At 62.3% G+C, this 54,471-nt stretch carries 46 protein-coding genes; 21 read left to right on the forward strand and 25 right to left on the reverse strand.

The window, feature by feature from the left end:
- Positions 1-105: 105 nt before the first annotated feature.
- Complete coding sequence (gene mapR, locus ACW9I6_RS07275) at positions 106-1,515, forward strand: GntR family transcriptional regulator MpaR (RefSeq protein WP_457339104.1); 1,410 nt, start codon at positions 106-108, stop codon at positions 1,513-1,515.
- 188 nt (positions 1,516-1,703) lie between these two features.
- Positions 1,704-2,075, forward strand: coding sequence for a hypothetical protein (locus ACW9I6_RS07280; protein ID WP_008435173.1), 372 nt, complete (start codon positions 1,704-1,706; stop codon positions 2,073-2,075).
- 49 nt (positions 2,076-2,124) lie between these two features.
- On the opposite strand, the gene ACW9I6_RS07285 is transcribed toward ACW9I6_RS07280, so the two are convergent.
- The 17 genes from ACW9I6_RS07285 to ACW9I6_RS07365 all read right to left on the reverse strand — a co-directional run bounded on the left by ACW9I6_RS07285 (position 2,125) and on the right by ACW9I6_RS07365 (position 25,766).
- The gene (locus ACW9I6_RS07285) at positions 2,125-2,871 is read right to left on the reverse strand and encodes an SDR family oxidoreductase (RefSeq protein ID WP_008435175.1); all 747 of its coding nucleotides are present in this window, start codon (positions 2,869-2,871) and stop codon (positions 2,125-2,127) included.
- A 72-nt stretch (positions 2,872-2,943) separates the two neighbouring features.
- A complete protein-coding gene (locus ACW9I6_RS07290; protein WP_003207505.1) occupies positions 2,944-5,037 on the reverse strand; it encodes a putative bifunctional diguanylate cyclase/phosphodiesterase in 2,094 nt (697 codons plus the stop codon).
- A gap of 274 nt (positions 5,038-5,311) precedes the next feature.
- Entirely contained in the window at positions 5,312-6,790 is a 1,479-nt protein-coding gene (locus ACW9I6_RS07295) for an efflux transporter outer membrane subunit (RefSeq protein ID WP_003207503.1), read from the reverse strand.
- The gene (locus ACW9I6_RS07300) at positions 6,787-9,894 is read right to left on the reverse strand and encodes an efflux RND transporter permease subunit (RefSeq protein ID WP_003207502.1); all 3,108 of its coding nucleotides are present in this window, start codon (positions 9,892-9,894) and stop codon (positions 6,787-6,789) included. Before ACW9I6_RS07300 ends, ACW9I6_RS07295 begins: the two co-directional genes overlap by 4 nt.
- Complete coding sequence (locus tag ACW9I6_RS07305; RefSeq protein WP_457339105.1) at positions 9,891-12,992, reverse strand: MdtB/MuxB family multidrug efflux RND transporter permease subunit; 3,102 nt, start codon at positions 12,990-12,992, stop codon at positions 9,891-9,893. Before ACW9I6_RS07305 ends, ACW9I6_RS07300 begins: the two co-directional genes overlap by 4 nt.
- Entirely contained in the window at positions 12,989-14,299 is a 1,311-nt protein-coding gene (locus tag ACW9I6_RS07310) for an MdtA/MuxA family multidrug efflux RND transporter periplasmic adaptor subunit (RefSeq protein ID WP_003207498.1), read from the reverse strand. Before ACW9I6_RS07310 ends, ACW9I6_RS07305 begins: the two co-directional genes overlap by 4 nt.
- Positions 14,300-14,529: 230 nt before the next feature.
- Positions 14,530-15,030 carry a thiol peroxidase gene (gene tpx, locus ACW9I6_RS07315; protein ID WP_457339106.1) on the reverse strand — a complete coding sequence of 167 codons (501 nt, stop codon included), beginning with the start codon at positions 15,028-15,030 and terminating at the stop codon, positions 14,530-14,532.
- A gap of 74 nt (positions 15,031-15,104) precedes the next feature.
- Positions 15,105-17,852 (reverse strand): cystathionine beta-lyase, encoded by a 2,748-nt coding sequence (gene metC, locus ACW9I6_RS07320; RefSeq protein ID WP_457339107.1) that lies wholly within the window; start codon positions 17,850-17,852, stop codon positions 15,105-15,107.
- A gap of 25 nt (positions 17,853-17,877) precedes the next feature.
- A complete protein-coding gene (locus ACW9I6_RS07325; protein WP_167665003.1) occupies positions 17,878-18,525 on the reverse strand; it encodes a glutathione S-transferase family protein in 648 nt (215 codons plus the stop codon).
- Between the two features lie 135 nt (positions 18,526-18,660).
- Entirely contained in the window at positions 18,661-19,257 is a 597-nt protein-coding gene (locus ACW9I6_RS07330; protein ID WP_008435185.1) for a cysteine dioxygenase family protein, read from the reverse strand.
- Positions 19,258-19,273: 16 nt separating this feature from the next.
- Positions 19,274-20,098 carry an amino acid ABC transporter ATP-binding protein gene (locus ACW9I6_RS07335; RefSeq protein ID WP_003207489.1) on the reverse strand — a complete coding sequence of 275 codons (825 nt, stop codon included), beginning with the start codon at positions 20,096-20,098 and terminating at the stop codon, positions 19,274-19,276.
- Complete coding sequence (locus ACW9I6_RS07340; RefSeq protein WP_457339108.1) at positions 20,085-20,777, reverse strand: amino acid ABC transporter permease; 693 nt, start codon at positions 20,775-20,777, stop codon at positions 20,085-20,087. Before ACW9I6_RS07340 ends, ACW9I6_RS07335 begins: the two co-directional genes overlap by 14 nt.
- Positions 20,767-21,501 (reverse strand): amino acid ABC transporter permease, encoded by a 735-nt coding sequence (locus ACW9I6_RS07345; protein WP_177019992.1) that lies wholly within the window; start codon positions 21,499-21,501, stop codon positions 20,767-20,769. The genes ACW9I6_RS07340 and ACW9I6_RS07345 overlap by 11 nt, the downstream gene beginning before the upstream one ends.
- Positions 21,498-22,709, reverse strand: coding sequence for an aminotransferase class I/II-fold pyridoxal phosphate-dependent enzyme (locus ACW9I6_RS07350; protein ID WP_457339109.1), 1,212 nt, complete (start codon positions 22,707-22,709; stop codon positions 21,498-21,500). Before ACW9I6_RS07350 ends, ACW9I6_RS07345 begins: the two co-directional genes overlap by 4 nt.
- Positions 22,706-24,127 (reverse strand): FAD-binding oxidoreductase, encoded by a 1,422-nt coding sequence (locus tag ACW9I6_RS07355; RefSeq protein ID WP_457339110.1) that lies wholly within the window; start codon positions 24,125-24,127, stop codon positions 22,706-22,708. The genes ACW9I6_RS07350 and ACW9I6_RS07355 overlap by 4 nt, the downstream gene beginning before the upstream one ends.
- Positions 24,120-24,926 (reverse strand): transporter substrate-binding domain-containing protein, encoded by an 807-nt coding sequence (locus ACW9I6_RS07360; protein ID WP_177021968.1) that lies wholly within the window; start codon positions 24,924-24,926, stop codon positions 24,120-24,122. Before ACW9I6_RS07360 ends, ACW9I6_RS07355 begins: the two co-directional genes overlap by 8 nt.
- Before the next feature lie 3 nt (positions 24,927-24,929).
- Positions 24,930-25,766 carry a transporter substrate-binding domain-containing protein gene (locus tag ACW9I6_RS07365; protein ID WP_008435195.1) on the reverse strand — a complete coding sequence of 279 codons (837 nt, stop codon included), beginning with the start codon at positions 25,764-25,766 and terminating at the stop codon, positions 24,930-24,932.
- A 239-nt stretch (positions 25,767-26,005) separates the two neighbouring features.
- On the opposite strand from ACW9I6_RS07365, the gene ACW9I6_RS07370 reads away from it, so the two are divergent.
- The gene (locus tag ACW9I6_RS07370) at positions 26,006-26,866 is read left to right on the forward strand and encodes a LysR substrate-binding domain-containing protein (RefSeq protein ID WP_003207477.1); all 861 of its coding nucleotides are present in this window, start codon (positions 26,006-26,008) and stop codon (positions 26,864-26,866) included.
- A gap of 3 nt (positions 26,867-26,869) precedes the next feature.
- On the opposite strand, the gene dnaQ is transcribed toward ACW9I6_RS07370, so the two are convergent.
- From dnaQ to ACW9I6_RS07385, 3 genes are all read right to left on the reverse strand, one after another.
- Positions 26,870-27,610 carry a DNA polymerase III subunit epsilon gene (dnaQ, locus tag ACW9I6_RS07375; RefSeq protein ID WP_162835175.1) on the reverse strand — a complete coding sequence of 247 codons (741 nt, stop codon included), beginning with the start codon at positions 27,608-27,610 and terminating at the stop codon, positions 26,870-26,872.
- Between the two features lie 70 nt (positions 27,611-27,680).
- On the reverse strand, positions 27,681-28,133 hold the full coding sequence (gene rnhA / locus ACW9I6_RS07380) for a ribonuclease HI (RefSeq protein WP_003207474.1): 453 nt from the start codon (positions 28,131-28,133) through the stop codon (positions 27,681-27,683).
- Positions 28,134-28,234: 101 nt separating this feature from the next.
- Positions 28,235-28,993 carry a class I SAM-dependent methyltransferase gene (locus ACW9I6_RS07385; protein WP_008435200.1) on the reverse strand — a complete coding sequence of 253 codons (759 nt, stop codon included), beginning with the start codon at positions 28,991-28,993 and terminating at the stop codon, positions 28,235-28,237.
- Between the two features lie 65 nt (positions 28,994-29,058).
- Between ACW9I6_RS07385 and gloB the strand changes: the two genes are divergently transcribed.
- The 7 genes from gloB to ACW9I6_RS07420 all read left to right on the forward strand — a co-directional run bounded on the left by gloB (position 29,059) and on the right by ACW9I6_RS07420 (position 38,872).
- Positions 29,059-29,826, forward strand: a complete 768-nt coding sequence (gene gloB, locus ACW9I6_RS07390) for a hydroxyacylglutathione hydrolase (RefSeq protein WP_003207471.1) — start codon at positions 29,059-29,061, stop codon at positions 29,824-29,826.
- A gap of 98 nt (positions 29,827-29,924) precedes the next feature.
- The gene (locus ACW9I6_RS07395) at positions 29,925-31,337 is read left to right on the forward strand and encodes a lytic transglycosylase domain-containing protein (protein ID WP_008435202.1); all 1,413 of its coding nucleotides are present in this window, start codon (positions 29,925-29,927) and stop codon (positions 31,335-31,337) included.
- A gap of 168 nt (positions 31,338-31,505) precedes the next feature.
- Entirely contained in the window at positions 31,506-33,335 is a 1,830-nt protein-coding gene (locus ACW9I6_RS07400) for an extracellular solute-binding protein (protein ID WP_008435204.1), read from the forward strand.
- On the forward strand, positions 33,332-35,170 hold the full coding sequence (locus ACW9I6_RS07405; protein WP_003207465.1) for an extracellular solute-binding protein: 1,839 nt from the start codon (positions 33,332-33,334) through the stop codon (positions 35,168-35,170). Before ACW9I6_RS07400 ends, ACW9I6_RS07405 begins: the two co-directional genes overlap by 4 nt.
- A 1-nt stretch (position 35,171) precedes the next feature.
- Positions 35,172-36,245, forward strand: a complete 1,074-nt coding sequence (locus ACW9I6_RS07410) for a microcin C ABC transporter permease YejB (RefSeq protein ID WP_457339111.1) — start codon at positions 35,172-35,174, stop codon at positions 36,243-36,245.
- 1 nt (position 36,246) lies between these two features.
- Entirely contained in the window at positions 36,247-37,266 is a 1,020-nt protein-coding gene (locus ACW9I6_RS07415) for an ABC transporter permease (RefSeq protein ID WP_457339112.1), read from the forward strand.
- Between the two features lies 1 nt (position 37,267).
- A complete protein-coding gene (locus tag ACW9I6_RS07420) occupies positions 37,268-38,872 on the forward strand; it encodes an ABC transporter ATP-binding protein (RefSeq protein ID WP_003207458.1) in 1,605 nt (534 codons plus the stop codon).
- Positions 38,873-38,943: 71 nt separating this feature from the next.
- On the opposite strand, the gene ACW9I6_RS07425 is transcribed toward ACW9I6_RS07420, so the two are convergent.
- A complete protein-coding gene (locus ACW9I6_RS07425) occupies positions 38,944-39,789 on the reverse strand; it encodes an oxidoreductase (RefSeq protein WP_008435212.1) in 846 nt (281 codons plus the stop codon).
- Positions 39,790-39,899: 110 nt separating this feature from the next.
- Here ACW9I6_RS07425 and ACW9I6_RS07430 point away from each other — a divergent pair, with 110 nt between their 5' ends.
- The 6 genes from ACW9I6_RS07430 (at position 39,900) to ACW9I6_RS07455 (ending at position 46,164) form a co-directional block, all read left to right on the forward strand.
- Entirely contained in the window at positions 39,900-40,811 is a 912-nt protein-coding gene (locus tag ACW9I6_RS07430; protein WP_457339113.1) for a LysR family transcriptional regulator, read from the forward strand.
- Positions 40,812-40,907: 96 nt separating this feature from the next.
- On the forward strand, positions 40,908-41,438 hold the full coding sequence (locus tag ACW9I6_RS07435; RefSeq protein WP_134326409.1) for a sigma-70 family RNA polymerase sigma factor: 531 nt from the start codon (positions 40,908-40,910) through the stop codon (positions 41,436-41,438).
- Positions 41,435-42,394, forward strand: a complete 960-nt coding sequence (locus ACW9I6_RS07440; protein WP_457339114.1) for a FecR domain-containing protein — start codon at positions 41,435-41,437, stop codon at positions 42,392-42,394. Before ACW9I6_RS07435 ends, ACW9I6_RS07440 begins: the two co-directional genes overlap by 4 nt.
- Before the next feature lie 96 nt (positions 42,395-42,490).
- Complete coding sequence (locus tag ACW9I6_RS07445) at positions 42,491-44,959, forward strand: TonB-dependent siderophore receptor (RefSeq protein WP_457339115.1); 2,469 nt, start codon at positions 42,491-42,493, stop codon at positions 44,957-44,959.
- A gap of 155 nt (positions 44,960-45,114) precedes the next feature.
- The gene (locus ACW9I6_RS07450) at positions 45,115-45,276 is read left to right on the forward strand and encodes a hypothetical protein (RefSeq protein ID WP_457339116.1); all 162 of its coding nucleotides are present in this window, start codon (positions 45,115-45,117) and stop codon (positions 45,274-45,276) included.
- 63 nt (positions 45,277-45,339) lie between these two features.
- Positions 45,340-46,164: an AraC family transcriptional regulator gene (locus ACW9I6_RS07455; protein WP_003207444.1), complete on the forward strand. Its 825-nt coding sequence runs from the start codon at positions 45,340-45,342 to the stop codon at positions 46,162-46,164.
- 1 nt (position 46,165) lies between these two features.
- Here the strand turns inward: ACW9I6_RS07455 and ACW9I6_RS07460 are convergent, their stop codons facing one another.
- On the reverse strand, positions 46,166-46,753 hold the full coding sequence (locus tag ACW9I6_RS07460) for a LysE family translocator (protein WP_457339117.1): 588 nt from the start codon (positions 46,751-46,753) through the stop codon (positions 46,166-46,168).
- A gap of 287 nt (positions 46,754-47,040) precedes the next feature.
- On the opposite strand from ACW9I6_RS07460, the gene ACW9I6_RS07465 reads away from it, so the two are divergent.
- A complete protein-coding gene (locus ACW9I6_RS07465) occupies positions 47,041-47,883 on the forward strand; it encodes an alpha/beta fold hydrolase (RefSeq protein ID WP_003207440.1) in 843 nt (280 codons plus the stop codon).
- 6 nt (positions 47,884-47,889) lie between these two features.
- Here the strand turns inward: ACW9I6_RS07465 and ACW9I6_RS07470 are convergent, their stop codons facing one another.
- A complete protein-coding gene (locus tag ACW9I6_RS07470; protein WP_008435219.1) occupies positions 47,890-48,600 on the reverse strand; it encodes a FadR/GntR family transcriptional regulator in 711 nt (236 codons plus the stop codon).
- Between the two features lie 287 nt (positions 48,601-48,887).
- On the opposite strand from ACW9I6_RS07470, the gene ACW9I6_RS07475 reads away from it, so the two are divergent.
- Both ACW9I6_RS07475 and gudD read left to right on the forward strand, forming a co-directional pair.
- Positions 48,888-50,237, forward strand: coding sequence for an MFS transporter (locus ACW9I6_RS07475; protein ID WP_457339118.1), 1,350 nt, complete (start codon positions 48,888-48,890; stop codon positions 50,235-50,237).
- A gap of 10 nt (positions 50,238-50,247) precedes the next feature.
- Positions 50,248-51,597 carry a glucarate dehydratase gene (gudD, locus tag ACW9I6_RS07480; protein ID WP_457339119.1) on the forward strand — a complete coding sequence of 450 codons (1,350 nt, stop codon included), beginning with the start codon at positions 50,248-50,250 and terminating at the stop codon, positions 51,595-51,597.
- 2 nt (positions 51,598-51,599) lie between these two features.
- Here gudD and ACW9I6_RS07485 read toward each other — a convergent pair whose 3' ends face one another.
- Complete coding sequence (locus ACW9I6_RS07485) at positions 51,600-52,487, reverse strand: NAD(P)/FAD-dependent oxidoreductase (RefSeq protein WP_457339120.1); 888 nt, start codon at positions 52,485-52,487, stop codon at positions 51,600-51,602.
- Between the two features lie 144 nt (positions 52,488-52,631).
- Here ACW9I6_RS07485 and ACW9I6_RS07490 point away from each other — a divergent pair, with 144 nt between their 5' ends.
- Positions 52,632-53,081 (forward strand): Rrf2 family transcriptional regulator, encoded by a 450-nt coding sequence (locus ACW9I6_RS07490; protein WP_008435227.1) that lies wholly within the window; start codon positions 52,632-52,634, stop codon positions 53,079-53,081.
- A gap of 13 nt (positions 53,082-53,094) precedes the next feature.
- On the opposite strand, the gene ACW9I6_RS07495 is transcribed toward ACW9I6_RS07490, so the two are convergent.
- The gene (locus ACW9I6_RS07495) at positions 53,095-53,712 is read right to left on the reverse strand and encodes a TetR/AcrR family transcriptional regulator (protein ID WP_032899370.1); all 618 of its coding nucleotides are present in this window, start codon (positions 53,710-53,712) and stop codon (positions 53,095-53,097) included.
- 145 nt (positions 53,713-53,857) lie between these two features.
- Here ACW9I6_RS07495 and ACW9I6_RS07500 point away from each other — a divergent pair, with 145 nt between their 5' ends.
- Positions 53,858-54,298, forward strand: a complete 441-nt coding sequence (locus tag ACW9I6_RS07500) for a hotdog fold domain-containing protein (RefSeq protein WP_008435232.1) — start codon at positions 53,858-53,860, stop codon at positions 54,296-54,298.
- Positions 54,299-54,471 lie beyond the last annotated feature (173 nt).

Here is a 54,471-nt window from a genome sequence, read left to right on the forward strand (position 1 = left end):
AGGTAAGCGGGTGGGTGAACTGAAAGATTGCTTTCGCGAGCAAGCCCGCTCCCACCGTTTGATCTGTGTTCAATCAGCAAAATCTGTTCAAAGCACTGAGCCCCAATGAAACGCTACGAAAAATTCGCCGACGACATCGCAGAACTGATCCGCTCCGGCGTGCTCGGGCCCGGCCAGCGCGTGCCTTCGGTGCGTTATGCCAGCCAGACCTACGGTGTCAGCCCGTCCACGGTGTTCCAGGCGTACTACCTGCTGGAGCGACGCGGGCTGATCCGCGCCCGGCCGCGCTCCGGGTACTTCGTCAACACCCATGCGCCCAGCCCGTTTTCCGAGCCGGTGGTGAGTGCCCATGTGCACGAGTCCACCGAGGTGGACGTCAGCGAATTGGTGTTCTCGGTGCTCGATTCCATCAAGGACCCGCAAACCGTGCCCTTCGGCTCGGCCTTCCCCAGCCCGACGCTGTTCCCGCTGCAACGCCTGGCCCGTTCCCTGGCCAGCGCCAGCCGGGAAATGGACCCGCGCATGGTGGTCACCGACATGTCGCCGGGCAACCCGCAACTGCGCCGGCAAATTGCCTTGCGCTACATGGTGGGCGGGCTGATGCTGCCCATGGAAGAACTGTTGATCACCAACGGCGCCCTTGAAGCACTGAACCTGTGCCTGCAAGCCGTGACCGAGCCGGGCGACCTGGTGGCCATCGAAGCACCGGCGTTCTACGCCAGCCTGCAAATCCTCGAGCGCCTGAAACTCAAGGCGGTGGAAATCCCCGTACACCCACGCGATGGCATCGACCTCAAGGTGCTGGCGCAAAGCCTGGAGCGTTACCCGATCAAGGCCTGCTGGTGCATGACCAGTTTCCAGAACCCGATGGGCGCAACCATGCCCAAGGCCCGGAAACAGGAACTGGTGGAGTTACTGCGCAGCCACCAGGTGCCGCTGATCGAAGACGACGTGTACGCCGAGTTGTACTACGGTCAACAGGCGCCCAAACCGGCGAAGGCGTTCGACACCGAAGGTCTGGTGATGCATTGCGGCTCGTTCGCCAAGAGCCTGGCTCCGGGCTACCGCATCGGCTGGGTCGCCGCCGGACGTTATGCGCAGAAGATCGAGCGGCTGAAATTGATGACGTCGCTGTGTGCCTCGATGCCCGCCCAGGCGGCGATTGCCGATTACCTGCAACACGGCGGGTACGACCGGCATCTGCGTAAATTGCGTTACGCGCTGGAAGAACAGCAAAGCGCCATGCTCGCCGCCATCGCGCGCTATTTCCCGGCGCAGACACGGGTCAGCCAGCCTGCCGGCGGGTACTTCCTGTGGCTGGAATTGCCGGAGCAGACCGACTCGTTGAAGTTGTTCCAGATGGCGCTGGCCCAGGGCATCAGCATCGCACCGGGACCGATCTTCTCGCCGACACAGCGCTTCAGGAACTGCATTCGCTTGAACTACGGCAGCCCGTGGGATGAGTCGTGTGAGAAGGCGATGGAGACGCTGGGGAAGATTGTGCGGTCGTTTTAACCTACGGATGGGAACCGTAGCCGGGCTAAGAACCACACAGGAGTGCGCTATTTCTTACGATAGAAAGAGCGCATTCACTTGGTTCACATCAGAGATGCCTTATGACTATTTCTTCAGCTGCCGGCCTGCGACCCCTTCCCGTTCCCCCCCACTATATGCGTGCCGCAGAGCAGCAACAGGTGCGCGAAATGACAGGCGCTACCGGGCGCCCCGCGGGAGATCATCGATCGAGTGACCAGATTACCGAACAAAGCCCTGTGCTGAAGAACTTCCTGGATAACCGCGACCACTACGAAGTGAGCGATGACCTGAAGCGCCAGGTGGGTGACTGGAGCGCGGCCAACCAAGACCCGGACTCTCGCGCCGACGCCACCTACAACCTGGATAAGGTACTGCGATTTATCGACAACGTGGACGATCTCAAATTAAGCGCCAGCCATAGCCGCAACGGTGTCCTGGACGGTTTTTCGAATCACGGCTACGCCATTCATCCAGACTCGGAGGCCAGCCTGCTCAAGGCGTTTTCCCTCAGGGGCTATGAAGCGCTGCGCGGCGCCTGATACCTGGGCTGTGGCGAGCGGCGTGCCCCTCGCCACAGGCGGTACAAAACTACCGACCGCCCGCCAGGTCAAGAAAGGTTCCCGTCGCATAGGACGCCTTGTCCGAGAGCAGCCAGATAATCCCTTCCGCGACTTCCTCTGCACGCCCGCCACGGGCCATGGGGATGCCCGGTTCAAGCTTGCTGACCCGATCCGGGTCGCCGCTCAGGGCGTGGAAGTCGGTGAAAATAAACCCGGGACGCACGCCATTGACCCGGATCCCCTCGCCCGCCACTTCCTTGGAGAGCCCGAGAGTGAAGGTATCCAGCGCACCCTTGGACGCGGCGTAATCCACATACTCCCCCGGCGAGCCCAACCGCGCGGCGGCCGATGAAACGTTGACGATGCTGCCGCCCTGCCCGCCATGCTTGGGCGACATGCGCAGCAGCGCATGCTTGGCACACAGGATCGGCCCCAACACATTGGTCCTGAGGGTCTTCAGGATGCGGAACTCGGACATCTCATCGACCCGCGACTTGTGCCCGACGGTACCTGCGTTGTTGACCAGTGCCGTCACCCGGCCCAGTTCGGTATCGACCCGGTGGAACAGGCCAATCACTTCGTCTTCAATGCTGACATCAGCCCGCACGGCAATCGCCTGGGCGCCGAGGGCACGCACTTGCTCAAGTACGCGGTGGGCGGCGTCTTCATCGGCCTGGTAATTGATACAGATGCGATAGCCCTGGGCGGCGGCCAGCAGCGCCGTGGCGGCGCCGATCCCACGACTGCCACCGGTGATGACGACGACTTTGTCCATGTGTAAGGTCTCCTGGTTCAACGTGAGCTGATGGATCCAATACTACCTGCGCCCTGCAGGTTTTGCATGGGCTCACATCACCGAATGCACACTCACCACCTGCTCGGCGCGCTGGATGTCGGCCATGAAACCCTCGGCCGGCAACGGATGCCCCAGCAGATACCCCTGAAGCGAATCGCAGCCCAGCCGGGTGAGGAAGCTCTGCTGTGAGTCGGTCTCTACACCCTCGGCCACAATGCGCAGGCCCAGGGCCTGACCGAGGGCAACGATGGCCGAGACGATGGCGGCATCGTCGCTGTCGTGCTCCAGGTCACGCACGAAGCCCCGGTCGATCTTCAGCTCATTGGCCGGCAGACGCTTGAGGTACATCAGGCTCGAATAGCCGGTACCGAAGTCGTCGATGGACAGGTCGACGCCCATGTCCGAAAGCTTCTGCAACACCGTCATGCTCGCGTCGGCATCGCTCATGGCGGTGGTTTCGGTGATTTCCAGGGTCAGGCTGTTGGCTGGCAAGCGGTGGCGTTCCAGGGCAGCGGCGACACTCTTGACCAGCCCGGCGTGGCAGAACTGCAACGCCGACAGGTTCACGGCAATGCGCCAGTCGTGATAGCCCTGGGCATACCACACCTGCATCTGGCGGCAGGCTTCGTTGAGTACCCATTCGCCGATGGGGATGATCAGCCCGGTCTTTTCCGCCAGCTCGATAAACTTGTCCGGCAACAACAGGCCTTGTTGCGGGTGCTCCCAGCGCAGCAGCGCCTCGGCACCGACCGGGCGGCCGCTGATGGCGTCGAACTTGGGCTGGTAATAAAGCCGGAACTGCTCGTGCTCCACGGCATTGCGCAAGTCCTGCAGCAGTTGCAGTTGCTTGCGCGCATTGGTGTTCATCGACACGTCGAAAAAGCTGTAGCCGTTCTTGCCCATGCCCTTGGCGTGATACATCGCCGCGTCGGCGTTCATCAGCAGTTCCTGGGGCGTGGCGCCGTTGCCGGGGAACAGTGCGATGCCGATGCTGGCGGAGATTTTCAGCTCATGCTCGGCGACGTGGAAGGCCTGGTTGATCATGCCCACCTGGCGCTCGGCCAAGCGCAACGCATCGTCGGGCTGGCCCAATTGCACCAGCAATACAAACTCGTCACCGCCGATGCGGGCCAGGGTGTCCTGGCTGCGCAAGTCTTCGCGCAGGCGCAGGCCGACTTGCTGCAACAGCTGGTCGCCCATGTGGTGACCAAAAGCGTCATTCACCGGCTTGAAGCCGTCCAGGTCGATAAACATCAGCGCGAAGCAGCCGCCCTCTTCGTTCACCCGCTGTATCGCCTGCTGGATCCGGTCGGCGAGCAGGGTGCGATTGGGCAAGCCGGTGAGCATGTCGTGCAGGGCCAGGTGGGTGAGTTCCTGGTTGGCCTGGGTCAGGGAGTCGGCCAACACCGCGGTGCGGGCTTCCAGGCGGGCATCGGCCAGGGAGGTCAGCAGCGCGATGATCAACACTGCCAGGGTGGTAACCAGCACCAGATTATCCAGGCCCTTGCCACTCAAGCCGTCCAGGGCCGCGCCGCAGAAGCTGCCATCGGCGAAACGCGCGGCGGCCATGCCGGTGTAGTGCATGCCGACAATCGCCACGCCCATCACCATCGCCGCCCCGCCTCGGGCCAACCGCACATACGGCGTGTTGCGCCGCAGGTTGAAGGCAATCCACAACGCCGCCGCCGACGCACCCACGGCAATCAGCAACGAGGCGGTGAACAGCGTGGGGTCGTAGTCGATGCCGGGGGTCATGCGCATGGCGGCCATGCCGGTGTAGTGCATGGCGCTGATGCCGGCGCCCATGATCAATGCGCCAAATGCCAGTTGCCACGCCGGCAAACGCGGCTGGCTCACCAGCCACAAGGCAAAACCGCTGGACAGGATCGCGATCAACAACGACAGCGCCGTGATGCCGACGTCATAGCCGAGGCTGATGGGCAGGCGGAAGGCGAGCATGCCGATAAAGTGCATCGACCAGATGCCCACGCCCATCGCCAGCGCGCCGCCGCCCATCCACAGGTACACCGCGCGGCCCCTGGCAGTGGCGATGCGGCCGGTCAGGTCCAACGCCGTATAGGATGCAAGGATCGCGACGAACAGGGAAATCAGGACCAGGGCGGGGGAATAACTACCGGTGAGCATGGGACTTCTCGTGACCTATGGGCCGAACGGCATCCGTGCCGGGCTGAAAAGTCAGGGATTGTAGCGAGAATAAATCTTGTACACCTGAAATATTGTCGTATAGCCATCATTCAAAATTTGACGCCAATCCGCTGGCTCAAAAACACCGCAGAACCCTTGTGGGAGCGGGCTTGCTCACGAAAGCGGCGGGTCAGTCCATACACAGTTGACTGACCCACCGCTTTCGCGAGCAAACCCGCTCCCACACAAGCCGGTACACCTGCCAGAGCGGTGTTTACTTCTTGTCGCTCAGCTGCATTTGGCCATCCCAGCCACCGCCCAGTGCAGCGATCAGTTGCACACTGGCAACCAGCCGGGTTTGCAGCAGGGTCAGCACCGTACGCTCGTTGCTCAGGGCGGTGGCTTGCACGGTGACCACATCGAGATAGGCGATCAACCCGGCCTTGTACTGGTTCTGGGTCAGGCGCAGGGATTCCCGGGCCGCTTCGAGGGCCTCGTTACTCACGACCGCCTCGTCTTCCAGGACCTTGAGCTGGACCATGTAGTTTTCCACCTCACGGAACCCATCGAGTACGGTCTGGCGGTACTTGGCCACGGTTTCATCGTAGGACGCCTCGGCGCGGTCAACTTCCGCCGAACGCTGGCCCCCGTCGAACAGGGTCATGGCGAGTTTCGGCCCCACCGACCAGAAGCGGTTCGGCAGGCTGATCCAGTCGGCGTAGGTGCTGCTGGAATAGCCGCCGGCCAGGCTCAGGGTCAGGTCCGGGTAGTAAGCGGTCTTGGCCACGCCGATGTTGGCATTGGCCGCGATCACCGAGCGCTCCGCCTGGGCGATATCCGGGCGGCGCTCCAGCAGTTGCGACGGCAGGCTCACCGGAATCTGCGGCAGCGCCGGAATGTCCTTGCTCACCGCCAGGTTGAAGTTGGCCGGCGGCACACCGATCAGCACGGCAATTGCGTTTTCCAGCTGCGCCCGCTGCCAGATCAGGTCGATCATGCTGGCCTGGGTGCTTTTCAGCTGGGTCTGGGCCTGGGCGATGGCATCCTTGCCCGAGACACCGGCGCGGTATTGGTTCTGGGTCATCTGCAGGGAGCGCTGGTAGGTGTCCACCGTGGCCTGCAGCAAACGGGTCTGTTCGTCCATGACCCGCAGTTGCAGGTAATCCTGCACCAGTTCCGATTGCTGGCTCAGGCGCATCGCCGCAAGATCCGCCGCGCTGGCTTCGGCGCTGGCTTCATTGGCTTCCAGGCCCCGGCGCAGTTTGCCCCAGATATCGGCTTCCCAGCTCACGCCCAACTGGGTGTTGAGGGTGTCGCGAATACCGCTGCTGGAGCTGCTGAGGCTGGCGTTACTGCTGCCGGTACCCTGGCTGGCCCGGCTTTTCGAGGCACTCAGGTCAACCGTGGGGAAGAACGCCCCACGGGCACTGCGCACCTGCGAGGCGGCCTGGCGATAACGCGCCTCGGCCTGGGCCACGGTCTGGTTGGAGCTGTTGAGTTTTTCTACCAGCTCATTGAGTTGTTTGTCGCCGTACAGCTCCCACCAGGCGCCCCGGGCCAGCGAGTCGCTGGGCGCGGCCTGGCGCCAGCCCTGGGCCTCTTTGTACTGGGCCGGCTCGGTCAATTCGGGGCGTTTGTAGTCCGGGCCGACGGCGCAGGCGCTGAGCATCACGCCGCACAGGGCCAGGCTCAGCAGCTTTGAGCCGCGAGTCATCGCCAGACGTTGCACGGTGGGAAACGTTGAATCGGTCATAGCGCAGTGTCCAGGGCAGCATCGGTACGCACTCCGCGCCAACCGTTGAAACGGTGGCGCAGGCGGTCGAGATAAAGGTAAACCACAGGCGTGGTGTAGAGGGTCAGGATCTGGCTGAACACCAGCCCGCCGATAATCGTCAGGCCCAGGGGCTGGCGCATTTCCGCGCCTTCGGCCGTGCTGAGCAGCAGCGGCACGGCGCCAAGAATCGCCGCCAGCGTGGTCATCAGGATCGGGCGCAGCCGCACCAGGCAGGCGGCGCGGATCGATTCCAGCGGGCTCATGCCGTCCTTGCGTTCCAGTTGCAGCGCAAGGTCGATCATCAGGATCGCGTTTTTCTTCACCACCCCGATCAGCAGGAACAGCCCCAGCAGCGAGATCAGGCTGAACTCGCCCCCCAGCAGGTAAATCGAAAGCAAGGCGCCCACCCCCGCCGACGGCAAGGTCGACAGAATGGTCAGCGGGTGGATATAGCTCTCATACAGAATCCCCAATACCAGGTACACCGCTACCAGTGCACCGAGGATCATGAACGGTTGGCCTTTCTGGGTGGCGGCGAAGGCGTCGGCCGTACCGGCCATCTTCGCGATCACCTCTTCCGGCAGGCCGACCTTGGCAATCGCCCGCTCAATGGCGGCCGTGCCCTGCTCCACCGTGACGCCGGGCGACATATCAAACGCAATGTTTTCCGAGGCGAACTGGCCTTCATGGCTGACCCGGTCGTCCGCCAGGCTGTTCTCATAGTGAGCGATGGCCGACAGCGGCACGCGCGCACCGGTGGACGTGATCACCTGCATCTGATTGAGGGTGATCGGGTCCTGGGCGTACTTCGGATTGACCTCCATCACCACCTGGTACTGGTTGAGGCTGTCGTAGATGGTGGAAATCTGCCGCTGACTGTAGGCGTTGTTGAGCACGGCAGTGACCATGTCCATGTCAATGCCCAGGCGCTTGGCCTGGTCGCGGTCGACAATCAACGTCACCTGGGCCGCGCCGCGCCCTTCACGGGCATCGATGGCGGTCAGCTCCGGCAGCTCACGCAACGCGGCAACCACTTTCGGGTACCACAGGCGCAAGGCCGCCAGATCACCGCTTTGCAGGATGTAGGAATACTGCGAGGTGGTCTGGTCGCGGCCGCCGCCGAATTGCAGGTCCTGGTCAGCCATCAGCATCAGGCGCCCGCCGGGCACCAGTGGCACATTCTTGCGCATGCGCTCGATCACCGCCTGGGCAGAAATCTTGCGTTCGCTGATGGGCTTGAGCCGCACCAGCATCACCGCGTTGTTGGTGCCGCTGTTGCCGCCAATAAAGCCTGCCACGCTCAACACCGCGGGGTCCTGCAGGACGGCCTTGCGGAAGATTTCCATCTTCGGCTGCATCACACTGAATGACAGCCCGTCGTCGCCACGCACAAAGCCGATCAGTTGCCCGGTGTCCTGCTGGGGCATGAAGGTTTTCGGCACCACCACATACAGCGCGACGTTGACCCCGATGGTCACCAACAGGCTGAGCAGCGTCAGGCGCTTGTGGCGCAGCACCCAGTCCAGGCTGCGGGCGTAGCCTGCCACCATGCGGTCGTTGATCTTCTGGCTCCAGCGCTGCAAGCCTGTTTCCTGGCCTTTGACATGGGGCTTGAGCCAGCGGGCGCAGAGCATCGGGGTCAGGGTCAGCGACACCACCAGCGAGACGATGATCGCCGCTGCGAGGGTGATGGAAAACTCGCGGAACAGGCTGGTAACGATACCGCCCATGAACAGGATCGAGAGGAACACCGCCACCAGCGAGACGTTCATCGACAGCAAGGTGAAGCCGACTTCCTGGGCCCCCAGGTACGCCGCCTTCATCGGCGGCACACCCTCGTCGATGTGCCGGGAAATGTTCTCCAGCACCACGATGGCATCGTCCACCACCAGGCCGGTGGCGAGGATCAGCGCCATCAGCGACAGGTTGTTCAGGGAAAAGCCGAACAGGTACATCACTGCAAACGTGCCCACCAGCGACACCGGCACCGCCAGGGTGGGAATCAGCGAGGCGCGGAAGTTGCCGAGGAACAGGTACACCACCAGGATCACCAGGGCCACGGCAATCAGCAGGGTCATCTCGGCTTCGTGCAAGGTGGCGGTGATCACCGGCGAACGGTCCATGGCCAGGTTCAGCTTGACGCTGGACGGCAACACCGCCTGCAAGGCCGGCAGTTGTGCCTTGATCTGCTTCACCGTCTCGATGATGTTGGCGCCGGACTGGCGGTTGATCACCAGCAGCACCGCCGAGTCATTGTTGAAGAAGCCGCTGTTGTAGCGGTCCTCGACGCCGTCGCTGATCTTCGCCACATCCCCCAGGCGCAAGGCCGCGCCATTCTGGTAGCGGATCAGCAGCGGTTCATAGTCCTTGGCCTTTTCCAGCTGGTCGTTGGCCTGGATCTGCCAGTTGCGCTGGCTGTCCTCCAGCGAACCCTTGGGCCGGCGCACGTTGGCATTGGCGATGGTATTACGCACATCGTCCAGGGCCACGCCGTACTGGTCGAGGGCCTTGGGTTCCAGTTCGATACGCACGGCGGGCAAGGAGCTGCCGCCGATCTGCACTTCACCCACGCCCGGCACCTGGGACAGGCTCTGGGACAGGATGGTCGAGGCCAGGTCGTACAGCTGGCCCTTGGGCAACACGTCCGAGGTCAGGGACAGCACCATGATGGGCGCCTGGGACGGGTTGATCTTCTTGTAGGTGGGCATGCTGCGCATGCCACTGGGCAGCAGGTTACGCGAGGCGTTGATCGCCGCTTGCACTTCCCGCGCCGCGCCGTTGATGTCGCGATTGGAGTCGAACGCCAGGATCACCCGGGTCGAACCCTGGCTCGACGAACTGCTCATGGTGGTAATGCCGGCAATCGCGCCGAAGGAACGCTCCAGCGGCGTGGCCACCGTAGACGCCATCACCTCGGGGCTGGCCCCCGGCAAGCTGGCCGACACCACGATCACCGGGAAATCGATCTGCGGCAATGGCGACACCGGCAACAGGTTGAAGCTGACGCCGCCCAGCAGCATGATCGCCAGGCTCAGCAGCATGGTGGCTACCGGCCGGCGAATGAAAGGTCCGGACAGGTTCATGACTCAACCGGCTCCAGGCGCACCGGTTCTTTGCGCCAGCGACGGCCGAGGCGGTCGAAATACAGGTAGATCACCGGGGTGGTAAACAGGGTCAACACCTGGCTCACCAGCAGCCCGCCCACCATCACCAGGCCAAGCGGCTGGCGCAACTCGGCGCCGGAGCCGGTGGCGAGCATCAACGGTACGGCACCGAACAGCGCCGCCAGGGTGGTCATCAGGATCGGCCGGAAGCGCAACAGCGCCGCCTGGTAGATCGCGGTTTGCGGGTCCAGGCCCTGGTTGCGCTCAGCGTCGAGGGCAAAGTCGATCATCATGATCGCGTTCTTCTTCACGATGCCGATCAGCAGGATGATGCCGATGATCGCGATCATCCCCAGGTCGTTGCCACTGAGCAGCAAGGCCAGCAAGGCGCCCACCGCTGCCGACGGCAGGGTCGAGAGGATGGTGATCGGGTGGATGTAGCTCTCGTAGAGCACCCCGAGCACGATGTACATGGTCACCACCGCCGCCAGGATCAGCAGCAAGGTACTCGACAGCGAAGCCTCGAATGCCTGGGCCGCGCCCTGGAACTGGGTCTGCACGCCCACCGGCATACCGATGTCTTTCTGGGTCTGGTTGATCAGTTCGACGCCCTTGCCCAGCGCCACGCCAGGGGCCAGGTTGAACGACATCATCACCGCCGGGAACTGACCGATATGCGCGATCGCCAACTGGGCCTGGCGCTGTTCCACATGGGCCAGGCTCGACAGCCGCACCTGGCCACCGTCGGTGGTTTTCACATGGATCTGGTTCAGGGCGTCCGGGCCGAGGGTTTCACCGGACTGGGCCTGCAATACCACGCGGTACTGGCTGGCCTGGGTGTAGATGGTGGATATCTGCCGCTGGCCGAACGCGTCGTACAGCGCGTCAGTGATGGTCGACACCGACACGCCAAGGCGCGATGCGGCGTCACGGTCGATCACCAGGTACACCTGCAGGCCCTTGTCCTGCAGGTCGCTGGCGACGTCGGAGAGTTCCGGCAACTGGCTGAGGGCGTGTACCAGCTTTTCACTCCACAAGGCCAGCAGCTCGGCGTCCGGCGAGGACATGCTGAACTGGTACTGGGTACGGCTGACGCGGTCTTCGATGGTCAGGTCCTGCACCGGCTGCATGAACAGGCGAATCCCCACCAGCTTGTCCAGTTGCGGCTGCAGGCGCGTGATGATCTGTGCCGCGCTCAGGTCCCGTTCGCCGTGGGGCTTGAGGTTGATCAGCAGGCGACCACTGTTGAGGGTGGCGTTATCACCGTCTACCCCGATATAGGACGACAGGCTCTCCACCGCCGGGTCTTCGAGGATGATCTTCGCCAGTTCCTGCTGGCGCTGGCTCATCGCCGCAAAGGAAATCGACTGTGGCGCTTCGGAAATGCCCTGGATCACGCCGGTGTCCTGCACCGGGAAGAAGCCCTTGGGCACCACCATGTACAACGCCACGGTCAGGCCCAGGGTGGCGATGGCCACCAGCAGGGTCAGCGGCTGATGCTTGAGCACCCACTGCAACTTGCGCCCGTAGGCCTCGATCAGCCAGTCGATCCAGGCGCCGCTGGCCTTGTAGAAACGGCCCTGCTCGTCCTCTTTCGGCTCACGCTTGAGCAACCGCGCGCACATCATCGGCGTCAGGGTCAGGGACACCACCAGGGAAATCAGGATCGCCACCGCCAGGGTGATCGCGAATTCACGGAACAAGCGCCCCACCACGTCCGCCATGAACAGCAGCGGGATCAATACCGCGATCAGCGACAGGGTCAGGGAAATCAGGGTGAAGCCGATCTGCTTGGCGCCCTTGAGCGCCGCATTGAGCGGTGTATCGCCTTCCTCGATGTAGCGGGAAATGTTCTCCAGCATCACGATGGCGTCGTCCACCACGAAACCGGTGGCGATGGTCAGCGCCATCAGCGTCAGGTTGTTGATGGAGAAACCGGCGAGGTACATCACGCCGAAGGTGCCCACCAGGGACAGCGGCACGGCGATGGACGGAATGATGGTCGCGCTGAAGCGACGCAGGAACAGGAACGTCACCATCACCACCAGGGCAATGGCGATCAGCAATTCGTGTTGTACATCCTTGACCGAGGCCCGGATGGTCTGGGTACGGTCGGTAAGCACCGTCACGTCCAGGCCCGCCGGCAGGTTGTCGGTGATGCTTGGCAACAGCGCCTTGATCCGGTCCACCACCTCGATGACGTTGGCCCCGGGCTGGCGCTGGATGTTCAGCAGGACCGCCTGGTTTTCGTTGGCCCAGGCCGCGAGGCGTTCGTTCTCGGCGCCGTCGACGATCTGCGCCACATCCTTGAGCCGCAACGGCGCGCCGTTGTTGTAGGCGAGGATCAGTTCGGCGTATTCCTTGGGCGAGACCAACTGGTCGTTGGCGTCGAGCATCGACACCCGCGTGGGGCCGTCAAAGTTACCCTTGGGCTGGTTGACGTTGGAGGCGGCGATCAGGGTGCGCACATCCGACAGGTTCAGGCCGTTGGCCGCCAGGGCCTCGGGGTTGACCTTGATCCGCACCGCCTGGCGCTGGCCGCCGGCGATGCTGACCATGCCGACGCCGCTGATCTGCGCGATCTTCTGCGCCATGCGCGTGTCGACCAGGTCATTGAGCTTGGGCAGCAACATGGTCTTGGAGGTGATGGCCAGGGTCAGCACCGGGGTATCCGCCGGGTTGACCTTGTTGTACACCGGCGGCGCCGGCAGGTCCTTGGGCAGCAGGTTGGTGGCGGCGTTGATCGCGGCCTGCACCTGTTGCTCGGCGACATCCATGTTGATGTCGAGGTTGAAACGCAGGGTCAGCACCGAGGCGCCGCCGGAGCTGGTGGACGCCATCTGGGTCAGGCCGGGCATCTGCCCGAACTGACGCTCAAGGGGCGCCGTGACCGCGCTGGTCATTACGTCCGGACTGGCGCCGGGGTACAGGGTCATCACCCGGATGGTCGGGTAATCCACCTGGGGCAAGGCCGAGACCGGCAGCAGGCGATAAGCGATCACGCCGGCCAGGACAATGGCCAGCATGCTCAGGGTAGTGGCTACCGGGCGAAGGATGAACAGCCGCGAGAGGTTCATGCGCCGCCCTTTTGCGCCTTGGCGGCATCAGCCGGGCCTTGTTGCGTCTTGGCTGCCGGTTGACCCTGGAGGTGTTCGGTCGGCGTGGTCGGCACCTCAGTGCTGTCGTTGACCACTTCAATGTCACTGCCGTCCTTCAGGCGGTCGGTGCCTTCCAGCACCACGCGGTCGCCGGCGGCCAGGCCTTGCTTGACCACGGTGTTGTCGCCATCGGAATCACCGATCACCAGCGGACGCACCTTGACCTTCTTGTCGCCATCGAGCACGTAGACGAAGGTGCCGGTATTGCCGAACTGAATCGCCGCCGACGGCGCCAGCACCACGTTGTGCAGGGTGTCGGCCAGCAAGTGCACGTTCACGAACTGGTTGGGGAACAGCGCCTGGTCCTTGTTATCGAACCGCGCCTTGAATTTCAGGGTGCCGGTGGTGACGTCGATCTGGTTATCGAGGCTCTGCAGCACGCCCGTGGCTTTCACCGCGACATCGCCACGGTCCCAGGCTTCCACCGGCAGCTTGTTGCCGGCGTGATAACGCGCCAGCACGGTTTCCAGGGTGTTTTCCGGCAACGTGAAGACCACGCTGATGGGTTGGGTCTGGGTGATCACCGCCAGGAAGGTGGTGTCGTTGGCGGCGACGAGGTTGCCCACGTCCACCTGGCGCAGGCCGACACGCCCGGTGATCGGTGCGCGGATCTTGGTGAATTCGAGGTTGAGCTTGGCGTCATCCACCGCGCCCTGGTTGGTCTTGACCGTGCCCTGGTACTGCAACACCAGCGCTTCGGCGGTGTCCAGGGTCTGCTTGGCGATACTGTCCTGGGCATACAGGTCGCGATAACGCTGCACGTCGACCTGGGCGTTTTTCAGCTGGGCCTGGTTCTGCAGCAACGTGCCCTGGGCCTGGAGCAAGGCATTCTGGTAACTGCGCGGGTCGATTTCCGCCAGCAGGTCACCGGCCTTGACCATCTGCCCCTCTTCAAAGGCGATCTTGACCAGCTCTCCGCCAACCCGGCTGCGCACATTGATGGTGTTGAGTGCCGTCACCGTACCCAGCGCCTTGTAGTACACCGGGAATTCGCCCAGCACCGCCGGCGCCACACGCACCGGCACCGGGCCGGTAGAACCCCCAAAGCCCGGGCGCATCATCCCCGACTTGCCGGCATGCCCGGCGGGCTTCTTCTCGGCGCTGTCCTTGTGGCTGGTGCCAGGCCAGAACTTCCAGCACAGGCCGGCAATGACCAGCAGCACGAGCAGGCCGAACAGCCAGCGGCGGGAGTGACGAGGGGTGGATTGCATGGAGTGATCAACCATTGGGTGCGAGAGCTTCTTCTTCGGGAGGCTGAAAGATAAGCACTGGGGCGCGTTAAGAAAAGCGCCTTTACCGGCTATTTACCTTGGATTACAACTTTTAACTTCTGTGCTTAGTCCATTCGCTATCTGGCTAAACCTCTGAAGCACAAATAAAAACGGCCTGGACTAGGCCAGGCCGTAATACTGCATCACGCGTGTTACTGCAAAACGACAGTAATGCGTAGTAACAGTTACTTCAAAACAGCCAGGGCTGCCTCGTAGTTCGGCTCTTGGCCGATTTCGCTGACCAGTTCGCTGTGCAGTACGTTGTCGTTCTCGTCCAGTACCACGACGGCACGGGCGGTCAGGCCGCGCAGCGGGCCTGCGGCGATCGCAACGCCGTAGTCAACGGCAAAGCCGGCATCGCGGAAGTCCGACAGGTTCTTAACGTTTTCCAGGCCTTCGGCGCCGCAGAAACGTGCCTGGGCAAATGGCAGGTCAGTGGAGATGCACAGCACCACGGCGTTGTCCACGCTGTTGGCCTGGGCGTTGAACTTGCGAACCGAAGTCGCGCAGGTCGGGGTATCAACGCTTGGGAAAATGTTCAGCACTTTGCGCTTGCCGGCAAAGGTAGCCAGGGTCGCGTCCGACAGATCGCTAGCAGTCAGGGTAAAGGCTGGCGCTTTGGCGCCGACTTGTGGCAAGTCGCCGTCGACCTGGATAGGGTTGCCTTTATGGGTAACTTGAGCCATGAACGGAATCCTTCTAGTGGTGGTAGTGAAACGAATTTCAGGTGCCGAAGTTAAACACAAAGTTCGATTGGCACCTATGGGCGGACGCAAATTGTCATGGTGCGAGGCTCAACGCCCGCCGCCACGAACCCGCGCTGCAGATCCTCGATCAACGCCTCCACATCCTCCAGCCCCACATGCAGGCGCACCACCGGGTTCAATCCACGGTCGGCGGCGTTCTGGCGATCCTGTGTATCGGCCAGGGTCACCAGGCTTTCAAAGCCGCCCCAGGATGCGCCCAAGCCAAACAGCTGCAGGCCGTCGATAAACCGTTCGACGTAGCCGGCATCCGCGCGGTCGAGTTCGAAGGACAGCAAACCGTTGCTCCCGCTGAAGTCACGCTTCCACAGCGCGTGGCCAGGATGCTCCGCCAGTGCCGGATGAAACACCCGCTTGACCTGCGGCTGCGCCTGCAACCACTGGGCAATCTTCAACGCCTGGCGCTCGTGCACGTCCAGCCGGGAAGCCAGGGTGCGTGCGCCACGCAGGATCAGGTAGGCATCGTCGGCACTCACTGCATTGCCAAAGGTATCGCTCATTTTCGCCAGGGCCGGCCATGCCGCTTCGGTGGTGCAGACGCTGCCCATCATCACGTCACTGTGGCCGCCAAGGTACTTGGTCAAGGCCATGATCGAGATGTCGGCACCCAGCGCCAGCGGGCGGTACAGGTACGCCGAGCCCCAGGTGTTGTCCACCGCCAACAGAATGCCCCGCGGCTTGCACAGTGCGGCTAGCGCGGGCAGGTCACACAGCTCATACAGCAGCGAACCCGGCACTTCGGCGTAGACCATTTTGGTGTTGGCCTGCAGTTGCGCTTCCAGGCCGCTGCCGTCCGGGGCGAAATAGCTGACTTCGATGCCGAATGGCTGGAGGAACTCCCGGGCCAGTTTGCGCACCGGCGAATAGACGGCGTCGGTGATCAACACATGGTCGCCGGGCCGCAGGTAGGCCAGGAACGTCTGCGCCGCGGCGGCGAGCCCGGTGCCATACAGCCGTGTGCGATAGCCACCCTCAAGTTCGGTGACCAGGTCTTCAAGGGCAAAAGCAGTGGGATTGCCGCGTGCGCCGTAACTCAGGACCCGCTCACTGTCGCGTCGGGAGCGGGCGTCACGCATCTGGGCCAGGTTGTCGAACAGCACGGTGCTCAGGCGGATGATCGGTACGTTCACCGCCCGACCACCATTGCCGCCTTCGGTACGCGCCGCGTGAATCAGCCGGGTACGCACCCGTGACGCGGGCAACAACGGCTTGAGACTGGCGATTTCCGCTTCGCTCATCTGTGCCAACAGGCCAATTTCCCAGGCGAGATATTGGCGGGCAGCGTCCTTGTTGCCGCTGTGGCGGTCGTGGGTGAAGAACAGGAAGTCGATGCACTGGTTGTCCGGAGGCGTTTGCGCATCCTCGATCACCGGCAAACCGGCCGCAACCCACGCGGCATAGCCGCCGTCGAGCAAACGCACATCGCCGCCCAAGCCCAACGCAGCAAAAGCGGCCAGTGCCGGATCATCAGCCAGCAGCACCAGTGGACGCCCACCCGCGGTCAACCGCGAACGAATCGACCAGCGCGAACCGACAATCCGGCCCTTGCGATGGATCATGCTCGGGCGCAGGTCCACCAGGTCCACGGTGTCGTCCTTCAGCGCCTCGGCCAGCGCCTGCACCGAGATCAGCGGCAGCGCGTCAAAGGGCACGGCCTCCTTGACCTCCAGCGCCAATCCACTGTGGACGCCACCCTCCAGCACATACGCCTCATGCCCCAACTGCCGCAGCCAACTGGCGACAATCGGCGCACGCACACCATCACTGTCCAGCAGCACCACCCGTGCCTGACGCACGCCGATGTACAGGTCGGTGGACTGGATCAATTGCCCGCCCGGCGTGTGTTGCGCCCCCGGCAAACTGCCGGCGGCAAATTCTTCAGCGGTACGCACATCGCACAGGAACAGGCTACGGGCCGGGTCCGCCGCCCATTGCCGGACCTGCTCCGCCTTGACACTGACCACCCCTGCCCGCTCCGCCAATTGCCGGGCAGCCTCGCGCTGCTGGCCCAGATCCGTCGAGACCTGGTCGGCATAACGCCGGGTGCTGCCGTGCTCCAGCTTGAAATCCGCCAGGTACCAACCCTGGGTACCGTTTTCCAGGGCATAAACCGGGTTCTTCACCCCCAGATTGATCAACGTCTGGGCGCCGATAATGCTGCGGGTACGCCCGGCGCAGTTGACCACGATCGGCGTGGTTTCATCCGGCACCAGGTCGTGCACGCGGTAGCCCAGCTCACCATTGGGGCAGCAGATGGAACCGGGAATGGTCATCTTGCGGTATTCATCGAACGGCCGACCGTCCAGCACCACCAGCGGCTCGCCCGTGGCCTGCCAGTCCGCCAGTTGCTGCGCGGTGACGTGGGGTGTGTGGCTGGCCTCTTCCACCAATTCGCCAAAGGCTTTCGACGGCACATGCACCCCGGCGAACAACTGCAAACCCGCCGCCTGCCAAGCGTTCGCACCACCTTCCAGTACATGCACATGGCGGTAGCCCAGCGCTTGCAAACGCAGTGCCGTGCGCGCAGCCACATCGCCGCCGTCCTGGTCGTAGATCACCAGGCGCACCCGGGGATTCGGTGCCAGGCGCTGCACCTCCAGTTCCAGGCGGCTATAGGGCAGGTTCACCCCGTGAAACAGGTGGGCCTCGCCGTATTGGCCGTGCTCGCGTACGTCGAACAGGGCGATTTCCTGGCCGTCAAACAGCCATTGTTGCAATTGCCCGGGTGTGATGGTCTGGCTCATGGAAGTCCCGCAAAAAATAGATGGGTTACTGCAAGGCCAGCGAACGCTCGCCAGCGGCCACTTCACGGCCCTTGGCATAGGCCCGCTGGACTGCCGGGCGCGCCTTGATGCGCAGACGCCAGGCCTGGATGTTCGGGTAGTCCGCCAGGTCCTGGCCTTGGCGCAGGGGCTGGATCCACGGGAAGATCGCCATGTCGGCCACCGAGTATTCGCCCGCCACATACGGCACCTCCGCCAGGCGCTGCTCCAGCACCCGATACAGGCGCGTGGCTTCGGCGTTCAGCAGGTCCAGGGCAAAGGGAATCGGTTCCGGGGCCTTCTCCTTGAACAGCTGCAACTGGCTCAGGTACGGGGTGATATGCCCTACCTGCCAGAACAGCCATTCCTGGACCTTCTGGCGCTCGGCGGTGCCGGCGGGCGGCAGGAAGCGCCCGGCCTTGTCCGCCAGGTAGTTCAGGATCGCCCCGGACTCGAACAGGCTCAGGGGTGCTTCAAGGCTGTGGTCGACAATCGCCGGAATCCGCCCATTCGCACTGATGCGCTGGAAGCTTTCCTGCTTCTGCGCGCCTTCGCGGATGTTGACCGGAATCAGGCGGTACTCCGCCTCCAGCTCTTCCAGCAGGATGCCGACTTTCAGGCCGTTGCCCGTAGGCCAGTAATACAGATCAATCATAAAAAACCCTGGATGAACGCGGATCCAATTGTGGGAGCGGGCTTGCTCGCGAATGCGGTGGGTCAGAAACGCATTCATTGGCTGACACACCCCATTCGCGAGCAAGCCCACTCCCACATTTGATGTGTGTTGTGCTCAGGAATAGGCCCGGATTGAAGGCGCCATCTGCGAGGCGTTGTAGTTGAGGATCCGGCCGTCTGCTTCAACGCCATAACGGCCGTTGAGGGATTCCAGCGGCAGGCCGTACAGGTGGAAATGCAAGGTCGCCTGCTCACCCTCAACGCGAATCCCGTGCAGGTCTTCACCGAGGAACGAGATAGAGGTGCCCGGCTGCACGACGACTTCTTTCTCAAGGGTCAGGGTGGTGAAGCCTTCCTCACGCCCTTCATCGTTGCGGCCATACACATAGTTGATTTCCTGGCCTTCAACGGCACTGATGATCGCCCAGGTTTCGTGGTTGTGCGGGAGGGTGCTTTTGCCCGGCAGCAACGAGTTCAGGTACAGGGTGGGCGTGTCGCCATCGTCATTCAGGCGATAGCGGAACGCGGTACTGCCCTGGCCCGGCACCGGCGCGGGGAATTCGCTGAAGTTGAACAGGTCCCGGCGCTCGGCCAGGGTTTCCAGCAGCCCGACGATTTCCACCAGGGCCGCGCGGTCTACGCCACGCTGGTTGATGACGCGGATCTGCTGCAGGAAGTCTTCGATAACGGCGGCACGGTTTGCGGTACTCATGACGAGGTTCCTCTTGTTAGACGGACAGGGTGTAGCGGCTCAGGTTGGTCAACAGGTACGGATCATTGGCGATCGGTGGCCGACGGCCGGGATCGCCCAAGGCATGGCGCAGGAATTCCTGGGTCCGTTCACTGGTGGGGCGCTGGAAGATCTGCTCGGCGCTGCCGTGCTCGACGATCACGCCGTTCTCGGTGAAATAGACGATGTCGCTGATCTCTTCGGCAAAGCGCATTTCGTGGGTCACCAGCACGCAGGTCATGCCTTCTTCGGTCAGCTCGCGAATCACCGTCAGTACTTCACCGACGGTTTCCGGGTCCAGGGCCGAGGTCACTTCATCGAACAGGATCAGCTCGGGGCGCATCGCCAACGCCCGGGCAATCGCCACCCGCTGCTGTTGGCCGCCGGACAATTGGCCCGGATAGGCATCGGCCTTGTGCTCCATGCGCACCTTGGCCAACAGCGCCCGGGCATCTTTCTCGGCATCGGCACGGTTGCGACCGAGCACCTTGCGCGGGGCGATCACCAGGTTTTCCAGCACGGACAAATGCGGGAACAGGTTGTATTGCTGGAACACAAAACCCACACGCTTGCGCAACTCGATACGCTGCGCTTCCTGGGTCAGCGTATCGACCCGGGTTTCGCCCACGCGAATGGTGCCGCGCTGGGGCTGCAACAGGCCGGTGATACAGCGCAGGATGGTCGACTTGCCCGAGCCCGACGGGCCGATGATCGACACCGCCTGGCCGCGATGCACATCGAGGTCGATGCCCTTGAGCACCCGGTTGTCACCGAACGACAGCTGCAAATCCCGCAGGCTGACCAGGGGTTCAATAGAAGGCATAACGGCGCTCCAGGCGTTGGGTCAAACGGGAAATCGGGTAGCAGTAGGCAAAGAACAGCACCAGCAAACTCAGGTAGATCATCACGGTAAAGCCGGTCATGTTCACGGTGTTGCTGGCGATCTGTGCGGTGTCGATCACGTCGTGCACGCCCACCAGCGACGCCAGGGCGGTGCCCATGGTGACCACCGCGTAGAGGTTCATCCACGGCGGCAACATGCGCTTGAAGCACTGGGGCAGAATGATCGAGCTGAATATCTGGCCGCGGGTAAATGCCAGTGAGCGCGCCGCCTCCCACTGGGTGCTGGGGATCGAGCCGATGGCGCCGCGAAAGATCTCCGCCACGTTGGCGCTGGCCGGCAATGCCAGGCCAATCGTCACCTTGACCCAGTCCGGGAACGACACGTAGCTGCTGCCGATATGGATCTCGAACGGGAACACGTAGGTGGTGAAATAGATCAGCACCAGCCACGGTGCATTGCGGAAAACCTGCACCCAGATCCGCGCGGGCAACCGCAGCAGGCGCAGGGGTGACAGGGCCAACGCGCCCACCATCAGGCCCAGCAGCGAACCAAGACCAATCGCCACCAGGCTGATCAGGATGTTCTGGCCGAAACCAGTCACCAGCGCCGGCGACCATTGCAGCAACGCCGACAGCACCGGGAATGAATCAATGGCCATAGCCGGGCATCCTCAGGCGCGCTTCCAGCCAGCGCCCCACACAATTGACGGTAAAACTCAGCAAGCCGAAAAAGCTCAGGATCAGAATCATCAGCTCCAGCACGTTGTCGCTCTGGGTCCAGATCATGATCGAGGCGTAGGTGATATCGCCCACGGCGATGGCCGAGGCCACGGCGGTCATTTTCACCAGGTCGATCAGGTTGTTGATCAGCGACGGCAGCGCGAAACGCAGGGCCAACGGCAACTGCACATTCCACAGCAATTGCCGGCTGCTGAAGGCCAGGGAGCTGGCGGCTTCCAGGGTCACGGCGGGCACCGCCTCGATGCCGGCGCGCAGGGCTTCGGCGTGGAACGCGCCCTTGTGCAGCGAAATCACGATCACCACCCAGGCAAACGGCGTCAGCGGGTTGGCCGCGCCGACGGCCTGGGTCAGCAGCATGTTCAACACCAGGAATGCGCAGTACAGCTGCACCAGGGTCGGCGTGTTGCGGGTGACTTCGATAAACACCCGCGCCGGTTTGGCCAGCCACGGGTTGCCGGAAGTCAGCAGCGCCGCCAGGCTGATCCCGGCCAGCAGGCTGCCGACGATGGTGAACAGGCACAACAGCACCGTGGTCAGCGCGCCCTGCTCCAGGGTGCCGCGCTGATAGCCATCCAGCAGGAAGCTGTAGTTGAGGCCGATACCGGCGGCCCAGTGCACAAAAAGCTCCAGCCAATGACTCATTCGACGCCCCGCAGCTTGCCGCACGCGACAGCGATACGGCGGCCGGCCTCGGCCACGCTGTCGGTCGCCGTGGCGATGGACAGGCGAAACCACCGCGACAGGCCGTAGGCACTGCCCGCTACTCCGGCGACGCCCTCCTCCAGCAAGTACGCGACGACATCGCCATCATCGTCCAGGCGCTGACCGTCCGGGCGATAGCGGCCAAGCAAACCGGCGCAACGCACGAACACGAAAAAGCCGCCCTGGGGTTCGAGTACTTCCAGGCCCACGACGGTGCCGAGGGCCATCATCAACAGGTCCCGGCGCAGCTGATAGGCCGCTACCTGCTCGGCCAAAAAGCCCAGCCCGCCGGTGAATGCCGCCAATGCAGCAGCCTGGCCCACGGAGGAAGCACCGGAGGTGGATTGCGACTGAACAACCGCCATTGCATGGGTCAAGGCCTGCGGCCCGGCGCCGAAACCGATGCGCCAGCCGGTCATGGCGTAGGTCTTGGACACGCCGCCCACCAGCAGGCAACGGTCCTGCAAATCCGGCGCGACGTTCAGCAGGCTCTGGGCCGGGCGACCGTCGAAGCGGATGTGTTCGTAGAGTTCATCCAGCAGCACCAGCACCTGGGGATGGCGACGCAGCACCTCGGCCAGCGCATGCAGTTCAGCCTCGCCATACACCGCACCGCTCGGGTTGCCCGGACCGTTAAGTATCAGCCAGCGCGTGCGTTCATTGATGTGTTGCTCCAGCTGGGCGGGCAGCAGCTTGCAGCCCTGCTCCAGCCCGCACTCGATAAATACCGGCTCGCCACCGTTGAAGCGCACGCTGTCGGGGAACGACGGCCAGTAAGGCGTCGGCACCAGCACCTGATCGCCGTCGTCGAGGGTTGCGGCGAAGGCGTTGAAGATGATCTGTTTCGCGCCGTTGGCGATCACGATATTCGGCAGCGAATAGTCCAGGTGGTTTTCTTCGGCCAATTTTCGCTGCACGGCCACGCGCAAGGCTTTTACCCCGGGTGTCGGCGTGTACTTGGTGGCGCCCGCAGCAATGGCTGCGCAAGCGGCTTGCTTGATGTGCTCCGGGGTATCGAAATCCGGTTCTCCGGTGGTCAGGTCCAGAATGTCGCGGCCGGCGTCACGCAGTTCCGTGGCGCGGGATTTGGCCGCCGCATTGGCCGACAGCGACACGCGCTGCACCCGCTTGGACAGGCGAACGGTCATGGCTGTACCTCCAGGACTTTGCCGGGATTGAGCAGGTTTTTCGGGTCGAGGGCCTGCTTGATGCGGCGCATCAGGTCCAGTTCCACCGGGCTTTTGTAGCGGGCCAGCAGGCCGACCTTGCGCTGGCCAATCCCGTGTTCGGCGCTGATGGAGCCGCCGTGGGCATGGGCGCTGTCGTGTACCAGCAAGCTCAATTCGGCGTAGTTGCGCATGTGCTCGTCAACCGTTGAATCCAGCGGATGGGCCACGTTGTAATGCAGGTTGCCGTCCCCCAGGTGCCCGAACGTGAAGTTGCGAACACCGGGGAAATGCGTCTGCAACAGCGCATCGGTATGGGCGACGAAGGCGACGATTTGCGAAATGGGCACCGAGATATCGTGCTTCATATTGCGTCCGGCACGCTTCTGCGCTTCGCTCATGTTCTCCCGCAGCAGCCATAGCGCTTCGCTTTGCGCCAGGCTTTCGGCGATCAGTGCGTCGGCCAGCAGTGACTGTTCGAAGGCTTCACCGAGGACCGTTTCGAAGGCTTCGCGGGCGTGGGTTTCACCGTGGTTATCCGACAGCTCCAGCAAGGCAAACCAGGGTTGGCTGGCGTTGAGAAACGGTTGCGGGCCCTCGGGAAATTGCTCGCGCAACAACGCCAGGCAATCGGCGCTGAGCAATTCGAATGCAGTGAGGTTTGCACCAAAACCGGCGCGGGCATGGGACAGGAACGCCACCGCCTGGGTCAACTCGTCAAACGCCAGCAGCGCTGTCGCCTGGGCCTTGGGCAGCGGGAACAGCTTCAGGGTCGCGGCGGTGATAATCCCGAGGGTACCTTCGCTGCCCACGTACAAATCCCGCAGGTCGTAGCCGGTGTTGTCCTTGCGCAACCCTCGCAGGCCATTCCAGATTTCGCCTTCGGCGGTCACCACTTCCAGGCCCAGGGTCAACTCGCGGGTGTTGCCATAACGCAGCACGGCGGTGCCGCCTGCATTGGTGCCAAGGTTGCCGCCGATGGTGCAACTGCCTTCGGCGCCCAGACTCAATGGAAACAGGCGACCGGCTTCACGGGCCACGTCCTGGATGTTTTGCAGGATGCAGCCGGCTTCGACGGTCAGGGTGTCGTTGTCGGTATCGATCACGCGCACCCGGTTCATGCGGTCGAGCAGCAACAATACCGCGCGGCCGCTGGCATCCGGTGTGGCACCCGCCATCAGGCCGGTGTTGCCGCCCTGGACCACGATGGGCGCTTCCAGGGCGACACACGCACGCACCACGGCGGCCACTTCCTCGGTGTTGGCCGGGTGCACCACGGCGATCACCTGGCCGGTGTAGCGGCCCTGTTTGTCGGTCAGGTACTGGGCGGCATCTTCACTGCGCTGCACATGGGCGGCGCCGAGCAGTTGTTGCAGAGTGGCGAATAGCGCTTCACTCATGGCTGTACTGCTCGTGCAGATCACGCAGGGCTTGGGACGGAGCCATGCCGGTACGTTCGCCGAGGGCGATCAACCAGCCGCTGCGATGCCAGTCGCGCACGATGGCGTCGAGCCTGGCCTGGGTGTCGTGTTCGCCTTTGCGGATCCAGATCACGGATTTGGACGGGATCAAATCCCCCGGCAACGGGATCTCGTAGCCGGACCATTCGGCATCCTCCAGCAGCGCATGCATGGTCGGGCTGACGTGCACCGCCGCCACGCAGCCATTGCCGCGCAACGACAGCAGGGATTCGGACTGGCTGCGGAATGCCTTGATCTGCGCGCCGTAGGTTTCCTGCAACGGCTTGATGAAGTTGCTGCCCTGGGACACGCACACCGGCTTGTCCTTGAGGTCGGCCCACTGGGTGATGCCAGCGCCTTTGCGGATCAACGCCGCGCCGCCGACTTCTTCATAGGGCGTGGGCACGTAGTCGAGAATCTCGGCGCGTTCGTCGGTGTACTGCATGTTGGCGATCAGCACGTCGACCTTGCCCTGTTGCAGGAACTGCACGCGGTTGGGCGCCAGTACCGAAACGGTCCTGGTCTCCACACCCAGCGCCTGGCCCAGGCCCTTGGCCAGTTCGACGTTGTAGCCTAGGTGTTCGCCGGTCTTGGGGTCGATGGTGCCAAACGGCGGACCGCTGAGGATCACGCCGACGCTGATGGCGTGGCGTTGCTGGATCTTGTCGAGGGTGGCGTCGGCGTGGGCCAGGCTGGCGCACAGTGCCAGGCCCAAGGCAGTCAGGGTTCTCAATGTCATGTGTCAGGCACCCTTGAACTGTTTCTGCAACTCCACCAGCGCCGGGGACGCCGGGGTGATGTGGTTGCGGGTCTGGGCTTCGATCAGCCAGCCGCTGCGGTGCAGGTCCTTGACGATAGGGTCGAGTTTGGCCTGGGTGTCGCTCTCGCCACGGCGGGTCCAGATTACCGATGGCGCCGGGTTCAGCTCGGGACTGAGGGTGCGGTAATCCTTCCATTCGGCGCTGTCGTTGATCAGCGGGTTGACCAGGGTGGAGTCATGCACCGCAGCGACGCAGTTGTTGCCGCGCAGGGCCAGCAGGGATTCCGAAGAGCTCTTGAAGGCCTTGATCTGCGCGCCCAGTTCGGTCAGCGGCTTGACGTAGCTGCTGCCCTGGGAGGTGCACACCGGCTGGTCCTTGAGATCTTCCCAGCGGGTGATCTTGCTGTCCTTGAGTACGGCAGCGGTGCCGCCGATCTTGTAGAACGGCGTCGGCACGAACCCGAGGATCTCGCCACGCTCGGCGGTCCATTCCATATTGGCGATCAGCAGGTCGACCTTGCCCTGTTGCAGGAACTGCACACGGTTGGCCGGCAATACCGGCACCAGCTGCACCTCGGCGCCTAACTGACGGCCCAGCTCGTTGGCCAGGTCGACGTTCAAGCCCCTGGGCTTCTGGGTGGTGGGGTCGATGCCGCCAAACGGCCCGCCAGACAGCAGCACGCCGACCACCAGCACATGGCGCTGCTGGATCTTGTCCAGGGTCGCATCGGCCTGAGCCACTGCGCTGCCGCCCAGGGCGATCAACGCGCCCAGGACCACAGGCAACCTTCGTTTTACCGCCGCGCGCACAAACCCCATGGAACTCCCCTCATTAGCGATCGGCGTACCCCGACCTGATGTGGGGGCATGCTAGGGAGAGTGCCGGGCTAACGGAAATTCAAATATCTAATATCGTTATAACTTCCCGTATATGGACGCGCTGACTTTTGGCCATATACTCGAATTCATTAGCCCTCGTAAAAACCCGGCGCGACAAAACATAAACATCTGTAATGTTTATCTTCGCACCCTTGATATAAAAACGCCCTGGAATGGCCATGTCGACCCTCGATCTTGAACTGCTCCGCACCTTTATCGCCGTGGTCGACCACCACAGCTTTGCCGAAGCCGGCACTCACCTGGCACGCACACAATCTTCCGTCACCCAGCATATGCAGCGTCTGGAACAACAAGTGGGCGTCAGCCTGTTTGAAAAACGTGGCCGGCAAAAACAACTGACAGAACCCGGGATGCAACTGTTGCGGCATGCGCGGCAGATGCTCTCGCTGAATGACGATGCACTCAATTCCCTGCGGGAAAGCAGCCTCAGCGGCGTACTGCGTATCGGCTCGCCCCACGACATCGCCGACACCATCCTGCCGCCGATCCTCAGCCACATCGCCCGCTCGGCACCGCGCCTGCGCCTGGAGATCGACGTCGGGCGCAGCCCGTTCCTGATGGATGACCTGCACCGGGGCAAGGTCGACATGGTGATTTCTACCCGCGCCGATGCCAACCTGGAGGGCTTTGCACTGCGCACCTCGCCGGTGTGGTGGATTTGTTCGGCGCAATACATTCACTCGCCAAGCGAGCCGCTGCCATTGATTCTGGTGGATGAGCCGAGCATTTATCGGCGCTACGCCCTTGAGGCGCTGGAACGGGCGAATATCCCGTGGCGCCAGGCGTACCTGGCATCGAACCTGATCGGCATCAAGGCGGCAACCCGCGCAGGGCTGGGCGTAACCCCACGGAGCATGGAGATGCTAGGGCCGGATATGCGGGTATTGGGGGAAAACGATGGATTGCCGAGGATGCCGGAGGTCACGTACTACCTGTGGATCCGTCCGAACACGGCGAACCCGATTGCGCGCAAGGCATATGACCTGATCAGGGCCAGCCAGGGGCTGGCGCTGGGGTGACGGTTATTGCTGGGTCAATTGGGTCCATAGCGCGGGTGCGCCGGCAGACTTGGCGATCGCCTCGAGGCGCGCTGCATGCTCGGCCATGTCCTGCTCGCTGGCACGAATGATCGTAGTGGGCTGGCGATCCGCCGGCAGGCGGCGGATTTCCGAAGGGCGATTGCCCGAGCCTTCCGCCGAACCATTGCCGTCCGAGGCATTACCGGCCAGGGACAGGCTGGTCTGGCCACCGGTCATGGTCAGGTAGACGTCAGCGAGAATCTCGGAGTCGAGCAACGCGCCGTGGAGTTCACGGCCGGAGTTGTCGACGCCATAGCGTTTGCACAACGCATCGAGGCTGTTGCGCTGGCCCGGGTGACGCTCACGCGCCATCATCAAGGTGTCGAGGATCGAGCAGTGCCGGGTGATATCGGCCCGGTCGGTCTGCCCCATCAGCGCGAATTCGTTGTTGATGAAGCCAACGTCGAACGCCGCGTTATGGATGATCAGTTGCGCGCCGTTGATGAACTCGAAGAACTCATCCGCCACTTCGGCAAACCGTGGCTTGCCCACCAGGAATTCGTTGGTGATGCCGTGGACGCCGATGGCGCCTTCGTCACTTTCCCGGTCCGGTTGCAGGTAGACGTGAAAGTGCCGGCCGGTGAGGCGGCGGCCCATCAGTTCGACACAGCCGATTTCAATGATCCGGTGGCCGTCGGTCACCGGCATGCCGGTGGTTTCGGTATCGAGTACAACAGATCGGATGGCCATCAGGGTTCAGCTCTCAACGGTTTGGTACATTTCAAGGGGCGGGATCTTAACACGTCAGACGGCATCAGCTCTGTTTATAGCCGCGCACTTCATCCACACCGCGGTTGGCCAGTTGGTCGGCCCGCTCGTTGCCGGGATGGCCGATGTGCCCGCGCACCCATTTCCAGGTGATGTTGTGGCGATTGCATTGCTCATCGAGCAATTGCCACAGGTCGGCGTTTTTCACCGGCTCCTTGGCCGCAGTCTTCCAGCCGCGCTTCTTCCAGTTGACCATCCACTCGTTGATGCCCTTCATCACGTACTGGGAGTCGGTCACCAGCAATACGTCGCAACGGCGCTTGAGCTCTTCCAGGCCACGGATCGCGCCCATCAGTTCCATACGGTTGTTGGTGGTGTTGGCTTCGCCGCCCCACAGTTCCTTCTCCACGCCCTTGCACACCAGCAAGGCGCCCCATCCGCCGGGGCCGGGGTTGCCCTTGCAGGCGCCATCGGTGAAGAGTTCTACGGTATCGGTCATTTCACTGTCCATTAAAGCGGGATCCATCAAAGCGGGTTGCCGATAATCGACCGACAAGTGCCCGAGGTCGAGAGGCTCGACCTGAAATCAAAAAGGTATGTTTACTGTTCGCTCTGCTTGCGATTGACCTTGGCCATCGGCATCGGCACCAGCTTGCCCATCGGCTCGCGACGCACCTGGCGCACCGGGCGCAGGCCAACGACGATCTTGCGCGCCACCAACAGGTAGAAACCCCCGCCGGACAATTGCCAGGCACCGGCCCTGCGTTCCCAGCCGGCCAGCCGGCCTTGCCACTTGGCAGACGCAAGCGGCGGACGATAGCACCCGAAGCGGCGTTTCTCCAGCGCAAAGCCCAGCAGGTTCAACCAGTCGCCGACTCGCGACGGCGAGATGCAGCGCGCCTGGCGCAGCCCGTCATGGGCGAACACATGGCGCAAGCCCCAACTGCTCCAGGGGTTGATGCCAATGATCAGCAAATGGCCACCAGGGCGCACGCTGCTGGCCGCTTCGCGCAGCAAACCGTGGGGCGACAGGCAGAAATCCAGGCCATGCTGCATCACCACCACATCGGCCGCATGCTCGCTCAACGGCCAGGCCTGCTCCTCGCAGACGATTTCAACCCCCGGCAGCGGCGCCCCCAGGCGCACATTGCGTTGCACCTGGGGTGCCGACGGCGGGGTTTGTGCCGACGGCCCGTAATGCACCAGGTAACCACCAAAGAACCGACCCAGCTCGTCTTCGAGCATGCGCCGTTCTTCATCCAGTAAAAATTGCCCGACAGGCCCGGACAGCCATTCACGGGCGGCACCGATCAGTGCCAGCCACTCGGGATCGGCCTGGGCGAACGCTTTATCAGTCATTGCATTCTCCAACGCGCCAAGAAGCTCTAAGATGCACCAATGTGTTCAGCTTGGCGAATCAAAGAATGATACAGATCAGTGCCCTGCCCGCCTTCACCGATAACTACATCTGGTTGTTACAGGATCAGCCGAACAAGCGCTGCGCGGTGGTCGATCCCGGTGATGCCGCGCCCGTGCTGGCCTGGCTCCAGCAGCATCCCGAGTGGACCCTCAGCGACATCCTGGTGACTCACCATCACCATGATCATGTCGGCGGCGTCGAGCAACTTAAAAGTGTTTCAGGCGCCACGGTCTACGGCCCGGCAAATGAAAAGATCCCGGCGCGGGACGTGGCACTCCAGGATAACGACCGCATCAACGTGCTGGGTTGGGACTTCGAGGTGTTTGCCGTACCCGGCCATACCCTGGGGCACATCGCCTTTTATCACGAGGGCGTGCTGTTCTGTGGCGACACCCTCTTCGCCGCCGGTTGTGGCCGCCTGTTCGAAGGCACCCCGCAGCAAATGCACACCTCACTGGAGCGCCTGGCGGCCTTGCCGGCCAACACGCTGGTGTACTGCACCCACGAATACACACAAAGTAACCTGAAATTCGCCCAGGCCGTGGAACCGCATAACGCGGATATCGCCGAACGGGTGGAGAACGTGCGGCAACTGCGGGCGAACGGCCAGATAACATTGCCTTCGACTTTGGCCCTGGAAAAACGCACCAACCCTTTTCTGCGGACCTCTGAAACATCCGTTAAAGAAAAAGCGGACGAACGGAATGGCCGCGATAACCGGGCCGGGAGTGAGGTGTTTGCTAGCTTGAGGTCGTGGAAAGATACGTTCTAAGCGCGCGGAATTTAGTACGTAATTTCTGAATGGTTGACCGCAACCCACGCGCTTTCTAGAATCGCCCGACATTTTTGCCCGGAACTTACTTCCAGCCAATGTCGTCATCTATTCGTAAAACCAACCATTCAGACGCATTGACCCGCCTGGCTCAAGCCGTGGCGGTGGCTGTGTCCGCTACTCTGGCGGGCTGCCAATCGACCCATTTTGCCGCACAATCCACCGTGCAACCCAAGCCAAACCTTACCGCCAAGATCAAGCAAAAACCCCTTTGGCTATCAGAGAAGCCAAGCCCGGAAGTGCCCCAGGATGTCTGGGAACGCATGCGCCGGGGCTTTCAATTGCAGGACGGGTTAGGCGTCAACCCGCGCATTGAACAGCAACGATTGTGGTTTGCCAGCAACCCATCCTTCCTCGAGAACGCCGGCGAACGCGGCAGCCTCTACATTCATTACATCGTCGAACGCCTTGAAGAACGCAACATGCCTCTGGAGCTGGCGCTGCTGCCAGTGATTGAAAGTGCCTACAACCCAATGGCCTATTCCCGCAGCGATGCGGTCGGCCTGTGGCAGTTCGTTCCCGCCACCGGGCGCTATTTCAACCTGCGCCAGACCCGCGCCTACGACGGCCGCCGCGACATCACCGCCTCCACCACCGCTGCCCTCGACTACCTGACTCGCCTGCATGACATGTTCAACGGCGACTGGTTGCTGGCCCTGGCGGCTTACAACGCCGGTGAGGGCACGGTCAGCCGGGCCATCGAGCGTAACGAGAAGCTCGGTTTGCCGACGGACTACTGGAACCTGCCACTGCCCCAGGAAACCAAGGACTACGTGCCCAAGTTCCTGGCGCTGTCCCAGGTGGTGCTGGCCCCCGAGGCGTATGGCGTCAACCTGAACCCGATCGCCAACACGCCGTACTTCGAAGTGGTAGAAATCAAGACCAGCATGGACCTGTCACGGGTCGCCGCGCTGGCCGAGATCGACGAAGACGAACTGTTCCAGCTCAACCCGGCCTTGAAACAGCGCACCACCCTGGACGGCCCGCAGCATTTGCTGGTGCCGACGTCCAAGGCGCAGCTGCTGGCCAGCAGCCTTTCGGCGATGAAGCCGGAAGAATTGCTGAGCATGCGCCCGAAAAAGCCGGTGTTCGACGACGTTGAGCACAAGGCCATTGCCGGTCGCACCCGCAACTACAAGGTGCGCAGCGGCGACAACCTGACGCTGATCGCCAAGGCCAACAAGGTCGATGTACATGACCTGCAGCGCTGGAACAAGCTCAACGGGCAGGCGCTCAAGGTCGGCCAGACCCTGGTAATGCAGGACACCCGCAAGCTGGTGGCCAAGGCCGACAGCAAGAAGCCGGTGCAGTACAAGGTCAAGAAAGGCGATTCGCTGTACATCGTCGCCAAGCGCTTCAACGTCGAGATGCAACATCTCAAGCGCTGGAACCCACGCACTGGCCAGGCGCTGAAACCTGGGCAGATGCTGGTGGTTTCCGGGCCGCGCTAAGCAGCAAACACGAGGGGGAACTGGCAACAGCTCCCCCTTTGTTCTTCACCCTGCCAACCCCCATCCAAGCCTGTAGTCTCCCTCCTGCGGCGCCAGCCTTTTTCCAATCGGAACAAGCTGTTACTGTACGGTTCATAAAGCCCAAGCCGCCTGGATCGGATCCCTGACTTGAAGCGTCCCCTCCTTCTACTAATAAGTCTGGCCTTGAGCTTTTCCGCGAACGCGACCATTACCGAGAGCCACGGTTATGCGCAGTTCGGCACGCTCAAGTACCCGGCCAAATTCACCCACTTCGACTGGGTAAACCCCGCAGCGCCCAAGGGCGGCACCTTGCGGGTCATGGCGTTTGGCACTTTCGACACCCTCAACCCGTACACCTTCAAGGGTTCCAGCCCGGTTTCCACCGCCAATTTCCTGCAATATGGCGTCAACGAGCTCAATGAGCCGTTGATGGTCGGCACCGGCCAATATGCCCCTTCCGGCGATGAACCCACCTCCAGCTACGGCCTGATTGCCCAATCGGTGGAATACAGCGAGGACCGCAGCTGGGTGGTGTTCAACCTGCGCCCTGAAGCGCGGTTTCACGATGGCAAGCCGATCACCGCCTACGACGTGGCGTTTTCCTATCGCACGCTGCTGACCGAAGGCCACCCGCAGTACCGCACCAACCTGCAGGAAGTGGCCCGGGTCGACATTCTTAACCGGCATCGCATTCGTTTTGTGTTCAAGCGCGCCGGCAACCCGTTGCTGATCCTGCGCCTGGGCGAGCTACCGGTATTGCCCCAGCATTACTGGAAAAACCGCGATTTCAAGGCCACCACCTTCGAGCCGCCGCTGGGCAGTGGGCCTTACCGCATCAGCAAGGTCAGCCCCGGGCGACAACTGGTGTTCGAGCGGGTCAAGGATTACTGGGGCAAGGACCTGGCGGTCAACCGTGGTTTGTATAACTACGACAAGGTCGAGGTGGAGTTCTACCGAGACAGCGACGTGGCCTTCGAAGCGTTCAAGGCCGGCGAGTTCGATATCTATATCGAGCACCAGGCGAAGAACTGGGCCAACGGCTACAACTTCCCGGCGGTCAACCGCGGCGATGTGATCAAGGCGCAGATCGCCCACCAGATACCGACCCAGAGCCAGGGACTGTTCATGAACAGCCGGCGCCCGGCCTTCAGCCAGGCCAAGGTCCGCGAAGCCTTGGGGCTGATGTTCGATTTCGAGTGGACCAACCGCACCCTGTTCAGCGGCGCCTATAAACGCAGCCTCAGCTATTACCCCAACAGCGAATTCTCCGCCACCGGCGTGCCGACCGGTCATGAGTGGCTGATGCTGTCGCCCTATCGCGACCAACTGCCGGCCAACCTGTTTACCCAGCCCTTCAGCCTGCCCCAGACCGACGGTCGCGGCATTCCTCGCGACACGATGCGCCGCGCCCTCGCATTGTTGGCGGACGCCGGCTGGAAGCTGTCCGGGCAACGCTTGCTCAACAGTGACGGGCAGCCGCTGAGGCTGGAGATTCTGCTGGTGAACCCGAACCTGGAGCGCATCCTGCAGCCCTATGTCGAGAATCTGACAAGCATCGGCGTCGATGCCCGCTTGCGCACGGTAGACCGCGCACAGTACAAACAACGCCTCGATCAGTTCGACTTCGACATGATTCTGATGACCCTCAACCAGACCCTCAGCCCCGGTCTTGAGCAGTGGCAGTATTTCCACTCCAGCCAGGCGGGGATCAAGGGCAGCAAGAATTACGCAGGCATCGCCAACCCGGTGGTCGACCACCTGCTGGACCAACTGCTGGCGGCGCAAACCCGTGAAGAACAGTTGGCCGCCGGCCGGGCGCTGGACCGCGTCCTGCTGTGGCAGCACTACAGTATTCCCAACTGGTACCTCAACTATCATCGCCTGGCGTACCGCAACCGGTTCGCCTTCGTCACCACGCCGCCCTACAGCCTGGGCCTGAGCGCATGGTGGCTGAAAGCTTCGGAGAAAGCCCAATGATACCTTTGCGTACTGCGATCCTTGGCAGCCTGCTGTTTTGCGCCGCGGCCAATGCGGCCCCGCAACATGCCCTGACCCTCTACAACGAACCGCCCAAGTACCCCGCCGATTTCAAACACGTCGACTACGTAAATCCGGATGCCCCCAAGGGTGGTACCTTCCGCGTATCCAGCATGGGCAGCTTCGACAGCCTCAACCCATTCATCAGCAAGGGCGTGCCGGCAGATGATATCGGCCTGATCTACGACACCCTGGCCCAGCAAAGCCTGGACGAACCCATCACCGAATACGGCCTGGTAGCCGGCAAGATCGAAAAGGCCCCGGACAACAGTTGGGTACGCTTCTACATTCGCCCCGAAGCGCGCTTCCACGACGGCCACCCGATCCGTGCCGAAGACGTGGTGTTCAGCTTCCAGACGCTGATGAAGGACGGCTCGCCGATCTTCAAGACCTACTACGCGGATGTCGACGAAGTGATCGCCGAGGACCCGCTGCGGGTGCTGTTCAAGTTCAAGCGCACCAACAACCGCGAACTGCCGCTGATCCTTGGGCAACTGACAGTGTTGCCCAAGCATTACTGGGAGGGCCGCGACTTCTCCAAGGGCAACCTGGAGATTCCGCTGGGCAGCGGCCCGTACAAGGTGGCCGAGGTTAAGGCCGGGCGTTCGATCCGCTACGAGCGGGTCAAGGACTACTGGGCCAAGGACCTGCCGATCAACAAGGGTTTCTACAACTTCGATTACCGGGTCACCGATTACTACCGCGACAACACCGTGGCCCTCGAAGCCCTCAAGGCCGGGCAGTTCGATTACTGGCTGGAAATCAGCGCGAAAAACTGGGCCAATGCCTACAACACCCCCGCCGTCACCCAGGGCCGCCTGATCAAGGAAGAAATCCCCAACGGCAACCCCACCGGCATGCAGGGCTTCGTGTTCAACACCCGCAAACCGATGTTCCAGGATGTGCGGGTGCGCAAGGCCATCAGCCTGTTGCTGGACTTTGAATGGAGCAACAAGCAACTGTTCAACGGCGCCTACACCCGCAGCCGCAGTTATTTCGAAAACTCCGAGATGGCCGCCACCGGCCTGCCCGGCCCGGATGAGCTGGCGATTCTTGAACCGCTGCGGGACAAGATCCCGCCCCAGGTGTTTACCGAAGCCTTCGAGCCATCGAAGACCGACGCCAGCGGCATGATCCGCACCCAGCAGCGCGAGGCCTATCAACTGCTGCAAGAGGCCGGCTGGAAGATCGTCGACGACAAGATGGTCGACACCACCGGCAAGCCCGTGACCATCGAGTTCCTGCTGGCACAGACCGAGTTCGAACGCATCCTGTTGCCGTTCAAGCGCAACCTGGCAGACCTGGGGATCGACCTGGTGATTCGCCGGGTCGACATCTCGCAGTACATCAACCGCATCCGTTCGCGGGACTTCGACATGGTGGTGGGCAGCTTCCCGCAATCCTCATCGCCGGGCAACGAGCAGCGCGAGTACTGGAAGTCATCCAGCGCCGACAAGCCCGGCAGCCGCAACTACATCGGCCTGAAAGACCCGGCCATCGACCAGTTGGTGGAAGAACTCATCGACTCCGACTCGCGCAAGAGCCTGGTGGCCCACGCCAAGGCCCTCGACCGCGTGCTGCAGTTCGGCTACTACGTGATCCCCAACTGGCACATCAAGACCTTCCGCGTGGCGTATTGGGACCACCTCGGCCATCCGAAGGTCTCGCCACGGTATGACGTCGGCACCGCCACCTGGTGGAGCAAACCCGACGTGAAACCTGCGATAACCGTGGACACCAACCAGAGCGCCGATCCGGCGAGCGGGGGCGACTGAGATGCTGGCCTATATTTTTCGTCGACTGCTGCTGATCATCCCGACCCTGTTCGGCATTTTGCTGATCAACTTTGTGATCATCCAGGCCGCCCCGGGTGGCCCGGTGGAGCAGATGATCGCCAAGCTCGAGGGCTTTGAAGGCGCCACCAGCCGGATTGCCGGGGGCGGCGCCGAAGTCTCGGTGGCCGGTTCCAGCTACCGCGGCGCCCAGGGCCTGGACCCGGCGCTGGTGAAGGAAATCGAGAAAATGTACGGCTTCGACAAGTCGGCGCCGGAACGCTTGTGGATCATGATCAAGAACTACGCCAAGCTGGATTTTGGCGATAGCTTTTTCCGTGACGCCAAGGTCATCGACCTGATCAAGGAAAAGATGCCGGTGTCCATCTCCCTCGGGTTATGGAGCACCCTGATCATGTACCTGGTGTCGATCCCCCTGGGGATCGCCAAGGCTACGCGGCACGGCAGCCACTTCGACGTGTGGACCAGCTCGGCGATCATCGTCGGCTACGCGATCCCGGCGTTCCTGTTTGCGATCCTGCTGATCGTGGTGTTCGCCGGCGGCAGTTACTTCGACTGGTTTCCGTTACGCGGGCTCACGTCCAACAACTTTGATGAATTGAGCTGGGGCGGCAAGGTCCTCGATTACTTCTGGCACCTTGCCCTGCCGGTGACCGCCCTGGTGATCGGCAACTTCGCCACCATGACGCTGCTGACCAAAAACAGCTTCCTCGACGAGATCAACAAGCAGTACGTGGTCACCGCCAAGGCCAAGGGCCTGACCAACCACCGCGTGCTGTACGGCCATGTGTTTCGCAACGCGATGCTGCTGGTGATTGCCGGCTTCCCGTCGGCCTTTATCGGCATCTTCTTCACCGGCTCGTTGCTGGTGGAAGTGATCTTCTCCCTCGACGGCCTGGGCCTGATGAGCTTTGAAGCGGCGATCAACCGCGACTACCCGGTGGTGTTCGGCACCCTGTTTATCTTCACCCTGCTGGGATTGGTGGTGAAGCTGATCGGCGACCTCACCTACACCCTGGTCGATCCGCGCATCGACTTCGCCAGCCGGGAGCATTGAGATGAATCTATCCCCCCTCAATCGTCGCCGGTTCGAACGTTTCAAGGCCAACAAGCGTGGCTGGTGGTCGCTGTGGCTGTTTTTGATCCTGTTCGGCCTGAGCCTGGGCGCCGAGCTGATCGCCAACGACAAGCCGCTGGCGGTGCACTACGACGGCGACTGGTACTTCCCGGCGCTCAAGCGCTACCCCGAGACCACCTTCGGCGGCGAATTCCCGCTGGAAGCCAACTACAAGAGCCCGTATATCCACGAGCTGCTCAAGGCCAAGGACGCGTGGACGTTGTGGGCGCCGATTCCGTACAGCTACCAGAGCATCAACTACGACCTGAAAGTTCCGGCCCCCGCCCCGCCGTCACGGGACAACCTGCTGGGCACCGATGACCAGGGCCGCGATGTGCTGGCGCGGGTGATCTACGGCTTCAGGATTTCCGTGCTGTTTGCCCTGACGCTCACCGTGCTCAGCTCGATCATCGGCGTGATCGCCGGCGCGTTGCAGGGCTTCTACGGTGGCTGGGTCGACCTGGCCGGCCAGCGTTTCCTGGAGATCTGGTCCGGCTTGCCGGTGCTGTACCTGTTGATCATCCTCGCCAGCTTCGTGCAACCCAACTTCTGGTGGCTGCTGGGGATCATGCTGCTGTTTTCCTGGATGAGCCTGGTGGACGTGGTGCGCGCCGAGTTCCTGCGCGGGCGTAACCTGGAATATGTGCGGGCGGCCCGGGCGCTGGGGATGCAGAACGGCGCGATCATGTTCCGCCATATCCTGCCCAACGCCATGGTCTCCACCATGACCTTCATGCCGTTCATCCTGACCGGCGCGATCGGCACCCTCACCGCGCTGGACTTCCTGGGTTTTGGCCTGCCGGCCGGCTCGCCGTCCCTGGGTGAACTGGTGGCCCAGGGCAAATCCAACCTGCAGGCGCCGTGGCTGGGCATGAGTGCGTTTGCCGTGCTGGCGATCATGTTGAGTCTGCTGGTGTTTATCGGCGAGTCCGCTCGCGATGCCTTCGACCCGAGGAAATGAGATGAATCAGGACAATCTGATCGAAGTCCGCGACCTCTCCGTCGAGTTCGTCGTAGGCAACAGCCACCAGCGGGTGGTGAACAACGTCAGCTTCGATATCAAGCGCGGCGAAACCCTGGCACTGGTGGGCGAAAGCGGCTCGGGCAAGTCGGTCACGGCGCACTCGATTTTGCGCCTGCTGCCCTACCCGCTGGCACGTCACCCGTCGGGCACGATCCAGTACGCCAACCACGATTTGCTGACCCTGAAGGAAAAGACCATCCGGCATATCCGCGGCAACCGGATTGCGATGATTTTCCAGGAGCCGATGACCTCGTTGAACCCGCTGCACTCCATCGAGAAGCAGATCAACGAAGTGCTCGGCCTGCACAAGGGGCTTACCGGCAAGGTGGCCACCAAACGCACCCTGGAGTTGCTGGAACTGGTGGGCATCCCCGAGCCCCACAAACGCCTCAAGGCCCTGCCCCATGAGCTGTCCGGCGGCCAACGCCAGCGGGTGATGATCGCCATGGCCCTGGCGAATGAGCCGGAGTTGCTGATTGCGGACGAACCGACCACGGCACTCGACGTCACCGTGCAGCTGAAGATCCTGGAGCTGCTCAAGGAATTGCAGGCGCGCCTGGGCATGGCGTTGCTGTTGATCAGCCACGACTTGAACCTGGTAAGGCGCATTGCCCACCGGGTATGCGTGATGCAAAAAGGCTGCATCGTCGAGCAGGCCGAATGCGAAAGCCTGTTCCAGGCGCCGCAGCACCCTTACACCCAGGAGCTGCTGGCAGCGGAACCCAGCGGCGGCCCCGCCACCAATGAAGTCGGCCCGCCGTTGCTGGAAGTCGATGACCTGAAGGTCTGGTTCCCGATCAAGAAAGGCTTCCTGCGCAATACCGTCGATTACGTCAAGGCGGTGGATGGCATCAACTTCAGCCTGCCCCAGGGCCAGACGCTGGGCATCGTCGGTGAAAGCGGCTCGGGCAAATCCACCCTGGGCCTGGCAATTTTGCGGCTGATTGCGAGCAAGGGCGGCATTCGCTTCGAAGGCCATCAGATGGACAAGCTCAGCCAGCAACAGGTGCGCCCGCTGCGCCGGGAAATGCAGGTGGTGTTCCAGGATCCGTTTGGCAGCCTGAGCCCGCGCATGTGTGTGAGCGAGATCGTTGGCGAAGGCCTGCGTATCCACAAGATGGGCACTGCCGCCGAGCAGGAAGCGGCGATTATCGCCGCGCTGAAGGAAGTGGGCCTGGACCCGGAAACCCGCAATCGCTACCCCCACGAATTCTCCGGCGGCCAACGCCAGCGCATCGCTATTGCCCGCGCACTGGTGCTCAAGCCCCGGCTGATTTTGCTGGATGAGCCGACCTCGGCCCTCGACCGTACCGTGCAGCGCCAGGTGGTGGAACTGCTGCGCAACCTGCAGGCCAAGTACAACCTGACCTACCTGTTCATCAGCCACGACCTGGCGGTGGTCAAGGCCTTGAGTCACCAACTGATGGTGGTAAAACACGGGCAGGCGGTTGAACAGGGAGATGCACCCGCGATCTTCGCCAACCCCCAGCATGCCTACACCCGGCAGCTGCTGGAGGCGGCGTTTTTGGTGCCCGGCCCCTAGCAGTAGAACCACCGTAGCAGCTGTCGAGCCCCAGCGAGGCTGCGGCTCGACAGCTGCTACGCCATTGGGTGTCAGAAATCGGTTGAGGCCGACAGTTCACGCCAGGCGGCGGTCTCTTCCTTGACGTAAGCCAGCTTGTCCTCAATCGCCTGCAACGTATCGGTGCCCAGGGCCAGGCGCATCGGCGGATGCGGCGCTTCCACCAGCTTGATCATGGCCACTGCCAGCAGCTCCGGGTTACCCGGTTGCTGCTGGTTGTAGACCTTGGCCAGCTTGCGCACCTCGCCGGACGTGGCGGCGTAATCGTCGATGATCAAGGGCGACTCCACCAGGGAGTTGCCATCCAGGAAGTCGGTGCGGAAATAACCCGGCTCCACCACCGTCACCTTGACGCCCAAGGGTGCCAGCTCTGCGTGCAGCGCCTCGCTCAACCCTTCAACGGCAAACTTGGTCGAGCAATACGTGCCGAATCCCGCCCCCGAACGGAAGCCGCCCACCGACGAAATATTGATCACGTGCCCACTGCGCGCCTGGCGCATGAACGGCAATACACCGCGAGTGACATTGAGCAGCCCGAACACGTTGGTTTCATACAAGCGGCGAACCTCATCGGCAGACGCCTCCTCCACCGCGCCCAGCAGGCCAAAACCGGCATTGTTGACCAACACATCAATGCGCCCGAAGTGCTCAATGGCGGCACGGGCAACGTCGGCAGCCTGGGATTCGTCGGTCACGTCCAGTTGCACCGCCAGCAGCCCGGGTTGCTCACCGAAGCGTTCGGTAACGGTATGGGCGTTGCGGGCCGTCGCCACCACCGCATCACCGTGGGCCAGAGCTGCCGCGACGATTTTCGCGCCGATGCCCCGGGAAGCCCCGGTTACCAGCCAAACACGCTTGAAGGAATGTGCCGTTGTCATGATCCGTACCTGATGGAGTGAATGTGGAGCCAAGGTACGCTGAGGCATTAGCCTGAAAAACCGTCTCGTGCTACAAGCACTCTGAAACAGAATTTCATAATGGCTGACCGATGAACCTTGATCCCTTCAATGGCTTGACCGAATTTCTCGCCGTGGCCGAACTGAAGAGCTTCACCCAGGCCGCTGCACGCCTCGGCGTAACACCGACGGCGGTCAGCCATGCGGTGAAGACCCTGGAGAAGCGCACGGGTGTGGTGCTGTTCCAGCGCACCACGCGCCGGGTAGCGCTGACCGAGGCCGGCATGACGCTTTACAGCCGCCTGCGCCCCGCCGCCGGGGAGATTGACGAAGCGCTGGCGGCCCTTAGTGGCTACCGCGACCGGCCCATGGGCACCCTGCGCCTGACGGTGCCAAGGTTGTCGGGCACGTTGCTGATCGAGCCGTTGATCCCGCGTTTTCGCGAGGCCTTTCCCGATGTGGTACTGGATATTTCCCTCGACGATGCCACGGTGGACCTGGTGACCGAGGGCTTCGACGCCGGTATTCGCCTGGGGGAATCCATCGACAAAGACATGGTTGCCGTGCGCCTGACCCCGGACCTGAACTGGTCGGTGGTGGGCTCTCCCGCCTACTTTGCCAAGGCCGGCAAGCCGACAACGCCGGAAGCGCTCACGACCCATCAAACCATCGGTTATCGCTTCCTGACCTCGGGCATGGCACACCGCTGGGAATTCGAGCGGGCGGGCCGGGAATTTACGGTCGGCGTTCAAGGCGGGTTGATCGTCAATGACCGCAACCTGATGATCGCCGCCGCGCGGGCCGGCCAGGGCCTGGCGTACGTGAGTGATTTCGAGGTCATGGAGGACCTGGCTTCAGGCGAACTGGAGCCCGTGCTGCAATCTTTCGTACCGCCAAGCAGCGGGCTGTACCTGTATTTCCCCGCCCGAACCCAGAGCCAACCGAAACTGCGGGCCTTTATCGACCTGGCCACCGCATGGATTGCCGAAAAGCGTGGGCGCTGACAACGCCGCAAAAGCAAACCAATATCATTTGCGCAGTGCCCGGCCCTTTGGTTTAATCGCGACCAATTCTTATTTACGCCAAGGCTTCTGCGCCACATGGATACTGTGTCGACCCCGTCCACCTCGTTCAGCGACCTCTACGGCAATCACCATTCCTGGCTGCTGGGGCTGCTGCGCCGGCGCCTGAGCAATCGCTGGGATGCGGCGGACCTGGCCCATGACACCTTCATCCGGGTACTCAAGCGCCCGCCGGCCGGCGCCGATGAGACGCGGGAGCGCTCCTACCTGGCCACCATCGCCCGGGGGTTGTGCATTGATCACTGGCGTCGGCGCCAACTGGAACAAGCGTGGCTGCAAAGCCTCGCGGACCGGCCGCAAGCCCTGCAACCGTCGCCGGAGCAGCGGGCAATCATTGTCGAAACCCTGTACGAAGTGGACGCCATGCTCGCGCGGCTGCCCCACAAGGTGCGCGAAGCGTTCCTGCTGGCGCAGTTGCACGGTACGCCCTACAAGCAGATCGGCGAACAGCTCGGGGTAGGCGAACGGATGGTGAAAAAATACCTGGCCCAGGCGCTGCTGCATTGTGCGGTGCTGGAAGCCGAACTGGACGGGATGCTCGTGGAGTGAACAGCCCCGGAAAGCTCAGCCATGCCAGCCTTGAGCAAGCGGCCCAATGGTACGTACGCCTGCAGGATCAGCCAGAGGCTGCCCAGCACTGGCAGGCATGGCTCGGGCAAAGTCCGGAACACCAGGCCGCCTGGGGCTATGTAGAACGGGTCAGCCAACGCTTTGCGCCGTTGGCCGAGCAATCCCACAGCGCCAGCCGTGCGTTGCGCAGCTCTCGGCGCCAGACGCTCAAGACCCTGCTGGTGCTGTGTGCCGGTTCAACGCTGGCCTGGGGCACCTGGCGCAACACCGCCCTGCCCCGGTTGGTGGGAGGCTGGAGTGCGGATTACGCAACCGCCGGCGGTGAAACCCGCGAAGCGCTGCTGGACGATGGCAGCCGCCTGTGGCTGAACGCCTTGAGCGCCCTGGATGTACGTTTTGACCGGGTCCAGCGCTTGCTGCACCTGCGTTTCGGCGAAGTGCTGATCGAGACCGCAAAGGACCCGAACCGCCCGTTTCTGGTGGAGACTGAGCAGGGTCGCCTGCGGGCACTCGGCACCCGCTTCAGCGTGTTGCAGGACGGCGACAGCACTTTGCTCAATGTGTTTGAAGGCAGGGTTGAAGTGCGCACCGCCGCCAGCCGGCAACAACGAATCATCGAGGCCGGGCAACAAGTGGCCTTCACCCGCGATGGGTTCAATCTCCGTTCACCCGCATCCGCCACCCGTGAGGCCTGGAGCCGTGGCGTACTGCTGGCCGACAACCTGCCGCTTGGCCAACTGGTCGCCGAACTCAATCGTTTTCGCCCCGGCCACCTGGGTTGTGATCCAGCCGTGGCGCAATTGCCGGTGATGGGTTCGTTCCCCCTCAAAGACAGCGACCACGCACTGCGCCTGCTACAGGCCGCGCTGCCGATTCAGGTCGACACGCTCATGCCCTGGTGGGTCACGGTCAGGCCCAAACACCCAGGCGCATAAAAACTTTCAGCCGTCAGTTCCCTTTTCCAAAACTCGTTCGGTAAACCCTGCAGATGCTTTCAATTCGCCGATCGATTTGATCCAAAGGGAATGTTCATGTCGCAACCCGTTCGCTTCACTTTGCGCCCGCTGGCGCTGGCCGTTACTGCTACGTTGTTGTGCCTGGGCGCGCTCGACGCGCAAGCCGCCGAGTCACCGTCGACTCAGGAAACGGCCCGCCACTACACCATCGCCGCGGGTTCGTTGGTCAACGTGCTGAACAGCTTCGCCGAGCAGTCCGGGATCTTTTTCGCCGGCCACAACAGCCTGGCCAGCGGCAAAACCAGCCCGGGCCTCAACGGCAGCTACACCCCGGCCAGCGGTTTGCAACGGCTGTTGCAAGGCAGCGGCTTGCAGGCCGTGCCCCAGGGCAACAACGGCTACGTGCTGGAGTTGGTCCCGGCCAACACCGGCGCCCTGGAACTGGGCGCCACCACCATCTCCGGCGAAGGCCTGGGCGCCACCACCGAAGATACGCACTCCTACACCACCGGCGCCATGGCTTCGGCCACCGGCCTGGCGCTGTCGATGCGCGAGACGCCGCAGTCGGTAACAGTGATCACCCGCCAACAAATGGACGACCAGGGCTCCACCAGCATCGCCGACACCCTGCGCCGTGCGCCCGGTGTGAGCGTGCAGAACTACGACAGCGAGCGCTGGGAGTTTTCCAGCCGCGGCCTGCCGATCACCAATTTCCAGTACGACGGGGTCAACTCCACCTACGACGGCGTGTATGACTACGGCACCACCAGCACCGACATGGCGGTGTATGACCGCCTGGAAATCATCAAGGGCTCAGCCGGCCTGATGTCCGGCTCCGGCGATCCTTCGGCCACGGTCAACCTGATTCGCAAAAAGCCCACCCGGGATTTCAAGGCTTCCGTCACGCAGACCTTCGGCTCGTGGGACAACTACCGCACCGAAGGCGATATTTCCGGGCCTTTGACCGACTCCGGCAACGTGCGCGGGCGCTTCGTCGGCGTGTATCAGGATCGCCAGTCGTACCTGGACCACTACCAGAACACCAAGGACATTGCCTACGGCATCCTCGAAGCCGACCTGACGCCGGACACCCTGCTGACCTTCGGCATCGACCAGCAGGACACCCGCTCCCGTGGCGCCAGCTGGACCGGCTTCCCGATGTACTTCAGCAACGGTTTACGCACCGACTTCTCGCGGTCCTTCAACCCGGCCGCCGACTGGAGCCGCCGCGACTTCCAGAACCAGACCCTGTTTGCCTCGGTGCAACAAAAGCTCGCGAACGACTGGTCGCTGAAAGTCAGCCTTGACCGCAAGCGCAGCCAGCACGATACGCTGCTCGCCTCCGCCAGCGGCGGCAACCCGGACCCGGTCACGGGCGACGGGATGTACATGTTCATGGGCAAATACAAGGGTGACCAGGTGCAAAACACCCTGGACATCAACCTCAATGGCCCCTTCAGCCTGTTCGGGCGCGAGCATGAATTGATCATGGGCTTCATGGCCACCCGCTCGAAGCAGGACGTGCCGGTGTACGGCTCGATCTACCCGCCCGTGGGTGGCAGCATTTACGACTGGCGCGGCGAATACCCGAAGCCTGACATTCCCAGCAGCGGCCAGAACGACATCGTGCAACGCCAGACCGGCGCGTACCTGGCCACGCGCTTGAAACCCACCGATGACCTGTCGGTGATCCTGGGCACCCGCGTCAGCAACTTCAGCGGCACCGACAACACCGACTTCTACGACCCGACCAAGGCCGACAACCGTTTCACCTACCGCCAGACCGGCGTCGTCACGCCCTATGCCGGTATCGTCTACGACCTGAATGACATCTGGTCGGTGTACACCAGCTACACCAAGATCTACAAACCGCAAAACAGCAAGGACGCCGACCGCAAGTTGCTCGATCCGATTGAAGGCGACACCTACGAAGCCGGGCTCAAGGCAGCATTTTTCGACGGCCGCCTGAACGCCAGCTTCGCCGCATTCCGCATCGAACAGGACAACGTTGCGCAGTACGTTTCCGGGTTTGAGACCGACTCGGTGTATCGCCCGATTGCCGGCGCCACCACCAAGGGCTTTGAAGTCGAACTGGCCGGTGAAGTGCTGGACGGCTGGAACGTCTCTGCGGGCTACACCTACCAGCACAGCCGTGACGCCAACGGCGATTACGTCTACGGCTCCGTGCTGCAAACCACCACGCCCCAGCAAGTGGTGCGGTTGTTCAACACCTATCGCCTGCCCGGCGCCCTGGAGAACCTGACCGTGGGTGGCGGCGTGAATTGGCAGAGCGAGTTCTTCGGCAATGTGTTCCAGCCCGATCCCAACGACTCGGTGAATTTCGGCCACAACTCACGCATTACCCAGGACAGCTACTTCCTGGTGGACGTCATGGCGCGCTACCGCTTCAACGAGCACTTGAGCACCACGCTGAACGTGAAGAACCTGTTCGACAAAAAGTACTACACCGGCCTGGGCAACTTCGGTACCGGTTTCTACGGCGAGCCGCGCAGCCTGCAATTGGCGACCCGCTGGGATTTTTGAGCCCAAACGCCAGACTGCCGTAGCGCTTGCAACGGCAGTCGACTCGGGCTACATCCCGTCAGGAAGGTACGTCTGTTGTTCCTTCCCGGGCCATCCGAGGATGAGGGCTCCGGTTGCCCATAAAACGTGGGCGACCCGCACGGAGCCGAACTGACATGGAAGATCTGCCCTTTCTCTCGCACTTGCTGAACTTGCTGACAGGCGCCGATGAGGCGCGAGCGGCGGCGAAGCAACCCCTTTCCCTGGCAGACGCCATCAACGGCGTAGATCCGCAGATCGGTTTCCTGCGCAGAATGGAACCCGAAACCATGAAATGAAACGTTGCAGGCCTATTTCTGTGTAATCATTCACTGCATTGTTTCCCGGTGAGACTTGTAGTGATGCGATCGCCCCTCGAACCGACTGCCCCGTCCTTCTGGCGCGACGAACGCCTGCCGTTCATTGAGGCTCGCACCATCGCCGACGGGCGGAAGGTCTGCTACACCCGCCACGCCCACGAGCACTTTTCCATCGGCGCGATCACGGCCGGGCAGAGCCTGTACATCCATGGGGCATCGACCTTCAAGATCAGCACCGGCACCGTGGTCTTGATGAATCCCGGGGATGTCCACGCCTGCAACCCCATTGATGATCTGCCCTGGTCCTATCACATGCTGTATATCGATACGGCCTGGCTGACCGACCTGCAGCATCAGCTGGGTTTCAGCAAGGACCAGGACTTTCGTCCGTTCACCGCCACCCACACCACGGATGTCGCGCTGTACCGCGGGCTGAACGAGCTGTATGAGGTGCTGGTGGACAACCACGCCGAACACCTGCACAAGCAGAGTGCGGTGGTGAGTTTTTTCACCGAGGTGCAACAACGCCTCAACCCGTCGGAGACCCCGGTGCGCGAGGTCAATCACAAGCTGGAGCGGGCCGCCGACTATATCCGCGAACATTGCACCGAGGCCCTGAAGCTCGAAGACATTTGCCAGGCGGCTGAACTGTCGCCGTCGTACCTGATTCGTGCGTTCAAGCAGTATTACGGCATGACGCCCCACGCATTCCTGGTCAATCGCCGTATTCAGTTTGCCCGCACCCAGTTGCGCAGCGGCCAGTTGATCGCCGACGTCGCACTGGCGGCCGGCTTTTCTGATCAGGCGCATTTCCAGCGCACGTTCAAACAGCACCTGGCGGCGACGCCCGGGCAATATCGCGGCTGAATCAGGCCAGCAGCAGATACCCCACGCTGGTCACCAACAAGGCGGCCATCGAGCGATTGAACAGGCGCATGCCCTGGGGATTGCTCAGGTAGCGGCGCAGGAACGTCCCGGCGTACGCCCAGCACGCCACCGACAAGTAGCAAATCACCAGGTAGATCGTCGCAAACAGCCAGACTTGCTGCGCATCGCCATCGGCGACAAACAGCCCCATGCCTGCCACACACGCCAGCCAGGCCTTGGGGTTGAGCCATTGCATGATCGCCCCATAGAGCATCGACGGCGCCGCGGCCGTGCCTTCAGCGTCCAGGCGCCCATCGTCCACCGCCAGCTTCCAGGCCATGTACAACAGGAACGCCACCCCGCCCCACTGAATCAACTGGGTCAGCAGCGGCCAGCGCACCAGCACCTCATGCAGCCCCAGGCCAATCAGCACCAGCAGCAAGGTGAACCCCAGCGCGGCCCCGGCCACATGCTTCTGGCTGGCGGCAAACCCAAAACGCGCGCCTGAACTGAGGGCCACCACATTCACCGGTCCCGGGGTGATGGACGTGGCCAGGGCGAAGGCGGCCATGGAAATGATCAAGCTCATTGCAGTTCCTTTTTGTTGTGCGGGTACGAGCTGAACCTTAAGGGGAAGACGGATCACGGTATTGAAGAAAATGCCCCTGCCGGGAATGACCGAAAAACCACCAGTTGAAACCTTTAGCCCACCCTCTGCCAAAGACAAATTTATTCCATTGATATAACTGTATTTTTCTCTTTCCAAAGGGCGTTTTTGATAGGAAAAAATGCGTGTTTCCCAAGGTAGGCGCGGTGCTAGAGTCGAGCGCACATCTGGCCGGATGACCTCAACCTGCTCACAAAAAAGGAATCGCCATGTCACGTCGCTTATTGGCAGCTGCCTGCCTGTTGCTGTCCCTCTCCGGGGTTCAGGCCGCGGAACGCTGGGAAACCCTTCCGCCCACCCCGGCGCCGATTGCGGGGGCCAAGACCGGCTATGCCGCCGTCAATGGCATCAAGGTCTACTACACCAAGACCGGGCATGGTTCGCCGGTCATCCTGCTGCACGGTGGCCTGTCCAATTCCGATTACTGGGGCAACCAGGTCAAGGCGCTGGCCGCCAAACACACGGTCATCAGCCTCGACAGCCGTGGCCACGGGCGCAGTTCCCGGGACGAGAACCCCTTCGGTTACGACTTGATGGCCGATGATGTGGTCGCCGTACTCGACAGCCTGAAAATCCCCCGCGCCGATATCGTCGGCTGGAGCGACGGCGCAATCATCGGTATCGATCTTGCCCTGCGCCATCCCGACCGTATCGGCAAGGTGTTCGCCTTTGCCGCCAACACCCAGACCTCCGGGGTCAAGGATGGCGTAGAGAAAAACCCGACCTTCGCCGCCTTCATCGAGCGCGCCGGCAAGGAGTACGCCAGGCACTCGCCGACGCCAAAAGAGTACGACGCCTTCGTCGAGCAGATCAGCCATATGTGGGCCAGCCAACCCAACTGGACCGACGCGCAACTGGCGTCCATCAAGACTCCGATCCTGATTGTCGACGGCGACCACGATGAGGCGATCAAGCGAGAACACACCGAATACATCGCGGCGACCATTCCGGGAGCGGGCCTGCTGATTCTGCCGAACACCAGCCACTTCGCATTCCTGCAGGACCCGACGCTGTTCAATGCCGCGCTGCTGGACTTCCTGGACAGCAAATAGCCCCGCCTACTCTCCTGTCATCCGCTCCAGGCTGTTGCTCAAGTGCAACAGCATGGCGGCCCGGGCCGCGTCCGGGTCCTGGCGGCGGATGGCTTTCAGGATCGCCTCGTGCTCAAGGTTCGCCAGGCGCCCCAGCTCCATCAGGTCCGCGTCGCCGCGTTCCTCGGCATTGATCCGGGTGCGTGGGATTACCGAGTGGCCCAGGTGATAAATCACGTCGGTGAAATAGGTATTGCCAGTGGCCTGGGCGATCAGGCGATGGAAGCGCACGTCAGGCTCAACGGCACTGTCGTTGTTGGCCAGCGAGTCCTGGTAATCATCCAGTGCCTGGCGCATCTGCTGCAGTTGTTCATCGGTACGGCGCAAGGCTGCCAGGGCGGCTGCCTGGGTTTCCAGGCCCATGCGCAGTTCAAGAATGCCGCGCACGCTGGCGGCGGTGTCGTGGGTCAGGTGCAGGCCGTGGCGCTCGTCGCGCTCCAGCACAAAGGTGCCGACACCGTGGCGGGTTTCCACCAGCCCGGCGGCCTGCAATTTGGAAAGCGCTTCGCGCACCACCGTGCGACTGACGCCGTACTCGCCCACGATAGCGGACTCGGATGGCAGCTTCTCACCCGGCGCCATCTGTCCCAGGAGAATCTGCTGGGTCAACGCGGTGACGATGTCGTGGGCAAGGCCCGGGGAGCGCTTGCGATGAGGTGCCGAGCTGGGGTTTTGCATCAGGAATTCCGTTCAGGGGCGCCTGGCAATACTAGCATTCTTGCAAGCCCTTACTTGTATGACAACAAACAAATACCTGTAGGAGCGAGCCTGCTCGCGAAAAAACCCGTCGCAGCGCAAACATTGCACCAAACCTCGTAATCGTTGACGATTTTCGCGAGCAAGCTCGCTCCTACAAAGGGTTGCCATCTCTGAAAATGCAGTTGTATGATGTCTATCAAGTTGTCAGACATCTCTGACAACCCAAATACGTCCCCGCACAACAATAATCAGTGGGAGTTTGACCCGTGACCCCTTCCAGCCCTGCGACAGCTGCGCCTGCCACCGACCCGGTCCTGGCCCGCGCGATCAAGAAGGTGAAGAGCCATGTGCTCCCACTGTTCGTGATCATGTTCATCGTCAACTACATCGACCGCGTCAACATCGGCTTTGTGCGTACCCATATGGAGCACGACCTGGGCATTGGTGCGGCCGCCTACGGCTTCGGTGCCGGGTTGTTTTTCATCGGCTACGCGCTGTTCGAAGTGCCGTCCAACATGCTCCTGCAAAAAGTCGGCGCGCGCATCTGGCTGACCCGCATCATGTTCACCTGGGGCATCACCGCCACATTGATGGCCTTTATCCAGAACGAAACCCACTTCTACATCCTGCGCTTTCTGCTGGGCGTGGCCGAAGCGGGCTTCTTTCCCGGGGTGATCTACTACTTCACTCGCTGGTTGCCCGGCGTCGAACGCGGCAAGGCGATTGCAATCTTCCTCAGCGGCTCGGCCCTCGCCTCGCTGATCTCCGGCCCCTTGTCCGGCGTGCTGCTGCAAATCACCGGGCTGGGCCTGCATGGCTGGCAGTGGATGTACATCATCGAAGGCACGGCGTCGGTGCTGCTGTGCTTTTTCGTGTGGTTCTGGCTGGACTCCAAACCCCACGACGCCAAGTGGCTCAGCCTTGAAGAAAAGGATGCGCTGGTGGGCGAGATCGACCGCGAACAGCGCGAGCGTGACGCCGCCACCACGGTCAAGCCGACCCTGGGCAAGCTGCTCAAGGACCGTCAGATCATGCTGTTCTGCGCCCTGTATTTCTGCATCCAGCTGACGATCTATGCCGCCACTTTCTGGTTGCCGAGCATCATTAAAAAGATGGGCGACCTGAGCGACATCCAGGTGGGTTTCTACAACTCCATCCCGTGGTTGATCTCGATCATCGCGATGTACGCCTTCGCGGCACTGGCGGGCAAATTCAAGTTCCAGCAAGCCTGGGTCGCTGCGGCACTGTTGATCGCCGCCGTGGGCATGTTCCTCTCCACTACCGGCGGGCCGATCTTTGCCTTTATCGCCATCTGCTTCGCGGCGATCGGCTTCAAGTCGGCGTCCTCGCTGTTCTGGCCGATTCCCCAGGGTTACCTGGATGCACGCATCGCCGCAGCGGTGATCGCATTGATCAACTCCATCGGCAACCTCGGCGGGTTTGTCGCGCCCACCACCTTTGGTTTCCTGGAACAGACCACCGGCTCGATCCAGGGCGGTTTGTATGGCCTGGCGGGCACTTCGATCCTTGCGGCCATCCTGGTGTTTTTCGCCAGGACACTGCCCGGCCCGACCACCAGCAGCGTGCTGCAACCCGCACCCGTCTTGAGCAAATAAGGACTACACGATGAACACAGAACACCAGCACCACGCCAACAGCGCCCCGGTCGTGACCGGGCTGCAAGTCATCCCGGTGGCCGGTCACGACAGCATGCTGCTCAACCTCAGCGGTGCCCACGGGCCGTTTTTCACGCGCAACATCGTGATCCTTACCGACAGCGCCGGCCGTACCGGCGTCGGTGAGGTACCCGGCGGCGAACGCATCCGCGAGACCCTGGAAGACGCCCGCAGCCTGGTGATCGGCAAGCCCATCGGCCAGTACCAGAGCATTCTCAATGCCATGCGCCAGACCTTCGCCGCGCGGGATTCGGCGGGCCGGGGTTTGCAGACGTTTGACCTGCGCATCACCATCCATGCCGTCACGGCGATGGAAGCGGCACTCCTGGATTTGCTCGGCCAATTCCTCGAAGTCCCGGTGGCGGCCCTTCTCGGCGAAGGCCAGCAGCGCGACGCGGTGAAGATGCTCGGCTACCTGTTCTACATCGGTGATCGCCAGCAAACCGACCTGGCCTATCGCAGCGAAGGCGATGCCGAAGACTGGTTCCGCCTGCGTCATGAAAAGGCGATGACGCCCGAAGCCATCGTGCGTCTGGCAGAGGCGGCCAAGGCGCAATACGGCTTCAATGACTTCAAGCTCAAAGGCGGCGTACTGCGCGGCGGCGACGAAATCGAGGCGGTGACTGCACTGGCCGAACGCTTCCCCGATGCGCGCATTACCCTGGACCCCAACGGCGCCTGGTCACTGAAAGAAGCCATCGCCCTGTGCCGCGACCAGCATCATGTGCTGGCCTATGCTGAAGACCCTTGCGGCGCGGAAAACGGTTACTCCGGGCGCGAAGTCATGGCCGAATTCCGCCGTGCCACCGGGCTGCCCACCGCCACCAACATGATCGCCACCGACTGGCGGGAAATAGGGCATGCGATCCAGTTGCAGTCCGTGGATATTCCCCTGGCCGACCCGCACTTCTGGACCATGCAGGGCTCGGTGCGCGTGGCGCAGATGTGCCACGAATGGGGCCTGACCTGGGGCTCGCACTCCAATAATCACTTCGACATTTCCCTGGCGATGTTCACTCAGGTGGCCGCCGCCGCGCCGGGGGAAATCACGGCCATCGACACCCACTGGATCTGGCAGGACGGCCAGCGGTTGACCAAGGCTCCGCTGAAGATTGTCGACGGCCACATCAAGGTGCCGGCCAAACCGGGCCTGGGCGTGGACATCGACATGGACGCCGTGGCCCACGCCCATGAACTGTACAAAGGTATGGGCCTGGGTGCGCGCAATGACAGCGTGGCGATGCAGTTCATGATTCCGGGCTGGACGTTCGATAACAAGCGGCCGTGCCTGGTGCGCTGACCTCAGCTGAAGATCATCGAAAAGTGCGCGCCCACCCCGGCGCGCACACCCTCGCCGACCGCCAGCGCCACCGAGCCGCCGGCCAGGTTGGCATCGCCGCAGGCAAACACACCGGGCACGGTGGTCTGGCGCGTCTCGTTGGTCAGCAGGTAGGGCCCGGTCGGCCCTTCGACAAACTCACAGCCCAACTGCTCGGCCAATGGGCTGGCCATGCGCGTACGGGACAGGGTGAAAATACCGTCCAGCACGATCATCCGCCCGTCTGCCAATTCCACATCCGCCCGCTCACCGACAATCCGCCGCACCGCCGAGCTTTCGACGCTGACCCCACGCCGATCCAGTTGCGCCTGCTGCTCGGCATCCGGCACAAATGTACCGTTGGTAAAAAGCGTGGTGGTGCCCCAGTCCGGCAGCAGCATGGCGTGATGCATGGCCAGTGGCGACGTCGCCAGCACGCCGATGCGGCCTTGATCCAGTTCATAGCCGTGGCAATACGGGCAATGGAACACATGCTTGCCCCAGCGCTCCTTCAACCCCTCGACCTCGGGTAACTCATCCACCACGCCGGTAGCGAGAATCAAGCGTTTAGCGTTGAACTCACCGTTGCAACGGGTTTGCACCACGAAGCCATCCTGGTTTCGAATCGCTTCAACGGCGGTGTCCTGCACCCAGGTCACCGTCGGATATTCCATCAACTGCCCTCGCCCTTCGGCAGCGATCAGCTCCGGCGGCTGGCCATCCTGGCTGAGGAAACCGTGGGAAGTGGCCGCAAACCGGTTGCGCCGCTGCCCGGCGTCAATCACCAGCACCTTGCGCCGAGCCCGCGCCAGTTGCAGCCCGGCAGACATTCCGGCGTAGCTGCCGCCGACGATAATAACGTCGTAAACCATGAAGATGACCTCTCTGGTGGCCCTTGCATCGGTTGCCGGGCACTCACGACACACCATAAGTTACATAAAAATACCTCGTCAAGCGTCTCGCAACTCCAATCGTTACGAACGATACTTTCGGGCAGGAAATCCAGAGGCTTGCAGATGAGAAACGACACCCGGCTTTCGCGCATGCTCCATGTGCTGATCCACATGGGCCGCCACGAGGAACGCGCCACCTCGGAGACCATCGCGCAGATGCTTGGTACCAACGCGGTGGTGGTACGCCGCACCCTGGGCCTGCTAAAGGAGAAAGGTTATGTGCGTTCGGAAAAAGGCCATCAGGGCGGCTGGATGCTGGGCAAGCCGCTGAGTGAAATCACCCTGCTGGACATCCACAATGCCCTTGGCACGTCGTCGATCTTTGCCGTCGGCCTGTCCACCGATCATCCGCAATGCCTGGTGGAACAGGCCGTCAATGCGGCGCTGAACCAGGCGTTTGACGATGCCCAGGCGTTGCTGCTGCAGCGTTTGGGAGAGGTGACGCTGGCACAGTTGGCGGATGATTTTGACGAGCGCTATCGGGTGGCGATAACGCCCGCACCCTGTGCGTGATGCACGCGACGCCCTAAGCGCCGCCCACCGAGCGCCACGCTGCCTCGGCCAGGGTTTCCCGGTACACCCGAGGGCTGCTGGCCGAGCGCCCGGCCAGCCAGGCACGGCAGTAGCTGTCGGCCTGGCCGATGATCAGTGATGGCAAGAGTTCGGCGGGCACCTGGCTGAGCTGATCACCCCGTCCAGGCAGCACCATCCATTCCTTCAGCAACGCGTTGCGCGCCTGGTTGCGGCTTTCCAGTTCAGCGGCGAACGGGCCCTTGGTCACCGCGAAATGCGCGTGGTACTGGAAGCGCGCCCACTGCGGTTCGCTGTCTACCCAATCGACATAGCTGTGGACCAGTGCGTACACCCCCTCCTTCGCCGTTTTGGCCGATTCAAGATAGCGCCCACGCAATTCGGCCTGATCCTCCAGCGCGGTAAAAAACAGCGCGGCGACCAGGCCTTCCTTGTTGCCGAAGTGATGATAAATGGCGCCGACGCTGGTATCGCAGCGCGCGCGGATCATCTCGATGGTGGTGGCTTCAAGGCCCTGCTCGTTGAACAGGTCTAGGGCTGCCTTGAAAATATCGCGCTTCAATTCGGCCCTTCGGCCAGGGAAGCAACGCTGAAGCAGATCCGGGGTTTGCATGCTGAACAGGAACTCGGTCAGTGAAGAAGAACAAGTCCGGGCAGCTTGACAGATTTCCCATGGGCAGAATACTGTTCCGTTACAGAACATTATTCTGTTACGGAACAAGATTCCGTAAAATTCATTTAATCAGCGAGGCAGCACCATGAGTCAGGCTCTGAGCATGTTCAACAGCGTTGGCCCCGAAGCGTTCAGCAAACTGGCTTGCCAGATGGCGCCCTACTTCAGCACCATCAATCCGTTGATGACCCAGTTGCGTCCGGGGTTTGCCTCGGTGGAAGTGCCGTTCAGCAAGGCCATCACCAACCACCTGGGCACGGTGCACGCCATTGCCATGTGCAACGCTGCGGAGTTGGCGGCGGGTACCATGACGGACGTTTCCGTGCCGGCGGGTGCGCGGTGGATTCCCAAGGGGATGACGGTGGAGTATCTGGCCAAGGCCAAGAGCAGCGTGACGGCGACGGCCAATGGCGAAGGTATCGACTGGCAAACGGCGGGTGACAAGGTGGTGCCGGTGGAGATGCTGGATGCGGAGGGGAAATTGGTGTTTACCGCGCGGATTATCATGAATGTGAAATTGGGGTGATGGGGTTGGGGGCATATCCGTTGCTGCGGTTATGGCCGCTATTGGGTTGCGCTCTCACAGCGGCCTACGAGCCGGCTTGAGTGGGGTGAAGCAACCGCAAAATCAAAGGCGGACACGGTCCAAATGTGGGAGCGGGCTTGCTCGCGAAGGTCGTTAACGATGACGTGGGTATC

This window comes from Pseudomonas sp. SDO5522_S412 (assembly GCF_054071215.1).

Coding starts and splice junctions, on each gene's coding strand:
- mapR (WP_457339104.1), top strand. CDS start 106: ATGAAACGCTACGAAAAATTCGCCGACGACATCGCAGAACTGATCCGC.
- ACW9I6_RS07280 (WP_008435173.1), top strand. CDS start 1,704: ATGACAGGCGCTACCGGGCGCCCCGCGGGAGATCATCGATCGAGTGAC.
- ACW9I6_RS07285 (WP_008435175.1), bottom strand. CDS start 2,871: ATGGACAAAGTCGTCGTCATCACCGGTGGCAGTCGTGGGATCGGCGCC.
- ACW9I6_RS07290 (WP_003207505.1), bottom strand. CDS start 5,037: ATGCTCACCGGTAGTTATTCCCCCGCCCTGGTCCTGATTTCCCTGTTC.
- ACW9I6_RS07295 (WP_003207503.1), bottom strand. CDS start 6,790: ATGACCGATTCAACGTTTCCCACCGTGCAACGTCTGGCGATGACTCGC.
- ACW9I6_RS07300 (WP_003207502.1), bottom strand. CDS start 9,894: ATGAACCTGTCCGGACCTTTCATTCGCCGGCCGGTAGCCACCATGCTG.
- ACW9I6_RS07305 (WP_457339105.1), bottom strand. CDS start 12,992: ATGAACCTCTCGCGGCTGTTCATCCTTCGCCCGGTAGCCACTACCCTG.
- ACW9I6_RS07310 (WP_003207498.1), bottom strand. CDS start 14,299: ATGGTTGATCACTCCATGCAATCCACCCCTCGTCACTCCCGCCGCTGG.
- tpx (WP_457339106.1), bottom strand. CDS start 15,030: ATGGCTCAAGTTACCCATAAAGGCAACCCTATCCAGGTCGACGGCGAC.
- metC (WP_457339107.1), bottom strand. CDS start 17,852: ATGAGCCAGACCATCACACCCGGGCAATTGCAACAATGGCTGTTTGAC.
- ACW9I6_RS07325 (WP_167665003.1), bottom strand. CDS start 18,525: ATGATTGATCTGTATTACTGGCCTACGGGCAACGGCCTGAAAGTCGGC.
- ACW9I6_RS07330 (WP_008435185.1), bottom strand. CDS start 19,257: ATGAGTACCGCAAACCGTGCCGCCGTTATCGAAGACTTCCTGCAGCAG.
- ACW9I6_RS07335 (WP_003207489.1), bottom strand. CDS start 20,098: ATGCCTTCTATTGAACCCCTGGTCAGCCTGCGGGATTTGCAGCTGTCG.
- ACW9I6_RS07340 (WP_457339108.1), bottom strand. CDS start 20,777: ATGGCCATTGATTCATTCCCGGTGCTGTCGGCGTTGCTGCAATGGTCG.
- ACW9I6_RS07345 (WP_177019992.1), bottom strand. CDS start 21,501: ATGAGTCATTGGCTGGAGCTTTTTGTGCACTGGGCCGCCGGTATCGGC.
- ACW9I6_RS07350 (WP_457339109.1), bottom strand. CDS start 22,709: ATGACCGTTCGCCTGTCCAAGCGGGTGCAGCGCGTGTCGCTGTCGGCC.
- ACW9I6_RS07355 (WP_457339110.1), bottom strand. CDS start 24,127: ATGAGTGAAGCGCTATTCGCCACTCTGCAACAACTGCTCGGCGCCGCC.
- ACW9I6_RS07360 (WP_177021968.1), bottom strand. CDS start 24,926: ATGACATTGAGAACCCTGACTGCCTTGGGCCTGGCACTGTGCGCCAGC.
- ACW9I6_RS07365 (WP_008435195.1), bottom strand. CDS start 25,766: ATGGGGTTTGTGCGCGCGGCGGTAAAACGAAGGTTGCCTGTGGTCCTG.
- ACW9I6_RS07370 (WP_003207477.1), top strand. CDS start 26,006: ATGTCGACCCTCGATCTTGAACTGCTCCGCACCTTTATCGCCGTGGTC.
- rnhA (WP_003207474.1), bottom strand. CDS start 28,133: ATGACCGATACCGTAGAACTCTTCACCGATGGCGCCTGCAAGGGCAAC.
- ACW9I6_RS07385 (WP_008435200.1), bottom strand. CDS start 28,993: ATGACTGATAAAGCGTTCGCCCAGGCCGATCCCGAGTGGCTGGCACTG.
- gloB (WP_003207471.1), top strand. CDS start 29,059: ATGATACAGATCAGTGCCCTGCCCGCCTTCACCGATAACTACATCTGG.
- ACW9I6_RS07395 (WP_008435202.1), top strand. CDS start 29,925: ATGTCGTCATCTATTCGTAAAACCAACCATTCAGACGCATTGACCCGC.
- ACW9I6_RS07405 (WP_003207465.1), top strand. CDS start 33,332: ATGATACCTTTGCGTACTGCGATCCTTGGCAGCCTGCTGTTTTGCGCC.
- ACW9I6_RS07410 (WP_457339111.1), top strand. CDS start 35,172: ATGCTGGCCTATATTTTTCGTCGACTGCTGCTGATCATCCCGACCCTG.
- ACW9I6_RS07415 (WP_457339112.1), top strand. CDS start 36,247: ATGAATCTATCCCCCCTCAATCGTCGCCGGTTCGAACGTTTCAAGGCC.
- ACW9I6_RS07420 (WP_003207458.1), top strand. CDS start 37,268: ATGAATCAGGACAATCTGATCGAAGTCCGCGACCTCTCCGTCGAGTTC.
- ACW9I6_RS07425 (WP_008435212.1), bottom strand. CDS start 39,789: ATGACAACGGCACATTCCTTCAAGCGTGTTTGGCTGGTAACCGGGGCT.
- ACW9I6_RS07430 (WP_457339113.1), top strand. CDS start 39,900: ATGAACCTTGATCCCTTCAATGGCTTGACCGAATTTCTCGCCGTGGCC.
- ACW9I6_RS07435 (WP_134326409.1), top strand. CDS start 40,908: ATGGATACTGTGTCGACCCCGTCCACCTCGTTCAGCGACCTCTACGGC.
- ACW9I6_RS07445 (WP_457339115.1), top strand. CDS start 42,491: ATGTCGCAACCCGTTCGCTTCACTTTGCGCCCGCTGGCGCTGGCCGTT.
- ACW9I6_RS07450 (WP_457339116.1), top strand. CDS start 45,115: ATGGAAGATCTGCCCTTTCTCTCGCACTTGCTGAACTTGCTGACAGGC.
- ACW9I6_RS07455 (WP_003207444.1), top strand. CDS start 45,340: ATGCGATCGCCCCTCGAACCGACTGCCCCGTCCTTCTGGCGCGACGAA.
- ACW9I6_RS07460 (WP_457339117.1), bottom strand. CDS start 46,753: ATGAGCTTGATCATTTCCATGGCCGCCTTCGCCCTGGCCACGTCCATC.
- ACW9I6_RS07465 (WP_003207440.1), top strand. CDS start 47,041: ATGTCACGTCGCTTATTGGCAGCTGCCTGCCTGTTGCTGTCCCTCTCC.
- ACW9I6_RS07470 (WP_008435219.1), bottom strand. CDS start 48,600: ATGCAAAACCCCAGCTCGGCACCTCATCGCAAGCGCTCCCCGGGCCTT.
- gudD (WP_457339119.1), top strand. CDS start 50,248: ATGAACACAGAACACCAGCACCACGCCAACAGCGCCCCGGTCGTGACC.
- ACW9I6_RS07485 (WP_457339120.1), bottom strand. CDS start 52,487: ATGGTTTACGACGTTATTATCGTCGGCGGCAGCTACGCCGGAATGTCT.
- ACW9I6_RS07490 (WP_008435227.1), top strand. CDS start 52,632: ATGAGAAACGACACCCGGCTTTCGCGCATGCTCCATGTGCTGATCCAC.
- ACW9I6_RS07495 (WP_032899370.1), bottom strand. CDS start 53,712: ATGCAAACCCCGGATCTGCTTCAGCGTTGCTTCCCTGGCCGAAGGGCC.
- ACW9I6_RS07500 (WP_008435232.1), top strand. CDS start 53,858: ATGAGTCAGGCTCTGAGCATGTTCAACAGCGTTGGCCCCGAAGCGTTC.